Annotated in this window: 64 protein-coding genes (2 of these 64 only partly in view); 34 read left to right on the forward strand and 30 right to left on the reverse strand. The window is 74.8% G+C overall.

The window, feature by feature from the left end:
• On the reverse strand, positions 1-533 hold the 5' portion of the coding sequence (locus ACZ47G_RS24815; protein WP_465746079.1) for a DUF4253 domain-containing protein. Its footprint begins 241 nt before the window's first position; only the first 533 of its 774 coding nucleotides appear in the window; it begins with the start codon at positions 531-533; the stop codon falls past the left edge of the window.
• A gap of 972 nt (positions 534-1,505) precedes the next feature.
• Here ACZ47G_RS24815 and ACZ47G_RS24820 point away from each other — a divergent pair.
• Entirely contained in the window at positions 1,506-2,171 is a 666-nt protein-coding gene (locus ACZ47G_RS24820; protein WP_465746081.1) for an SDR family NAD(P)-dependent oxidoreductase, read from the forward strand.
• 18 nt (positions 2,172-2,189) lie between these two features.
• Here the strand turns inward: ACZ47G_RS24820 and ACZ47G_RS24825 are convergent, their stop codons facing one another.
• The gene (locus tag ACZ47G_RS24825; protein WP_465746083.1) at positions 2,190-2,801 is read right to left on the reverse strand and encodes a TetR/AcrR family transcriptional regulator; all 612 of its coding nucleotides are present in this window, start codon (positions 2,799-2,801) and stop codon (positions 2,190-2,192) included.
• A 134-nt stretch (positions 2,802-2,935) separates the two neighbouring features.
• On the opposite strand from ACZ47G_RS24825, the gene ACZ47G_RS24830 reads away from it, so the two are divergent.
• Positions 2,936-4,084 (forward strand): FAD-dependent oxidoreductase, encoded by a 1,149-nt coding sequence (locus ACZ47G_RS24830; RefSeq protein WP_465746085.1) that lies wholly within the window; start codon positions 2,936-2,938, stop codon positions 4,082-4,084.
• 1,041 nt (positions 4,085-5,125) lie between these two features.
• On the opposite strand, the gene ACZ47G_RS24835 is transcribed toward ACZ47G_RS24830, so the two are convergent.
• The 4 genes from ACZ47G_RS24835 to ACZ47G_RS24850 all read right to left on the reverse strand — a co-directional run bounded on the left by ACZ47G_RS24835 (position 5,126) and on the right by ACZ47G_RS24850 (position 7,951).
• On the reverse strand, positions 5,126-5,368 hold the full coding sequence (locus ACZ47G_RS24835) for a hypothetical protein (RefSeq protein ID WP_465746087.1): 243 nt from the start codon (positions 5,366-5,368) through the stop codon (positions 5,126-5,128).
• Positions 5,369-5,567: 199 nt separating this feature from the next.
• A complete protein-coding gene (locus ACZ47G_RS24840) occupies positions 5,568-6,575 on the reverse strand; it encodes an aldo/keto reductase (protein WP_465746089.1) in 1,008 nt (335 codons plus the stop codon).
• A 212-nt stretch (positions 6,576-6,787) separates the two neighbouring features.
• On the reverse strand, positions 6,788-7,141 hold the full coding sequence (locus ACZ47G_RS24845) for a hypothetical protein (RefSeq protein ID WP_465746091.1): 354 nt from the start codon (positions 7,139-7,141) through the stop codon (positions 6,788-6,790).
• An 81-nt stretch (positions 7,142-7,222) separates the two neighbouring features.
• Positions 7,223-7,951 carry a hypothetical protein gene (locus ACZ47G_RS24850; RefSeq protein WP_465746093.1) on the reverse strand — a complete coding sequence of 243 codons (729 nt, stop codon included), beginning with the start codon at positions 7,949-7,951 and terminating at the stop codon, positions 7,223-7,225.
• Between the two features lie 480 nt (positions 7,952-8,431).
• Here ACZ47G_RS24850 and ACZ47G_RS24855 point away from each other — a divergent pair, with 480 nt between their 5' ends.
• From ACZ47G_RS24855 to ACZ47G_RS24865, 3 genes are all read left to right on the forward strand, one after another.
• Entirely contained in the window at positions 8,432-8,977 is a 546-nt protein-coding gene (locus tag ACZ47G_RS24855; protein ID WP_465746095.1) for an XRE family transcriptional regulator, read from the forward strand.
• Positions 8,978-9,206: 229 nt separating this feature from the next.
• On the forward strand, positions 9,207-9,791 hold the full coding sequence (locus ACZ47G_RS24860; protein WP_465746097.1) for a ParH-like protein: 585 nt from the start codon (positions 9,207-9,209) through the stop codon (positions 9,789-9,791).
• Positions 9,788-11,119 carry an MAB_1171c family putative transporter gene (locus ACZ47G_RS24865; protein ID WP_465746099.1) on the forward strand — a complete coding sequence of 444 codons (1,332 nt, stop codon included), beginning with the start codon at positions 9,788-9,790 and terminating at the stop codon, positions 11,117-11,119. The genes ACZ47G_RS24860 and ACZ47G_RS24865 overlap by 4 nt, the downstream gene beginning before the upstream one ends.
• On the opposite strand, the gene ACZ47G_RS24870 is transcribed toward ACZ47G_RS24865, so the two are convergent.
• Positions 11,097-11,384: a hypothetical protein gene (locus ACZ47G_RS24870; RefSeq protein ID WP_465746101.1), complete on the reverse strand. Its 288-nt coding sequence runs from the start codon at positions 11,382-11,384 to the stop codon at positions 11,097-11,099. The genes ACZ47G_RS24865 and ACZ47G_RS24870 overlap by 23 nt on opposite strands.
• A 128-nt stretch (positions 11,385-11,512) precedes the next feature.
• Here ACZ47G_RS24870 and ACZ47G_RS24875 point away from each other — a divergent pair, with 128 nt between their 5' ends.
• A complete protein-coding gene (locus tag ACZ47G_RS24875) occupies positions 11,513-11,878 on the forward strand; it encodes a TetR-like C-terminal domain-containing protein (RefSeq protein ID WP_465746102.1) in 366 nt (121 codons plus the stop codon).
• A gap of 185 nt (positions 11,879-12,063) precedes the next feature.
• Here ACZ47G_RS24875 and ACZ47G_RS24880 read toward each other — a convergent pair whose 3' ends face one another.
• Genes ACZ47G_RS24880 through ACZ47G_RS24890 form a run of 3 tightly spaced genes read right to left on the reverse strand, consistent with a single transcriptional unit; the run spans position 12,064 to position 14,208 of the window.
• A complete protein-coding gene (locus tag ACZ47G_RS24880; protein WP_465746104.1) occupies positions 12,064-12,378 on the reverse strand; it encodes a hypothetical protein in 315 nt (104 codons plus the stop codon).
• Positions 12,379-12,421: 43 nt separating this feature from the next.
• On the reverse strand, positions 12,422-13,261 hold the full coding sequence (locus ACZ47G_RS24885; RefSeq protein WP_465746106.1) for an ABC transporter permease: 840 nt from the start codon (positions 13,259-13,261) through the stop codon (positions 12,422-12,424).
• A gap of 5 nt (positions 13,262-13,266) precedes the next feature.
• Positions 13,267-14,208, reverse strand: a complete 942-nt coding sequence (locus ACZ47G_RS24890) for an ABC transporter ATP-binding protein (protein WP_465746108.1) — start codon at positions 14,206-14,208, stop codon at positions 13,267-13,269.
• A 117-nt stretch (positions 14,209-14,325) separates the two neighbouring features.
• On the opposite strand from ACZ47G_RS24890, the gene ACZ47G_RS24895 reads away from it, so the two are divergent.
• From ACZ47G_RS24895 to ACZ47G_RS24910, 4 genes are all read left to right on the forward strand, one after another.
• On the forward strand, positions 14,326-14,772 hold the full coding sequence (locus ACZ47G_RS24895) for a hypothetical protein (protein ID WP_465746110.1): 447 nt from the start codon (positions 14,326-14,328) through the stop codon (positions 14,770-14,772).
• Complete coding sequence (locus ACZ47G_RS24900; RefSeq protein WP_465746112.1) at positions 14,769-15,116, forward strand: transcriptional regulator; 348 nt, start codon at positions 14,769-14,771, stop codon at positions 15,114-15,116. The genes ACZ47G_RS24895 and ACZ47G_RS24900 overlap by 4 nt, the downstream gene beginning before the upstream one ends.
• Positions 15,117-15,389: 273 nt before the next feature.
• Positions 15,390-15,809 carry a YciI family protein gene (locus ACZ47G_RS24905; protein ID WP_380460135.1) on the forward strand — a complete coding sequence of 140 codons (420 nt, stop codon included), beginning with the start codon at positions 15,390-15,392 and terminating at the stop codon, positions 15,807-15,809.
• Positions 15,809-17,122 carry an RNA polymerase sigma factor gene (locus ACZ47G_RS24910; RefSeq protein ID WP_465746114.1) on the forward strand — a complete coding sequence of 438 codons (1,314 nt, stop codon included), beginning with the start codon at positions 15,809-15,811 and terminating at the stop codon, positions 17,120-17,122. Before ACZ47G_RS24905 ends, ACZ47G_RS24910 begins: the two co-directional genes overlap by 1 nt.
• Positions 17,123-17,491: 369 nt before the next feature.
• Here ACZ47G_RS24910 and ACZ47G_RS24915 read toward each other — a convergent pair whose 3' ends face one another.
• Genes ACZ47G_RS24915 through ACZ47G_RS24925 form a run of 3 tightly spaced genes read right to left on the reverse strand, consistent with a single transcriptional unit; the run spans position 17,492 to position 19,625 of the window.
• A complete protein-coding gene (locus ACZ47G_RS24915) occupies positions 17,492-18,085 on the reverse strand; it encodes a hypothetical protein (RefSeq protein ID WP_465746116.1) in 594 nt (197 codons plus the stop codon).
• Positions 18,082-18,654, reverse strand: coding sequence for a mycothiol transferase (locus ACZ47G_RS24920; RefSeq protein WP_465746118.1), 573 nt, complete (start codon positions 18,652-18,654; stop codon positions 18,082-18,084). The genes ACZ47G_RS24915 and ACZ47G_RS24920 overlap by 4 nt, the downstream gene beginning before the upstream one ends.
• 41 nt (positions 18,655-18,695) lie before the next feature.
• A complete protein-coding gene (locus ACZ47G_RS24925) occupies positions 18,696-19,625 on the reverse strand; it encodes a LysR family transcriptional regulator (protein ID WP_465746120.1) in 930 nt (309 codons plus the stop codon).
• A gap of 65 nt (positions 19,626-19,690) precedes the next feature.
• Here ACZ47G_RS24925 and ACZ47G_RS24930 point away from each other — a divergent pair, with 65 nt between their 5' ends.
• The 6 genes from ACZ47G_RS24930 to ACZ47G_RS24955 all read left to right on the forward strand — a co-directional run bounded on the left by ACZ47G_RS24930 (position 19,691) and on the right by ACZ47G_RS24955 (position 25,398).
• Entirely contained in the window at positions 19,691-20,461 is a 771-nt protein-coding gene (locus ACZ47G_RS24930) for an NAD(P)-dependent oxidoreductase (protein ID WP_465746122.1), read from the forward strand.
• 172 nt (positions 20,462-20,633) lie between these two features.
• Positions 20,634-21,866, forward strand: coding sequence for an MFS transporter (locus tag ACZ47G_RS24935; protein WP_465746124.1), 1,233 nt, complete (start codon positions 20,634-20,636; stop codon positions 21,864-21,866).
• Positions 21,867-22,071: 205 nt separating this feature from the next.
• Entirely contained in the window at positions 22,072-22,935 is an 864-nt protein-coding gene (locus ACZ47G_RS24940) for a BPL-N domain-containing protein (RefSeq protein ID WP_465746126.1), read from the forward strand.
• Between the two features lie 210 nt (positions 22,936-23,145).
• A complete protein-coding gene (locus ACZ47G_RS24945; RefSeq protein WP_465746128.1) occupies positions 23,146-24,360 on the forward strand; it encodes an FAD-dependent monooxygenase in 1,215 nt (404 codons plus the stop codon).
• A gap of 73 nt (positions 24,361-24,433) precedes the next feature.
• Positions 24,434-25,204 carry a MerR family transcriptional regulator gene (locus ACZ47G_RS24950; RefSeq protein WP_465746130.1) on the forward strand — a complete coding sequence of 257 codons (771 nt, stop codon included), beginning with the start codon at positions 24,434-24,436 and terminating at the stop codon, positions 25,202-25,204.
• Positions 25,201-25,398 carry a hypothetical protein gene (locus tag ACZ47G_RS24955; protein ID WP_465746132.1) on the forward strand — a complete coding sequence of 66 codons (198 nt, stop codon included), beginning with the start codon at positions 25,201-25,203 and terminating at the stop codon, positions 25,396-25,398. The genes ACZ47G_RS24950 and ACZ47G_RS24955 overlap by 4 nt, the downstream gene beginning before the upstream one ends.
• Before the next feature lie 3 nt (positions 25,399-25,401).
• Here the strand turns inward: ACZ47G_RS24955 and ACZ47G_RS24960 are convergent, their stop codons facing one another.
• The gene (locus tag ACZ47G_RS24960; protein WP_465746134.1) at positions 25,402-25,818 is read right to left on the reverse strand and encodes a VOC family protein; all 417 of its coding nucleotides are present in this window, start codon (positions 25,816-25,818) and stop codon (positions 25,402-25,404) included.
• A 35-nt stretch (positions 25,819-25,853) separates the two neighbouring features.
• Positions 25,854-26,261, reverse strand: a complete 408-nt coding sequence (locus tag ACZ47G_RS24965) for a helix-turn-helix transcriptional regulator (protein WP_380454089.1) — start codon at positions 26,259-26,261, stop codon at positions 25,854-25,856.
• A gap of 339 nt (positions 26,262-26,600) precedes the next feature.
• Between ACZ47G_RS24965 and ACZ47G_RS24970 the strand changes: the two genes are divergently transcribed.
• Together ACZ47G_RS24970 and ACZ47G_RS24975 are read left to right on the forward strand one after the other, a co-directional pair.
• On the forward strand, positions 26,601-27,245 hold the full coding sequence (locus ACZ47G_RS24970; protein ID WP_465746136.1) for a carbonic anhydrase: 645 nt from the start codon (positions 26,601-26,603) through the stop codon (positions 27,243-27,245).
• Positions 27,246-27,378: 133 nt separating this feature from the next.
• Positions 27,379-28,014 (forward strand): flavin reductase family protein, encoded by a 636-nt coding sequence (locus ACZ47G_RS24975; protein ID WP_465746138.1) that lies wholly within the window; start codon positions 27,379-27,381, stop codon positions 28,012-28,014.
• Between the two features lie 39 nt (positions 28,015-28,053).
• Here the strand turns inward: ACZ47G_RS24975 and ACZ47G_RS24980 are convergent, their stop codons facing one another.
• The 3 genes from ACZ47G_RS24980 to ACZ47G_RS24990 form a co-directional block, all read right to left on the reverse strand.
• The gene (locus ACZ47G_RS24980) at positions 28,054-28,674 is read right to left on the reverse strand and encodes a hypothetical protein (RefSeq protein ID WP_465746140.1); all 621 of its coding nucleotides are present in this window, start codon (positions 28,672-28,674) and stop codon (positions 28,054-28,056) included.
• Positions 28,675-29,078: 404 nt separating this feature from the next.
• The gene (locus ACZ47G_RS24985; RefSeq protein ID WP_465746364.1) at positions 29,079-29,333 is read right to left on the reverse strand and encodes a DUF4287 domain-containing protein; all 255 of its coding nucleotides are present in this window, start codon (positions 29,331-29,333) and stop codon (positions 29,079-29,081) included.
• Positions 29,334-29,443: 110 nt separating this feature from the next.
• Positions 29,444-33,439: a Pls/PosA family non-ribosomal peptide synthetase gene (locus tag ACZ47G_RS24990; protein ID WP_465746142.1), complete on the reverse strand. Its 3,996-nt coding sequence runs from the start codon at positions 33,437-33,439 to the stop codon at positions 29,444-29,446.
• Positions 33,440-33,865: 426 nt separating this feature from the next.
• On the opposite strand from ACZ47G_RS24990, the gene ACZ47G_RS24995 reads away from it, so the two are divergent.
• Positions 33,866-34,525 carry a histone deacetylase gene (locus ACZ47G_RS24995; RefSeq protein WP_465746143.1) on the forward strand — a complete coding sequence of 220 codons (660 nt, stop codon included), beginning with the start codon at positions 33,866-33,868 and terminating at the stop codon, positions 34,523-34,525.
• Between the two features lie 125 nt (positions 34,526-34,650).
• On the opposite strand, the gene ACZ47G_RS25000 is transcribed toward ACZ47G_RS24995, so the two are convergent.
• Positions 34,651-35,037 carry a DoxX family protein gene (locus ACZ47G_RS25000; protein ID WP_465746145.1) on the reverse strand — a complete coding sequence of 129 codons (387 nt, stop codon included), beginning with the start codon at positions 35,035-35,037 and terminating at the stop codon, positions 34,651-34,653.
• A gap of 125 nt (positions 35,038-35,162) precedes the next feature.
• On the opposite strand from ACZ47G_RS25000, the gene sigJ reads away from it, so the two are divergent.
• Positions 35,163-36,119, forward strand: coding sequence for an RNA polymerase sigma factor SigJ (gene sigJ, locus ACZ47G_RS25005; RefSeq protein WP_465746147.1), 957 nt, complete (start codon positions 35,163-35,165; stop codon positions 36,117-36,119).
• A gap of 89 nt (positions 36,120-36,208) precedes the next feature.
• Positions 36,209-36,844, forward strand: coding sequence for a hypothetical protein (locus ACZ47G_RS25010; RefSeq protein ID WP_465746149.1), 636 nt, complete (start codon positions 36,209-36,211; stop codon positions 36,842-36,844).
• A gap of 44 nt (positions 36,845-36,888) precedes the next feature.
• Here the strand turns inward: ACZ47G_RS25010 and ACZ47G_RS25015 are convergent, their stop codons facing one another.
• Entirely contained in the window at positions 36,889-37,248 is a 360-nt protein-coding gene (locus ACZ47G_RS25015; RefSeq protein ID WP_465746151.1) for a hypothetical protein, read from the reverse strand.
• A gap of 136 nt (positions 37,249-37,384) precedes the next feature.
• Between ACZ47G_RS25015 and ACZ47G_RS25020 the strand changes: the two genes are divergently transcribed.
• Both ACZ47G_RS25020 and ACZ47G_RS25025 read left to right on the forward strand, forming a co-directional pair.
• Positions 37,385-37,861 carry a MarR family winged helix-turn-helix transcriptional regulator gene (locus ACZ47G_RS25020; RefSeq protein ID WP_465746153.1) on the forward strand — a complete coding sequence of 159 codons (477 nt, stop codon included), beginning with the start codon at positions 37,385-37,387 and terminating at the stop codon, positions 37,859-37,861.
• Positions 37,858-38,301, forward strand: a complete 444-nt coding sequence (locus ACZ47G_RS25025) for a MarR family transcriptional regulator (protein WP_465746155.1) — start codon at positions 37,858-37,860, stop codon at positions 38,299-38,301. The genes ACZ47G_RS25020 and ACZ47G_RS25025 overlap by 4 nt, the downstream gene beginning before the upstream one ends.
• Before the next feature lie 231 nt (positions 38,302-38,532).
• Here ACZ47G_RS25025 and ACZ47G_RS25030 read toward each other — a convergent pair whose 3' ends face one another.
• From ACZ47G_RS25030 to ACZ47G_RS25045, 4 genes are all read right to left on the reverse strand, one after another.
• A complete protein-coding gene (locus ACZ47G_RS25030) occupies positions 38,533-39,054 on the reverse strand; it encodes a hypothetical protein (RefSeq protein WP_465746157.1) in 522 nt (173 codons plus the stop codon).
• Between the two features lie 240 nt (positions 39,055-39,294).
• Positions 39,295-40,515, reverse strand: a complete 1,221-nt coding sequence (locus ACZ47G_RS25035; protein ID WP_465746159.1) for an erythromycin esterase family protein — start codon at positions 40,513-40,515, stop codon at positions 39,295-39,297.
• A gap of 100 nt (positions 40,516-40,615) precedes the next feature.
• Positions 40,616-41,341: a dienelactone hydrolase family protein gene (locus tag ACZ47G_RS25040; RefSeq protein WP_465746161.1), complete on the reverse strand. Its 726-nt coding sequence runs from the start codon at positions 41,339-41,341 to the stop codon at positions 40,616-40,618.
• A 77-nt stretch (positions 41,342-41,418) separates the two neighbouring features.
• Positions 41,419-41,700, reverse strand: coding sequence for a hypothetical protein (locus ACZ47G_RS25045; protein WP_465746163.1), 282 nt, complete (start codon positions 41,698-41,700; stop codon positions 41,419-41,421).
• A gap of 208 nt (positions 41,701-41,908) precedes the next feature.
• On the opposite strand from ACZ47G_RS25045, the gene ACZ47G_RS25050 reads away from it, so the two are divergent.
• The gene (locus ACZ47G_RS25050) at positions 41,909-42,898 is read left to right on the forward strand and encodes a hypothetical protein (protein ID WP_465746165.1); all 990 of its coding nucleotides are present in this window, start codon (positions 41,909-41,911) and stop codon (positions 42,896-42,898) included.
• Positions 42,899-42,974: 76 nt separating this feature from the next.
• Here ACZ47G_RS25050 and ACZ47G_RS25055 read toward each other — a convergent pair whose 3' ends face one another.
• On the reverse strand, positions 42,975-43,352 hold the full coding sequence (locus ACZ47G_RS25055) for a nuclear transport factor 2 family protein (protein ID WP_465746166.1): 378 nt from the start codon (positions 43,350-43,352) through the stop codon (positions 42,975-42,977).
• A gap of 74 nt (positions 43,353-43,426) precedes the next feature.
• Between ACZ47G_RS25055 and ACZ47G_RS25060 the strand changes: the two genes are divergently transcribed.
• Together ACZ47G_RS25060 and ACZ47G_RS25065 are read left to right on the forward strand one after the other, a co-directional pair.
• Complete coding sequence (locus tag ACZ47G_RS25060) at positions 43,427-44,152, forward strand: class I SAM-dependent methyltransferase (RefSeq protein ID WP_465746167.1); 726 nt, start codon at positions 43,427-43,429, stop codon at positions 44,150-44,152.
• Between the two features lie 70 nt (positions 44,153-44,222).
• Entirely contained in the window at positions 44,223-44,642 is a 420-nt protein-coding gene (locus tag ACZ47G_RS25065) for a nuclear transport factor 2 family protein (RefSeq protein WP_465746168.1), read from the forward strand.
• A 389-nt stretch (positions 44,643-45,031) separates the two neighbouring features.
• On the opposite strand, the gene tnpA is transcribed toward ACZ47G_RS25065, so the two are convergent.
• Positions 45,032-45,463: an IS200/IS605 family transposase gene (gene tnpA / locus ACZ47G_RS25070; protein WP_465746170.1), complete on the reverse strand. Its 432-nt coding sequence runs from the start codon at positions 45,461-45,463 to the stop codon at positions 45,032-45,034.
• Positions 45,464-45,486: 23 nt separating this feature from the next.
• Here tnpA and ACZ47G_RS25075 point away from each other — a divergent pair, with 23 nt between their 5' ends.
• From ACZ47G_RS25075 to ACZ47G_RS25095, 5 genes are all read left to right on the forward strand, one after another.
• Positions 45,487-46,821: an RNA-guided endonuclease InsQ/TnpB family protein gene (locus ACZ47G_RS25075; protein WP_465746172.1), complete on the forward strand. Its 1,335-nt coding sequence runs from the start codon at positions 45,487-45,489 to the stop codon at positions 46,819-46,821.
• An 82-nt stretch (positions 46,822-46,903) separates the two neighbouring features.
• A complete protein-coding gene (locus ACZ47G_RS25080; protein WP_465746174.1) occupies positions 46,904-47,035 on the forward strand; it encodes a hypothetical protein in 132 nt (43 codons plus the stop codon).
• A 197-nt stretch (positions 47,036-47,232) separates the two neighbouring features.
• On the forward strand, positions 47,233-47,751 hold the full coding sequence (locus tag ACZ47G_RS25085; RefSeq protein WP_465746176.1) for a hypothetical protein: 519 nt from the start codon (positions 47,233-47,235) through the stop codon (positions 47,749-47,751).
• Positions 47,752-47,790: 39 nt separating this feature from the next.
• The gene (locus tag ACZ47G_RS25090; protein ID WP_465746178.1) at positions 47,791-48,216 is read left to right on the forward strand and encodes a VOC family protein; all 426 of its coding nucleotides are present in this window, start codon (positions 47,791-47,793) and stop codon (positions 48,214-48,216) included.
• Between the two features lie 194 nt (positions 48,217-48,410).
• Positions 48,411-49,415, forward strand: a complete 1,005-nt coding sequence (locus ACZ47G_RS25095; RefSeq protein WP_465746180.1) for an SDR family NAD(P)-dependent oxidoreductase — start codon at positions 48,411-48,413, stop codon at positions 49,413-49,415.
• On the opposite strand, the gene gcvH is transcribed toward ACZ47G_RS25095, so the two are convergent.
• From gcvH to ACZ47G_RS25115, 4 genes are all read right to left on the reverse strand, one after another.
• Positions 49,394-49,780 (reverse strand): glycine cleavage system protein GcvH, encoded by a 387-nt coding sequence (gene gcvH, locus ACZ47G_RS25100; RefSeq protein WP_465746182.1) that lies wholly within the window; start codon positions 49,778-49,780, stop codon positions 49,394-49,396. The genes ACZ47G_RS25095 and gcvH overlap by 22 nt on opposite strands.
• Before the next feature lie 113 nt (positions 49,781-49,893).
• Positions 49,894-50,361: an NUDIX domain-containing protein gene (locus tag ACZ47G_RS25105; RefSeq protein ID WP_465746184.1), complete on the reverse strand. Its 468-nt coding sequence runs from the start codon at positions 50,359-50,361 to the stop codon at positions 49,894-49,896.
• A gap of 74 nt (positions 50,362-50,435) precedes the next feature.
• Positions 50,436-50,660: a hypothetical protein gene (locus ACZ47G_RS25110; protein WP_465746186.1), complete on the reverse strand. Its 225-nt coding sequence runs from the start codon at positions 50,658-50,660 to the stop codon at positions 50,436-50,438.
• Between the two features lie 11 nt (positions 50,661-50,671).
• Complete coding sequence (locus ACZ47G_RS25115; RefSeq protein WP_465746188.1) at positions 50,672-50,872, reverse strand: hypothetical protein; 201 nt, start codon at positions 50,870-50,872, stop codon at positions 50,672-50,674.
• A gap of 117 nt (positions 50,873-50,989) precedes the next feature.
• On the opposite strand from ACZ47G_RS25115, the gene ACZ47G_RS25120 reads away from it, so the two are divergent.
• The 3 genes from ACZ47G_RS25120 to ACZ47G_RS25130 form a co-directional block, all read left to right on the forward strand.
• Positions 50,990-51,829 carry a helix-turn-helix domain-containing protein gene (locus ACZ47G_RS25120; protein WP_465746190.1) on the forward strand — a complete coding sequence of 280 codons (840 nt, stop codon included), beginning with the start codon at positions 50,990-50,992 and terminating at the stop codon, positions 51,827-51,829.
• Positions 51,814-52,023, forward strand: a complete 210-nt coding sequence (locus ACZ47G_RS25125; RefSeq protein ID WP_465746192.1) for a DUF397 domain-containing protein — start codon at positions 51,814-51,816, stop codon at positions 52,021-52,023. The genes ACZ47G_RS25120 and ACZ47G_RS25125 overlap by 16 nt, the downstream gene beginning before the upstream one ends.
• Before the next feature lie 121 nt (positions 52,024-52,144).
• Positions 52,145-52,433: the 5' portion of an eCIS core domain-containing protein gene (locus tag ACZ47G_RS25130; protein ID WP_465746194.1), read on the forward strand. Its footprint extends 1,208 nt past the window's final position; 289 of the gene's 1,497 nt are visible here — the first part of the coding sequence; the start codon lies at positions 52,145-52,147; its stop codon lies off the right edge, out of view.

Raw genomic sequence — 52,433 nt, forward strand, 5'->3', positions numbered from 1 at the left:
GCGGTGTCGCCCTCGTGGTTGGCCGGGCCGGTCCACCCACAGACGGCCAGCGCCTCGGCGCCACTGCGGGCCCGCACCAGCCCGAGCCGCACGTCCTTGACGGACTGCAGCACATCGGCCAGCCCCCGGGCCTCCACGCCGGCCGCACCCTCGGGGACGGTGACGGCGGGGGCGCACCCGGGCCAGGCGGGGCCGTAGGGCGCGAGGACCTCGGACAGTTCCCCCTCCTCCTCACCACCGTTCTCCCACCAGGTGCGCAGCAGGGCGTCGGGGTCGTACCACTCGTGGCCGGAGACCTGCTGCGGGAACAACTCCCGGGACAGCCAGGGGCGGTAGTCGGCGTCGTCGTTCAACGGGCTGAGCAGCAGCGGCCACAGCCCGCTCCGCGGGTGGGCCCGGTGCAGCTGCGCCCACAGGCCGACGGGGGCGGGGGCGTCACTGATCCACAGCAGCGGCTGCGCCCCCTCCCCGGCGGTGACGGCACGGCCGGGCGGCAGCGGGACGGGCGGGGCAACATCGAAAGGCCAGGTCATGCGGCCCACCGTAGGGGCGGGCGCTGACAACGGCTCCGCCCGGCAGGCCCCTTCGGCCCCGGCCGCCCGCCGACCGGCGCCCGCACAGGAAGTCGAGCCCGCCGACTTCCCACTCCACCGGCCTCGACCGACCGACGACCGGCGCAGACTTCCCGCCCCGGCAGCCTCGCCACCCTCCCCCACCACGCCGCCCGCACGCCTGCACAAGAAGTCGGGCCCGCCGACTTCCCGCTCCACCGGCCTCGACCCGGACTCCCCACCAGCACCCAGGCCCACCCAACGACCTGTTCCTGCACAGGAAGTCGAGCCCGCCGACTTCCCACTCCCCCACCACCGCTCACCCAGCCCCACCAGCCCCACCAGCCCCCGCAAGCGGACCGGCGCCCGCACAAGAAGTCGAGCCCGCCGACTTCCTGCTCCACCGGTGCCGGATGCGCCCGTGGGGCGGAGGACGCGCGCATGGCTGCCGGGTGTTCGCAGGGGTGGGCCGGAGGGGCTGTCGGGAAAGGACGTTGACGGCGGCTGTCGTCAACCTTCCGGTACCGCGCGCGGGTTCACTCGGCGCACAGGCCTCGGCCGCCCGACGGCCCGACGCCCGCACAAGAAGTCGGGCCCGCCGACTTCCCACTCCATCGGCCTCGACCCGAACTCCCCACCACCACTCAGGCCCACCCAACGACCTGTTCCTGCACAGAAAGTCGGACCCATCGACTTCCCACTCCCCACCACCGCCCATGCCGCCCGATGGCCCGGCGCCCGCACGGAAAGTCGGGGCTGCCGACTTCCTGCTCCGCCGGCGCCGGATGCGCCCGGTGGGGCGGGGGAATGCACGTGTGGCTGCCCGGGTGTTCGCAGGGGCGGGCCGGGAGGGGGCTGCCGGGAACGGGCGTTGGCGGAGGTTGTCGTCAATCTTCCGGTACCGCGTGCGGGTTCACCCGGCGTGACGGGGACAGCGGAACGAGGAGGGGCATCATGGCGGGAGCAGTGGTCATCGGGGCGGGGCCGGGGATCGGGCAGGCGGTGGGGCGGCGGTTCGCGCGGGAGGGGCTGCCGGTCGGGGTCGTCGCCCGTTCCGAGGCGACGGCGAAGGCCGCCGCCGAGGCCGTACTGCGGGCGCGGGCCGGGGCCGGCGGTGGGGCGGTCGCGGCGCGTACGGCGGACAGTACCGACGAGGCGGCCCTGCGCGCCGCGCTCGACGGGCTGGCGCAGGAGTTGGGGCCGCCGGACGTGCTGGTCTACAACGCGGCGCTGATCCGGCCGGACTCCGTCGGGGAGTTGTCCGTCCGGGAGCAGCTGGATTCCTGGGCGGTCAACGTGGTGGGCGCGCTGACGGCCGCCGCGCACGTCGCGCCGGGGATGGCGGAGCGCGGGCGGGGCACGATCCTGGTGACCGGCGGCATGCCCGAGCCCGAGCCGGCGTACGTGAGCCTCTCCCTCGGCAGGGCCGGTGTGCGCACGCTGGTGACGCTGCTGGACCGGACGTACGGCGCCGCGGGCGTCCATGCGGCGAGCGTGACGGTGGCCGGGCCGGTCGCGCCGGGCACGGCCGTCGATCCGGACGTCATCGCCGGGCACTACTGGCGGCTGCACACCCAGTCGCGGGAGGCCTGGGAGCACGAGGTGGTGCACGGCGGCTGAACCGCCCGGCGGCTGGGGTCAGTTGCCCGGGTGGGCGGCGGCCCAGCCGTGTTCGAGCAGGGCGAAGGCCTCGTCGGCGGCCCGGCGCGGGTCGGGGGCGCGCAGGATGAGGCTGCGGGCCTCCAGGGCGAAGCGGGCCAGGGCGGCGCAGCCGATGTCGTCCCCGGGTGCGCCGACGGCTTCGGCGATGGCCTGCGCCAGGGCCGCTTCGTGGCGGGTCCACATGCGGTGGGCGTAGTCGCGCAGGGCGGGGGTGTCCTGGACGAGGCGGGTGAAGTCGGCGAACTGCGGGTGCGCGGTGTGGACGGCGTACTGGGCCTGGCCCTGGAGGAGGTGGTCACGCAGGGCCTGCGGGATCGAGCGGCCCGGGGGGCGTTCGCGCACGGCGGCGACGAGGGCCGCCTCGAGGTCGTCCTCCTGGTCGAAGAGCAGGGCTTCCTTGCCGGGGAAGTGCTTGAACAGGGTGGTCACCGAGACGTCGGCGCGGTCGGCGACGTCCTTGACGCCGACCTGGTCGTAGCCGTGTTCGAGGAAGAGTTCGAGGGCGGCGTCGGCCAGGGCCTGGCGGGTCTGGGCCTTCTTGCGCTCGCGGCGCCCGGTCGGTTCGGTCCGCGCGGTCGGTTCGGTCACGCGTCCCACTCTATCCCGGCATGAAGTCACTGCGAAAGTGTAGTCATTGCACTTATTGAGTGACTGTGCTTTCTTGGTGGTGTCGCCGGGCTTTTCGGCGACCCATCGCCCACCCACCTCCGGAGGGAACTCCCGTGAACCCCGCAGCCCGTGAACCCCGCATCGCGATCGTCGGGGCCGGCCTCGGCGGCCTCACCTGCGCCCGCGTCCTCCAGCGGCACGGCCGCCGCGTCACCGTCCTCGAACGCGAGGCCTCCGCCGACGCCCGCCCCCAGGGCGGCACCCTCGACCTGCACGCCGGCACCGGCCAGGCCGCCCTGCGCGCGGCGGGCCTGCTCGAACGCTTCCACGCCCTCGCCCGCCCCGAGGGCGACGAGTGGCGCGTGCTCGACCCCGCCACCGGCGCCCGCCTGAACCAGCAGTCGCCCTCCCCCGACGACGGCGACGGCGACGGCGACGGCAGCGACGACGGCGGCCGGCCGGAGATCGACCGGGGCCAACTGCGCGGCCTGCTCCTGGACTCGCTCGACCAGGACACCGTGCGGTGGGACCGCGCCGTCAGCCGGGTCGCCCCGCAGCCGGACGGCACCGCCCGGCTGCACTTCGCCGACGGCACCGCCGAGGACTTCGACCTGGTGGTCGGCGCCGACGGCGCCTGGTCCCGGGTGCGACCGGCCCTGTCGGGCGCGGTGCCCGGCTACACCGGCGTCACCTTCGTCGAGACCGGGTTCGACCACTGCGACACCCGCCACCCCGACCTCGCCCGGCTGGTCGGCAACGGGTCACTGCTGGCCAAGGGCACCGGCCGCTCCCTCGTCGCCCAGCGCAACAGCAACGGCCACATCCGCGCCTACATCGCCTTCCGCGCGCCCCAGGACTGGCACCGGGCCGCCGGCGTCGACCTCGCCGACCGGACGGCCGTACGCGCCCACCTGCTCCGACTGTTCGACGGCTGGGACGAGAGCCTGCGCTCGCTCCTGCGCGACAGCGACCACGGCTTCGTCAACCGCCCCCTGTTCGTGCTGCCCGCCCCGCACACCTGGCAGCACGTCCCCGGCCTCACCCTGCTCGGCGACGCCGCCCACCTGATGCCCCCGGTCGGCCTCGGCGCCAACCTCGCCATGCTCGACGGCGCCGACCTCGCCCACGCCCTCACGGCCGGCCCCGACCTCGACGCCGCCGTCCGCGCCTACGAGGACGTCATGCTGCCGCGCTCGGCCGAGGCCGCGACGGGCAGCGCGCGGGGACTCGACCACCTCGTCCCGGCGGCGACGGGCCGCTGAGCCGGCCGGTCCGGGCGGCGGGGCCCTCAGGCCCAGGGCAGGGAGGAGCGGGTACGCCTCCACCCCAGCAGGATCGACCACCCCGACCAGAGCGGCGGCGCCCTCGGCCGCACGCCCACCACCTCGACACCTCAGCGACCCGCCGAACCGACCTGCCCGGGTGACGGGGCCTCAGGCCCAGAGGCAAGGACGAGCGGATGCGCCACTACGCCCCGGCGGGTCCGGCGGCCGGGGAGGCCGGGAGGCGGGGTCCTCGGGCGCGCCCACGGCCTCGGCCCGGCGGCGACCGGCACACCGACCTGATCCCCCCGCGGCTGCGGTTGGCGGGCCCTCGGGCCCGGAGGCAGAACAAGCAGGTGCGCCAGCACGCCCCCGGCAAACCCGGCCGCCCGGACCGAGGCAGCGGCGGCGCCCGCAGCCCCGCGCACCCACAACGCCGCCGCCGCAACGGGCCGCTGGGCCGACACGGGCCTCAGGCCCAGACTCAAGCTCAGGCTCAGGGCAGGGACGAGCGGGTGCACCGGCAGGCCCCGGCGGCCCGGCCTTTGGGGGCGAGGCTCTGCAGGGTGGGCCGCGGTGAGGCTGGAGGCGAGCTGGCCGAGGGCGGCGGCGCCGGAGAGGACGACGTCGGCCCACGGCTGGGCGGCGGCCTCGGCCAGGGCGAGCGCGTCGGAGGTGGTGGCGGTGCGGGTGGATGGCGACCCAGCCGGACGGGCCCCAGGCCCGGGGCAGGGAGGAGCGGGTGCGCCGGCAGGCCCCGGCGGGTCCGGCGGCCGGGGAGGCCGGGAGGCGGGGTCCTCGGGCGCGCCCACGGCCTCGGCCCGGCGGCGACCGGCACACCGACCTGATCCCCCCGCGGCTGCGGTTGGCGGGCCCTCGGGCCCGGAGGCAGAACAAGCAGGTGCGCCAGCACGCCCCCGGCAAACCCGGCCGCCCGGACCGAGGCAGCGGCGGCGCCCGCAGCCCCGCGCACCCACAACGCCGCCGCCGCAACGGGCCGCTGGGCCGACACGGGCCTCAGGCCCAGACTCAAGCTCAGGCTCAGGGCAGGGCAGGGACGAGCGGGTGCACCGGCAGGCCCCGGCGGCCCGGCCTTTGGGGGCGAGGCTCTGCAGGGTGGGCCGCGGTGAGGCTGGAGGCGAGCTGGCCGAGGGCGGCGGCGCCGGAGAGGACGACGTCGGCCCACGGCTGGGCGGCGGCCGCGGCCAGGGCGAGCGCGTCGGAGGTGGTGGCGGTGCGGGTGGATGGCGACCCAGCCGGACGGGGCCTCAGGCCCAGAGGCAAGGACGAGCGGATGCGCCACTACGCCCCGGCGGGGCGAGCGGCCGGGGAGGCCGGGGAGGCCGGGAGGCGGGGTCCTCGGGGGCGCCCACGGCCTCGGCCCGGCGGCGACCGGCACGCCGACCTGATCCCCCGCGACGGCCCACCGCCACCCCGGGCCGGGGATGGCGGTGCCGCGGCTCCGGCCCGGCCGGACGGGGCCTCAGGCCCAGGGCAGGGACGAGCGGGTGCGCCAGTAGGCGTCGGCGGGTTCGGCCATCGGGGCCAGGGCGGCGAGGTCCTGCGGGGTGGGTCGCAGGCGGTCGGCGGTGAGGTTGGAGGTGAGCTGGTCGAGGGTGGCGGCGCCGGAGAGGACGATGTCGGCCCAGGGCTGGGCGGCGGCCGCGGCCAGGGCGAGGGCGTCGGGGGTGGTGGCGGTGCGGGTGGCGAGGGTGCGCAGGGGGGCGGTGTCGTCGCCGGTGGCGTTGCGGCCGGCGAGGCGGCCGTTGGCCATGCCCTCCTTGACGACCACGAGCCAGCCGGCCCGGTGGGCCTCGGCGAGGGCGGGGGCGGCGGAGGTCTCCAGCAGGTTCCAGGTGGCCTGGACGGCGGTGAACAGCGGGCGGCCGTCGACCGTGACGGCCAGGGCCCGGCGGATGGTGTCGGCCTGGGTGGGGCCGCTGGTGGACAGCCCGACCCGGACGCCCTCGGCGGCGAGCGCGGCCAGGCGCTCGTGCAGGGCCGGGTCGGTGAGGGCGGGGCTGTCGGCGGTGACCGAGTGGACCAGGTAGACGTCCAGGCGGGCGCCGAGCAGGGCGCGGGTCTCGCGGATCTGACGGTCGTACACCGCCGTCGAGTGCTCCTTGACCTCGTGCGCGCCGACGCCGCTGGCGCGCCAGTCCGCCGTGTAGGTGTAGCCCCACTTGCTGCCGACCGTCACCTCGGCGGCGGCCTCGGGGTGTTCGGCGAGCCACTGGGCGAGGAACTCCTCGGCGCGGCCGTAGGAGCGGGCGGTGTCGAGGTAGCGCACGCCGGCCGCGTAGGCGGCGTCGAGCAGGGCGTGGGTGCGTTCGCGCAGGGCCTCGACGGTGCGGTCGGCGGGCAGGTCGGCGGCGCGTCCGAGGGTGATGTAGCCGGGCCGGCCGACCGCCGCGGTGCCCAGGCCCAGGCGCGCGGGCTGCGGGCGGGCGGGGGCCTGGGCGGCGGCTGCGGTGGCGGGGTCGGTCGGCATGCTGGTTCTCCTCGGGCGGCGCGACGGTGCTCACCTGCGACTTTAGGGGAGCCGTGGCGACGGGGTGCCGGCGGCCGGTGGCGCGGCCGGTGATGCGGCCGGCTGGTCCCGGCGGCCGGTGATGCGGCCGGCTGATCCCGGCGGCCGGTGATGCGGCCGACTGGTCCCGGCGGCCGGTGATGCGGCCGGCCGGCTCCCGGCGGACACCGCCGCTACCCGGTGACGCGCACCCCCGGCTCCACCGACTGGTCCAGCCGCAGGACGAAGTTGACGTAGTCCCGGGGCTTGCCCGGCCAGTGGCGGTCGTTGCTGGTGAGCAGCCGGCTGCGGATGCCGTCGCGTTCGGTGAGCGGCCCGGTGGTGGTGCGCAGGTTGGGCTGCCAGCCGTGGCCGCGGGGGTGGTGTTCGAGGGTGAGGGTCCAGCTGTCGGCGTCGACCTCCAGGACGGCGCCGGGCCGGCCGGGGAGCACCAGGGTGCCGGACGGGCCCCGGACGACCGCCCGTTGGTCGTAGTCGGCGTTGCGGCCGACCACGGTGATCCGCCAAGCGCCGTGGAACCTGAGCACGTTCGCCCTCCCGCCCTCGCGGCGCGCCCGCCCGACGGCGCGCCCCTCGTCGGGTTCAACGGATGCGGGGCGTACCGGGGATCAAACGGAGGGTGACCGGACGGCGGCGGTCTCGGCGGTGTGGGCGAGGGCCGGGTAGCCGTGGGCGGTGAGGACGAGGTCGGCGTAGCGCCGGTTCTCCAGGGGGATGCCGTGGCGTCGCAGCAGGTCGAACAGTTCGGCCAGCTGGCGGGGTTCGGTGCCGCTCGGCAGTCCGTCGGCGGTGGTGCCGAGGACGCCGATGACCGGTCCGCGGACGCGGTCGGCGCGGTCGGCGCGGCCCGCGCGGTCGGTGCGGACGGCGGGAGCGGCGGGGGCCGACCGGACCGTCCGGGCCGTGCGGGCGGCCCGGGCGGTCCGGGCGGGGACCAGGCGCAGCAGGAGGACGAGCCGGGCGGCGCCGGTGTCGGGGTCCTCGTCGGTCTCCATGGTGAGGCCGACGATGTCCTGCCAGCGGTGGCGGCGCGGGAGGAAGGCCCGTACCAGGGTGAGGCCTTGGGCGTCGGCGCGCAGCCAGAAGCCGTAGGGGACGGGCAGGGCGATGCCGAGGACGGCGGTGCCGGAGAGCAGGAGGGCGGGGACGGCGCCGAGGCGGGCGGCGACGCCGGTCCGGGCGAGCACGACGCCCATGGCGAGGGCCAGGACGCAGCCGACGGGGGCACCGGCGGCCCGCCACAGGAAGGCCAGCCGTACGGTCTGCGGGGCGGCGGGCGGCGCCGGCGGGCGCGGTGGGTCCGGCGCTGCGGTGTGGCCGCGCGGCGTGGTGTCCACGGGTGCCCCCTTCTCGCGTCGTGCCGTCGGGGGGTGCGGCCGGTCGGGCTGCCCCCGCCGGGTGGCGGTACGGCGGTGTGGCAGTACGGCAGTACGGCGGTATGGCAGTACGGCGATGCGGCACGGTGGGGTGGGCGTGGTGCGGGGCGCCCTGGCCCGGTGTGTCGACGCCGTGCGGTCTCACGGGAGTCGGCCCTTCCGTCCGGGGCGCCGAGGCCGGTTCGGGCGGTCCGGGCGGTCCGGTGGGGAACGACAAGTACCGTCGGCCCGACGTGCGGTGATGGAGCGTCAGGTCGTGTCGGCGGCGCCTGCGGGCCTGCCCGTCCAGGATGTCAGCCGACGCTACGCGGGTCAACTGGCGTTGATTGCGGGTATCTTCGGATCCACGCCAGCTGATGCCGTTCGGCTATCGTGACCTGGCCGGCCCTGCCGTCCGTCGAGGTCGCGGAGCGGAGGGCCCGGGCGTGAGGAAGGTGGGGCATGACGGAGTCGACGGGGGACGGCGTTCAGGTGGAACCGGAGGGTGCGTCACCGCAGTCGGACGCGCGCCCGCAGGAGCCCGAGGACGGATCCGTGAACGAGGGCGGCGACGGGGACGGCCCGGCGGGCGCCGGGGCGAGCGGCCTGGCGGCCCGGATCGAGGCGCTGTTCCACACCGTCCGCCGCCCCGACCGCGAGCAGTACACCAACGAGGAAGTGGCCCGGGCCTGCCGCGAGGCGACCGGGGAGTCCTTCTCCACCACCTACCTGTGGCAGCTGCGCACCGGGCGCCGGGACAACCCGACCAAACGCCACCTGGAGGCGCTGGCCCAGTTCTTCCAGGTCCCGCCCGCGTACTTCTTCGACGAGCGGCAGGGCGCCGAGATCGCCAAGGAGCTGGCCCTGCTCGGCGCGCTGCGCGACGCGGGCGTGCGCAGCCTGGCGCTGCGGGTGGTGGGCCTGTCGCCGGAGGGCCTGGACACCGTCAGCGAGCTGGTCGACGTGATCGCCCGCCGGGACGCGGCGCGCAAACGCCCCACGTCCTGAACCCGGGGTCCGGAGGCCGGGGCCGGGCCGGGCCGGGGCCGGGCCAGGCCGGGGCCGGGCCCGGGAGGCAGCGGGCCCGGCGGAGCGCGGGGCGACAGGACCGCCGGACGCACGTGCGGATGCGTCGGCGGGTGGAACCGTAGGGGTGGAGCGGTGAGGGGAGCTCGGCTTGTGGGGTGACTTATGGGGTGGCCGGGGCTACCGGTCCACGCTGCGGCGCTGTCGCCGGATGGCCGAACAGCTGGATCTGCCAAGCCCGTTCGACCCGGTGGTGCTGCTGGAGCGGCTGGCCGTGCGGCGCGGACGCCCGATCGAACTGCTGCCGGTGACGGCCCGTCCGAACGCCCCCTGCGGCCTGCTGGTCTCCACCCTGGAGGCGGACTACATCCTGTACGCGGCGGACACCGGGGTGCTGCACCAGCGGCACATCCTGGTGCACGAGATCGCCCACCTGCTGCTCGACCACGCCGGCTCCGCGCCACTGGCCCCGGCCGCCGCGCTGCTGCCCAACCTCTCCCCCGCGCTGGTGCAGCGGGTGCTGGGGCGCACCAGCTACGACGAGCCGCAGGAGCGGGAGGCGGAGCTGCTGGCCTCGCTGATCCTCAGCCGGGCGGAACGGGCGGACGCCGCCGACCGGCCGGGGCCGGCACCGGCCCACGGGTCGCTGGACGCGCTGGGCGCCCTGCTGGCCGCCGGGCGGCACGGCGACACGGGCCGGGCCGCGGCGCGGCAGGACTCCGCGAATGACTGCGCGAAGGACTCCGTGACGGACGGCCCGGGCCCCGACGGCGGGCCGCAGGCGGGCCGGACGTGAGCGACCTCGCCCTCTACCCCGTCGGACTGTTCTTCGTGCTCAGCGCCGCCCACTTCGCCCGCAGCCGGATCGACTCCCGCGCCACCGCCCGTTACACCTGCTACGGCACGGCCCTGCTGGGTTCCGCCCTGCTGGTGCTCGCCCCGCCGACGGTGGGGGCGGTGCAGGCCACCGGTCTCCCGGTCCTGGCGGTGCTGGTGATCGTGCTCGGCGACGGGCTGCGCGACGGCGCCGCGGCGGCGATGCGGCTGCTCGCGCCGGCACTGCGGGCGGCCGACGAGGGAGCCGGCGGGCAGGCCGGGCCCGTACGGCGCGAGGTCCGGGGCGGACTGGCCCTGCTGGCCGGGGTGCTGGGCCTGCGGCTGGCGCTGATCACCGCCGCCGCGCCGGGCCTGGTGGGCGAGGACCTGACGGTGGGGCCCGAACTGTCCGCGCGCCTGGCGCTGGCCGGGTACACCGCCGTGGGCATGCTCCACACCACCGTGTGCCTGACCGCGCTGCTGCGCGAGCTGGTACGGCGCTCCCGCGCGGCCGGCCCCGGCCGGCTGGGCACCGGGCTGCGGCTGCTGACCGGCGGGCTGGCGGCCGGGCTGCTGTGGAACGCCTGGAGCATGGACGACGTCCTGCGCGCGGCCATCACCGGCCGCCAGGACGGCTCCGAGGACACGCTGTGCGCCCTCCTGGGCGGACTGTGCGCGGCGCTGATCGCGGCGGGCCTGGGGAGCACCCTGTGGCCGGCCGCGACCGAGGCCGTCCGGGGCTGGCAGCGCGCCCAACGCCGCTACCGGGCACTGACCCCGCTCTGGCGCGACCTGCACACCGTGCTGCCGGAGATCGCCCTCGACCCGGCCCGCCGCCTGCCACTGCCCCCGCGCGACCCGCGGTTCGCGCTCTACCGGCGCATCATCGAGATCCACGACGCCCGGCTGATCCTGCGCCGGCACCTCGACCCGCGCGCCGCCCAGTGGCTCGACCACGCCACCCGCCGCTTCCCGTCGCCCACCGCCCACGCCGCCACCACCGCCGAGGCGGCGGCACTGGCCGCCGCCCTGGAGCTCGCCGCGGCCGGCGCCGTACCCGGGCCCGCCGCCGCGACCGCCGAACCGCCAACACCGGCAGCGACACCGGCAGTGAGCGTCGCGGACACCCTGGACACCCTGGACGGCGAGGCCGACCACCTCGCCCGCCTGGCCCGCGTCTACGCCACCTGCCCGGCCGTCGCCGAGGTCCGCACCCGCGCCCGCGCCGAACGGGCCCGCGCGGCACAGCCGGCCGGGGCCGCCGGGGCGGCCCGGACCGCCCCGGTCAGGCGTGGAGCAGTTCGGTGACCAGCCGAACGGCCTCCGGCACCTCGACGTGGTCGTCCGGGGTGGCGCCGAAGTGGCCGCCGGTGGCGCTCAGCACGGCGGTGGCGCCCAGGCCCCGGCCGAACAGCCCCACGTGCTCGGCCGGATCGGGCTGGTCGACCGGGTCGTCCATCGCCTGCAGGACGCGGAAGCCGCGCGCGGTGCGGCGGATCCGCTCCCAGTCGAAGCCGCCCTCGAAGAACCCGGCGAGCAGGTCGTAGCCGACCTCGTGCGCCGAGGCGGCCACCAGCAGCAGCCGTCACCGTCGAACGGGTCGCCGCCCGCGCCGACGTCGCCGAGAGCAGCATCTACCGCTGGTGGAGGTCCAGGGCGCCGCTCGTCCTGGACGCCTACCGCACCGCCGTCGAACAGCGGATGCCCGAACCCGACACCGGCACCCTGGCCGGCGACCTGAGCGCCTTCACCACCGCCCTGTACGGAGTCGTCTCCCACCCGCTGCGGATGCGCACCCTGCGCGGCCTGATGGCCGAGGCCCAGCTCGCCCCGGCCTTCGCCGAACCCTGCCGCCAGTGGGTCCACAGCCGCCGCGCCGTCGCGCTCACCCTGCTCGCACGCGGCGTCCAACGTGGCGAACTGCCGCCCACCGCCGACCTGGAGGCCGTCACCGACCGGCTCTTCGGCCTCTTCTGGTACCGCCTGCTGGTCGGCCACCGGCCGCTGGACCCCGCCCAGGCGGCCGACCACGTCGGACAGTTGCTGGACGGCCTGCGGCACGGTTGAGCGGGTGGCCCGCCGCCGCCCACGACGGAGGCGAGCCAGCGATCGGCCGCATGAGCGACCCGCGGGTCAAGGCACCTGCCCGCCGGCGGCGGCCCGAACCGCACGGTCGCCCTGCTCACCTTCCAGTCCCCCGCCGGCCCGGCCCAGCCGTAACGCCCCGGTGGCAGCGCCCCGGCGGCAGCGCCTCAGCCGGTGTGGGTGGTCAGCGCCTTGACCAGCGCGACGGCCTCCTTGAGGCCGAGGCCCGGGCGTGCGGTGCGCAGCTCGCGGACGGCCTTGACCTCGGCCGTCCGGGGGTCGATGCCGGCGAGCGCCAGGACGTTGCGCGCCCAGTCCGTCCCGGCCGGGCCGACGCCGGGGACGAAGTCCTCCACGATCCGCACGGCCCGGCGCAGGCCCGGGAGTTCCGTCTCGTCGGCGGTGTCCAGTGCGGCCTGCAGGGCCGCCTTGAGGGCTTCGAGGTTGGCCGGCTTCGCGCGGTTGGGCAGGGGGTTGAACACGGTGGTTCCTCTTTCTTCCGTTCAGGGGGCAGGGGTCGGGGGGTCAGTAGGCGGACTTCGCCAGGCGCTTGCGCTCGCGCTCGGAGAGGGTGGAGCCCGACTCGCGGCGGGCCATCCGGCGCAGCAGGCCGGGCGCCAGCAGGAAGCCCGCCACCGCCCAGCACAGCAGCACGCCGCAGGTTTCCAGGTGCTGCCAACCGCCGGACGCCTCCAGGGCCTTGGCGCTGTCGGGCAGCAGGGCGGAACGCACCCCCTGGGCGGTCCAGCGCAGCGGGAAGAGCGAGCCGATCGTCTGGAGGGCGGGCGGCAGGTCGCGCAGCGGGGCGAAGGCGCCGGAGATGAACATCAGGCCGAGCACGGGCATCATGTACAGCGCGAGTGCTTCCCGGGCCGGTGGCAGGAGCGCGCCGATCGCGGCCCCCATCGGCACCACGGCGGCGGTCCCCAGCACCAGCGCCCAGCCCAGCGTCAGCCACTGCCCCGGGGAGTGCGGCAGCTGCGCGTGCAGCAGCAGCGCGCCGCCGAACAGCAGCAGGAGGATCGAGGCGCCCATGGTGGCCAGGACGAAGAGCACCTTGGCGGTCAGGTAGGCGGGCATCGCGCCGGGCACGCCGCGCAGGCGCAGCAGGGTGCCGTCCTCGCGGTCTCCGGAGAGGAGCTGGGGGACGGTCAGCAGGCCGAACATGAAGACGGTGGAGGCGATGCCGCCGGCCAGGCTGAGCTGGGTCAGGCCGCCGCCGGCGCCGTGGGTGCCGGAGCGCCAGTAGGAGACGCCGAGGAAGATCAGCGGTGTGGTGAGGTAGGAGTAGAAGTCCTTGCGGCTGCGCAGGATCTGGCGCAGTTCGATGGCACCGCGCCGCAGGCCCAGGGCGTAGGGGTTCACGGCTTTCACGGTGCCTCCGCGGGGTCGACGGCGGACGCGGCGTTGGTGCCGACCATGCCGAGGTAGGTGTCCTCCAGGCTGGGGCGGCGCACTTCCAGGCCGGGGATCGGTCCGCCGAGCCGCTGGTGCAGGTCCCACACCGTCTGCGAGGGGTCGGCGGTGCGCAGGCTGCGCGGGGTGCCGTCGGGGCCGGTCCAGCGCACTTCGGACTCGGCGCGGGCGGCCGCGGCGAGTTCGGCGAGGGTGCCGCAGGCGGTGAGGCGGCCGGCTTGCAGGATGCCGATGCGGTCCGCCAACTGCTGGGCCTCGGTGAGGTCGTGGGTGGTCAGCAGGATGGTGGTGGCGCGTTCGTCGCGCAGTTCGCGCAGCAGTGCGTGGAAGTCGCGGCGGGCCTCGGGGTCGAATCCGGCGGTGGGTTCGTCGAGGAAGAGCAGTTCGGGGCGGCCGACCAGGCCCAGGGCCACGTCGAGGCGGCGGCGCTGGCCGCCGGAGAGGGTGGCCGCGGTGCGGTCCGCCTGGCCGGTCAGGCCGACCCGTTCGAGCAGTTCGGCCGGTTCGTAGGGGTTGGCGTAGTAGCGGGCCAGGTGGTCGAGCAGTTCGCCGACCCGCCAGCGGCCGTGGTCGCGGCTGGACTGCAGGACGATCCCGATCCGGGCCCGCCAGGCGGGGTCGTCGCGGGCCGGGTCCCGGCCGAGGACGGTGACCTCACCGGCGGAGCGCCGCCGGTAGCCCTCCAGGATCTCGATGGTCGTGCTCTTGCCCGCGCCGTTGGGCCCGAGCAGGGCGAACAGTTCGGAGCGCGCCACCGTCAGGTCCAGGCCGTCCAGGACGTCCCGGCCGCCGTAGCGCATCCGCAGCCCGGAGGCCTGGATCGCCGCTTCTCCCCCGGGCCGTTCGTCTCCGCACCGGTCGGCCGAGGTCTCCTGCGGCGTCGTCGTCACGGTCATGTCCTTGCCTCCCCCTTGCACATGCCCGCCACGCTAGTACTTGCCCAGTGGGAAAGTAAATGCCAGGATCTCCGGTGCCGTCAGGCGCCTTCAGCGACAGGGGAGTTGGAGCATCAGTTGACCGTTCACCACATCGCCCCCGAGGAGGCGCTCGCCTCCCTGCACGCCGCGCACCGGGCCCGGACGGCGGCCCGGCGGGCCGATCCGCTGCCGCGCTGGTACCCGGCCACGGCCGCCGGCCTGTTCGGGGCGGGGTTCGCCCTGATCGGCCTGTCGGTCCTGCTGCCGGAGCGGCTGTGGCTGCCGGCCGCGCTCCTGCAACTGGCCGCGGCGCTGCTCCTGGTCGGCCACGTGGTGGTCGGCCACCGGGTCGAGCACCGGCCCGGCATCGTCCCCGCCCTGTCGCACCCCGCCATGGCGGCTCAGTTGCTGCCGCTGCTCGCGGCCGGGGCGCTGGCCCTGCCGTTCGGCCTGCCCGGATTCCTGCTCACCCTCGGCCTCACCGGCGGCCTCGGCCACCTGCTGCTCCTGCGTCGCGAGTCGGCGCGGGCGGGCGCCGAGTGAGCGCCGACCGGCTGCCCGCCCCGGCCTTCGACGAGCTGATCCACCAGCCCACCCGGCTGGCCGTGGTCGCGTTCCTCTCCGGTTGCGCCGAGGCGGAGTTCCGCGCCGTACGGGAGAACTGCGGGGTCTCGGAGTCCGCGCTGAGCAAGGTGGTCAGCACGCTGGAGGCCGCCTCCTACGTGCGGGTCCGCCGCGGCTACGTCGGCAAGCGCCCCCGCACCTGGCTGCGCCTGAGCCCGCAGGGCCGCCGCGCCCTGGCCGCCCACCTGGCCGAGTTGCAGCGGATCGCCGCCGACGCCACCGCCCTCGCCACCGCCCTGGAGCAGCAGGCGGCCCAGGGCTGAGCCGCGCCCCGCGTCCTCTGCGCGGGAAGTCGGCCCAGTCGACTTCCTACGCAGGGTGCCGGGTGATGCCGTCGCTGCTTCGGCCGGCCGAAGCAGCGACGGAGCAGCGGGGTGGGTGGGCCACGGGGCCACGAGGCGGCGGGGCGGCGAGGCGGCGGGGGGCTGTCGGCGGAAAGGAATATCGTCCGTTCTCGTCCACGTGTCGATCCGGCGTCGCGCCGTTCGACCTTGGGTTGGAAAGGGTCGGCAGGCGACCCCGTCGAGGAGGTTGAGATGGCCAAGTACATGCTGATCATGCGGGGCACGGACGAGACCATGGCGAAGATGATGGAGACCCCGTTCGAGGAGATGCTCGAGACCGTGGGCCGCTTCAACGAGGAGCTGATCCGGGCCGGCGTCCTGGTGGCCGCCGAGGGGCTCGACGACCCGTCGCAGGGCGTGGTGGTCGACTTCGCCGGGGAGACGCCGGTGGTCACCGACGGCCCGTACGGGGAGACCAAGGAGCTGTTCGGCGGCTTCTACCTGATCGACGTCGCCTCCAAGGAGGAGGCCGTCGAGTGGGCCAAGCGGCTGCCGGCGATGCCCGGTTCGAAGTGCGAGGTGCGCCGGGTGCCGAGCATCGAGGAGTTCCCGCAGGACAACGAGTGGATCGTCAAGGAGCGGGCGTGGCGCGAGCGGACCGGCCAGCTCTGATGCCCGCAGCCATCGACGGCCCGCCGGGCGCCGAGGCCGCCCGGCGGGCCGTCGAGGCCGTCTGGCGGATCGAGTCCGCGCGGATCGTCGGCGCGCTGGCCCGCTACACCGGGGACTTCGCGCTCGCCGAGGACGTCGCCCAGGAGGCGCTGGCGGAGGCCCTGGTCGGCTGGGCGCGCGACGGCGCCCCGGCCAGCCCGGTGGGCTGGCTGCTGGCCACCGCCCGGCGCCGGGCCATCGACGCGTTCCGCCGCGCCTCGGCGCTGGACGAGCGGTACGCCGCGCTCGCGGGCCCGCTCGCCGAGGGCGAGTTCAGCGCGGGCGCGGCGGGCACCCCGGCGCCGCCGCCGGAGCCGCCGTTCGACCCCGACCGGGTCGACGACGACGTCCTGGCCCTGATGTTCACCGCCTGCCACCCGGTGCTCTCCCCCGAGGCCCGGGTGGCGCTCACCCTGCGGGTGGTGGGCGGCCTGTCCAGCGAGGAGATCGCCCGGGCGTTCCTGGTGCCGGTGCCCACCGTGCAGGCCCGGATCACCCGCGCCAAGAAGACCATCGCCGCCGCGCACGTGCCGTTCGAGCTGCCGCCCCCGCAGGAGCGGCGGGCGCGCCTGGGCGCCGTCCTGAGCGTGCTGTACGTGATCTTCACGGAGGGCTCGACGGCGACGGCCGGCGAGGACCTGCTGCGCCCCGACCTCGCCTACGAGGCCGTCCGGCTGGCCCGGATGCTGGCCGCCCTGCTGCCCGCCGAGCCGGAGGTGCACGGGCAGCTCGCCCTGTTCGAGCTGACCGCCTCGCGCTTCCCGGCCCGCACCGGCCCTGACGGGGAGGCGGTGCTGCTGGAGGACCAGGACCGCCGCCGCTGGGACCACTCCGCGATCCGCCGCGGCCTGGCCGCGCTGGGCCGGGCCGCGGCCCTGGGGCGGGGCCTGGGCCCGTACGGCCTGCAGGCCGCGATCGCCGCCTGCCACGCGTCGGCGCCCTCGGTGACGGACACCGACTGGGAGCGGATCGTGCTGCTGTACGAGGCGCTGGGCCGGGTGGCGCCGTCCCCGGTGGTGGAGCTCAACCGGGCGGTGGCCGTCGCGATGGCCGACGGGCCGCTGCCGGCGCTGTCCCTGGTCGACGACCTGGCCGTCTCCGGCCGCCTCGCCGGCTCGCACCTGCTGCCGGGGGTGCGCGGCGAACTGCTGATCCGGCTCGGCCGCACCGCCGAGGCCCGGGCCGAGCTGGAGCTCGCCGCCCGGCTGTGCCGCAACGTCCGGGAGCGGGCGGTGCTGCTGCGCAAGGCGGCCGCGCTCGGCTCCGGAGCGTGACCGTACGGCCCCGCGTCCCGACGATCGGACGCGGGGCCGTACCGGTCGGGCGGCTCAGCCGCTCAACCGCTCAGCACTGGGGGCGGCGGCCGTGGTTGGCCCCGCGCCTGGCCCGGGCCTTCTTCTTGCGGCGGCGCTTCGACGACATGGCGGACTCCTCTCGCAACCGGCCCCCGGGGGGCGCTCCCCCGGTCCTCCACCGTTCCACACCCGGCCCACCCCGGCCCGTCGAGCGCCGAGCACCGAGCGCCGCCGTCGACGGAGACGGAGACGAAGACGGAGACCGCGACGGAGACGCCGGCCCGGTCGGGTGCGGCGGCGGCCAGGCGAAGGCGGCGCCGACGGAGCTGCCGACCAGGACGGGCGCGGTCAGCTCCCGGGCGTCGACCGCTGCCTGTCGACCGGCGCCCCGCCCGGCGCCCTGTCGACCGGCGCCCCGCCGCCCGCCGACGCCACCTGCTGGGCGCCCGGCCGGCGCCCGTCCAGGTGCCGCCGGCAGACCTCCCGGAAGCGCGGGTGGCGCTCGCCGATCGCGGTGAGCACCGCCCGCATCTCGGCGGCCGTGGGCAGCGGGTACGCCTCGTGGTGCAGGGCCAGGTGCAGCCGGACGGGGTCGTCGCAGTGCCGTAGCCAGTCGTCCAGGGTGTGCTTCATGGAGGTGCCGTTGTCGGTGCCGGACCACGCGGCGACGTTCAGGAAGACGGTGCCCTGCTCGACGGTGGCCCACCCGGCGTGCACGGCGCGGGCGACGGGTTCGGCGATGTCGTCGGCGCCGTGGGCGGCGATCAGGGCGTCCACGGCGTCGAACAGCTCGTCCGGCAGCTCGCCCGGATCACCCGCGCCGCCTGCACCGCCCGCCTCACCCACTGCGCCCGCCAAGCCCGCCGAGCCCGCCTCGTCCGCGGTGCCCGGGGGCGGCGGCAGCGCGCACAGTCGGCGCAGGGCCGCGGCGGCTGTGGTCACTGGCCCACGCGGCCGTCCACGCACTCGCGCAGCAGGTCGGCGTGGCCGCAGTGGCGGGCGTACTCCTCGATGCGGTGCACCTGCAGCTCGCGGACCGAGAGGCGCTGCTCGCCGAGCCGCTCCCCGAGGTCCGGGTGGGCGGCCAACTCGGCGTCCAGTGCGGCCTGTTCGCGCTCCAGGTCGCGCCAGGCGGCCGCCACCAGGGCCGGGTCGGCGGCGGCTCCGTCGAAGTCCGCGTCCCGTGGGCCGTAGAGCTTGGGCAGCGGCTCGCCCTCGGTGATCCAGTTGCGCCAGTCCCGCTCCACCCGGGCCAGGTGCCGCACCAGGCCGAGCAGCGACATCGTCGACGGCGGCACCGAGCGGCGGGCCAGCTGCTCGGCGTCCAGGCCCTCGCACTTCATCCGCAGGGTGAGGCGGTAGTCGGTCAGGTACTCCGCCAGGGTGGCCGCTTCGCCGTCCGGGGCGGGCCCTTCGCTGTTGCGCGGGTCCTCGTCCGGGTCGGCCCACATGTCGGGGTAGACGCTCGCCTGGGTCCATCGCTCGGGTCGCTCGGATCGCTCGGTTGCCATCCGGGCATCCTCGCCCGCAACGGCCCTCCCCCGCCACCGAGTTACCGCCCGGAGCGGACACCCGGAGCGGACACCCGAACCGCCCCCGCCCGCAGGAAGCCGGTGAAGCCCTCGACCGCGGGCGGCACCCGCTGTCCGCGGCGGGTGGCCGTGCACACGTGCCGGACCGGGGTGTCCTGGGGGTGGAGGGGGATCAGGGCGATGTCGGGGCGGGCGGCGCGGGCGGCCAGGGAGGGGACCAGGGTGGGGCCCAACCCGGCGGCGACCAGGCCGAGTTTGGCGGTCCAGGCGCCGACGGCGTACTCGATCCGGGGCTGGAAGCCGCTGCGCAGGCAGGCGGCGAGGAGGGTGGATCCGGGGTCGCGGCGGGCGGCGATCCAGGGTTCGTCGGCGAGTTCGGCCAGCCGCAGGCGACGCCGGCCGGCGAGCCGGTGGCCGCGGGGCAGGGCGACCAGGACGGGGTCGGCGAGCAGCGGCCGCAGGTCGAACTGTTCGCTGTCGTAGGCGTCCTGGGGGTTCTCGGTGTAGGAGGCGACCACGGCGAGGTCGATGGTGCCGTCGGCGAGCCGGTCGAGCAGCTGGGCGGCGAGGCCTTCGGTGAGGGTGATCTCGACCTGCGGGTGGGCGGCGCGGAAGGCGGCCAGGGCGCTGGGGACGAGTTCGGCGTTGGCGCTGTCGAAGGCGCCCACCCGCAGGCGTCCGGCGTCCAGTTCGGTGAGGGCGACGAGGTCGCGCCGGGTGGTGTCGAGGCGTTCCAGCAGGGCTTCGGCGTGCGGGAGCAGGGCGCGTCCGTGGTCGGTCAGCCGCACCCCGCGGGCCAGCCGGTCGAACAGCGGGACGCCCAACTCGCCTTCCAGGGTGGCGATCTGGCGGGAGATCGCGGACTGGGTGAAGCCCAGCCGCTCCCCCGCGGCGGTGAAGGAGCCGAGGTGCGCGACGGTGCGGAAGACGTCCAGCCAAGCCATGTCCATTCCGCATGAGTAGCATGCGAGACATTCGCTTGTCGCCTGGCTCGGTGCTGCCTAGCGTGACGGCCATGGAAAAGATCGCCTTTCTGGGCCTGGGCCGGATGGGGCTGCCGATGGCCCGCCGCCTCGCCGCCGCCGGCCACCCGCTGACCGTCTGGAACCGCACCCCCGGCCGCGCCGACGGCCTCACCGAGGCCGCGAGCCCGGCCGAGGCCGTGGCGGGGGCCGGCGTCGTCGTCACCATGCTGTCCGACCCGCAGGCCGCGGCCGAGGTCGCCGGACGGTTCACCGCCCACCTGGCCCCGGGCACCCTGTGGATCGACATGTCCTCGATCGGCCCGCGCGCCGCCGCCGATCTGCGCGCCCGACTGCCCGACGGCTGCGCGATGGTGGACGCCCCGGTGCTCGGCAGCGTGGGCCCGGCGGCCAGCGGCGACCTGGTCGTCTACGCGGGCGGCGAGGACGCCGACCTGGACCGCGCCGAGCCCGTCCTGGCCCACCTCGGCCGGGTGCGGCGCTGCGGCGGCCCGGGGACGGGGGCGGCGCTGAAGGTCGTGGTGATCGGCGCGATCGTGGCCTCGGTCACCGTGCTGAGTGAAGTGGTCGCGGTGGCCGAGGAGTTGGGTGTGCCGCGGCAGGAGGCCATGGACGTGCTGGCGGCCGGGCCGCTCGCGGGGGTGGTGGCCCGGGCGCGCAGCACGGAGTCGGACTTCCCGGTGCGGCTGGCGGCCAAGGACCTCGCCCTGGCGGGCGGCGGCCCGGTGCTGGCGGCGGCCCGTCAGGTGCTGCTGGCGGACCCGTCGATCGCGGAGCGGGACCTGTCGGCGGTGGTGGGCTGAGGAGTCGGTGGTGGGCCGGTCCACCCCCTAGGAGGAACGTCCAGAGCCCGGGCCCCGGCGCGGCGGGCGCTTTGGTAGGCGGCGCCGATGGCCGGGCCCGGGTGCGGCCCTGTGTAGTGGGGAGCTCCCCGCTGGTCCCCCGACGACCGGTCCCCGACGAAGGGCGCCCCCCTTGTCCGCTCGCAGCGCCGTGCACGGCGTCGTCCGGCTGGCCGGGCCGCGCCTGCCGGTCGTCTCCTTCCTCGCCCGGCTGCCCGCCGCGCTGTGCCCGACCGGGACGCTGCTGATGGTCACCGCCCTGGGCGGGGTCGGCCGGGCCGGCGTGGTGGCGGGCGTGCTGTGGGGCGGCCAGGCGGTGGGCGGGCCGCTGCTGGGCCGGCTGGCCGACCGGCGCGGCCACCGTCCGGTGATCCTGGCCGCGTCGGTGGCCAACGCGCTGATGACCGCCGCCCTGGTCGTGTCCGTGGTCGGGGCGCTGCCGACGGCGGTGCAGGCCGGGTGCGCGGTGCTCACCGGCTTCACGGTGCCGCAGATCGGCCCGCTGTCCCGGACCCGCTGGATCGCGCTGGCGAGCGGGCGCCGCGACGGCGCCGAACTGGTCGGCTCCGCGCTGTCGTTCGACACCGTGGTGGACGAGACCAGCTTCGTGGTGGGCCCCGCGCTGGTCGGGATCCTGGCCTGGGCGGTGCACCCGGCGGCGGGGCTGGTCTGCGCGGCGGCGCTGACGGCGGTCTTCGGTGTGCTGTTCGCGCTGCACCCGACGGCCCCGGCGGCGGTGCCGCGCACGGTGGCGGCCGGGCGGCTGCGCCCCGGGCCGCTGCTGGTGCTGCTGGCCGTGACGGTGCTGCAGGGCGTGGTGTTCGGCGCCACCAACACCGGCGTGCAGTACCTGGCCCGGGGTGACGCGGGCCTCGGCGGCCTGGTGTGGTCGGCGATGGGGGTGAGCAGCGCGGCGGCCGGGTTCCTGCTGGCGTCGTTCTCCGGGCGGTTCGACCTGACGGCGCGGCTGCGCACGGCCGTGGCGGTGCAGGCGCTGCTGTTGCTGACGCTGCTGCCGGTGGGCGGGGTGGCGGGTACGGCGTGGTCGGTGGGGGCGATCGGGCTGGCGGTGGCTCCGACCCTGATCGCGGTGTTCGGGCTGGCGGAGCGGGTCGCGCCGCCGGGGCGGATGGGCGAGGCGATGACGCTGCTGGGCAGCGGGCTGATCGCGGGGCAGGGCCTGGCGGTGACGGGCGCGGGGCCGCTGGTGGGCGCCCACGGGCACCCGGCGGCGTTCGCGCTGGCGTGCGCGGCGGGCGGCCTGGCCCTGCTGCTGGTGCTGGCGCTGGTGCGCCTGCCGCGGTTCCCGCCGGCCCGGGCCGCGGCGGCCCCGCGGGTCAAGGCGGCGCCGGCCCCGTCGGCCTGACGGCCCGCGCCCTCAAGCCCGAGCCCCGAAGCCCGAGCCTGAAGCCCAGCGCCCGAGCCCCGACACCCCGAAGCCCGTCAGCCGGCCGTCCGCACGTTCACCCGTTCAGGGAGGCTGGTGTGCGGGCCGGGGCCGGTGGGACATAGCGTCGGGGCGGCGTACGGGGGTCGGCGCGAAGCCCTGGAGGGCGGCGGGAGTGCGGGTCATGAGGGCTGGACGGGGCGCTGCGGCGCTGGCGCTGGCGGCGGTGGTGCTGACGGCCTCGGCGTGCGGGGCGTCCGCCCCCGGCACGAGCGCGGACGCCAGGGCCAGGGCCGGGGCCGCCGGGCGGGCGGGCGGCGCGGGCGCGGCGGCGCCGGACCCGCAGGGCCGTCCGCTGGCCCTGGTCTACCGGGGCCCGGCGGCCTGCGAGGGCTGCCCGGAGGCGGCGCACGACCTGCTGGAGCGGGACGGCTTCGCGGTGCGCTACATCGGGCCCGAGGAGGAGACCCGGTTCGGCCCGGACGCGCTGTCCGGCGTCGCGCTGTACGTGCAGCCGGGCGGCACCAACGGGCAGGAGGTGTCCACCGCGTGGCGCCTGATGCAGCGCGACCAGGGCTTCTCCCCCGAGCTGGTGCGCGCGTACGTGCGCGGTGGCGGGCACTACCTGGGGCTGTGCATGGGCGGCTACCTGGCGGGCCGCGACCCGGGCTACGGCCTGCTGCCGGGCGACTCGGGCCAGTACATCAGCTCCCAGGGCGCCACCGTCACCGACGAGCAGGACCACCTGGTCGACGTCTCCTGGCGCGGGCGGCCGCAGCGGATGTACTTCCAGGACGGCCCGTACTTCGACGTGAACGGCCCGGACGCGGACGTGCTGGCCCGCTACACCAACGACCGGGCGGCGGCCGTGGTCGCCCCCTACGGCGCGGGGCGGGTGGCGGTCAGCGGCCCGCACCCGGAGGCGCCGTCGGACTGGTACCGCGACTACGACCTGCCGGACGAGTCGCAGACCGGCCTGGGCCTGGGCGGGGACCTGCTGCACACCCTGATGGGCACCGCCCCGAGCCCTGAGCCCCCGGCGCCCTGACACCCCGCCCCGCCCGGTCCCACCTCAGGCCCGGCCCCCAGACCCGCACTAGTGCACCCCGGGCGCCGCCCGCCTGGGCAAAGCCCCCCACCACGGCCCCGCACGGCCCGGAGACACCCCCGAACCGCCCTAGTGCACTAGTGCGTCAATCCCAAATAACCGCAGAACAAGGCTTGTTGAGCCCCGTGCGTACGCCGTACGGTGGCAGGCATGGAGAACACCGACATCCTCATCTCCGGCGCCGGCATCGCCGGCCCCGCCCTCGCCTACTGGCTGCGCCGCCACGGCTTCCGCCCCACCGTCGTCGAGCGCGCCCCCGCCCCGCGCCCCGGCGGACAGGCCGTCGACCTGCGCGGCGCCGGACGCACCGTCATCGAGCGGATGGGCCTGATGGAGCGGGCCCGCGCGCTGTGCGTGGAGCAGCGCGGCATCGCCCTGGTCGACACCCGCGGCCGGCACGCCGCCCGGATGCCCGTCGAGCTGTTCGAGGGCGAGGGCATCGTCTCCGAGCTGGAGATCCTGCGCGGCGACCTCGCCGACCTGCTCCGGGAGGCCACCGACGGCGTCGAGTACCGCTACGACGACAGCGTCACCGCCCTCGACCAGGACGCCACCGGCGTCACCGTCCGCTTCGAGAACTCCCCCGCCCGCCGCTTCGGCCTGGTCATCGGCGCCGACGGCCCGCACTCCGTGGTGCGCCGGCTGGCCTTCGGCCCCGAGCGGGACCACTACCGCCCGCTCGGCGGCTACCACTCCTGGTTCACCGTCCACGACCCGGCGCTGGCCCGCGGCCTGGACAGCTGGTTCCTGATGTACAACGCCCCCGGCGGACTGGTGGCCGCCGCCCGGCCCGGCCGGCTGCCCGGCGAGGTCAAGGCCTCGCTCGGCTTCCGTTCCGCCCCGCTGGACCTCGACCGCCGCGACGAGGCCGCCCTGCGCCGCCTGCTCGCCGCGCGCTTCGCCGGCGCCGGCTGGCAGGTCGAGCGGCTGCTCGCCGGCCTGGCCGCCGCCGACGACTTCGCCTTCGACTCCTACGGCCAGATCCACCTGGAGCGCTACAGCTCCGGCCGGGTCGCCCTGCTCGGCGACGCCGGCTACAGCCCCAGCCCGCTCACCGGCCTGGGCACCAGCCTCGCCCTGGTCGGCGCCTACCTGCTGGCCGGTGAACTCGCCGCCGCCGCGGGCGACTTCCGCACCGCCTACGCCCGCTACGAGGAGCTGATGCGCCCCTACGTGACCCGCGCCCAGGAGCTGCCGCCCGGCGGCGTCCAGGGCTACGCCCCCGACAGCGCCCTGATGATCCGCCTGCGCGCCGCCTCGATGCGCTGGATGGGCCGCTGGCCGCTGCGCCCCCTCCTGGCCGCCCAGTTCGCCAAGGCCGGCGACATCGTCCTGCCCGACTACCCGCTGCCCGCCCACGCCTGAAGCCGGTCCGGCACCCCGGCGTCCGGCACCCCCGGCTTGCACCTGACGCGACGTGAGGAGGAATGCTCGTGCCATGCCCACCGACGAACAGACCTGGAAGGTCGGCCCGCTCGCCGAGGCGAGCGGACTGACCGTACGCACCCTCCACCACTGGGACCGGATCGGCCTGCTCAGCCCCTCCCGGCGCACCGCCTCCGGCCACCGCGCGTACACCGAGCCGGACGTCGTGCGGCTCTACCAGATCCTCGCCCTGCGCCGCCTGGGCCTGGGCCTGGAGACCATCGCCACCTGCCTGGACGCCGGCGTCGACCCCCGGCGCCTGGTGCGCGAGCACCTCGCCGCCACCGAGGCCTCCCTCACCGCCCTGCGCGCCCTGCACGAGCGCCTGAGTCACCTGCACGGCGAACTCGACGCCGAACGCGAGCCCGGCACCGCCGACCTGCTGCGCCTGGTCCGGGCCGTCGGCGCCACCGGACCCGCCGCCGACGAGGCCCTGCGCCGCCACCTCGACGACGACCAGCTGCACGCCCTCGCCGACCACGCCGCCGCGCTGGGCCCCGCCGCCCACTACCTGCTGGAGGTCGAATGGCCCCAGCTCTACCGCCGCGCCGAAGCCCTGCGCGGCGAGGGCGCCGACCCCGCCGACCCCCGGGTGCGCCGCATCGTCCAGCGCCTGGACGAGCTCTCCCGGCTCTTCAGCGGCGGCGACACCACCCTGTCCGCCGCCGTGCGCACCGCCTGGCGGGAGGACCCGGCCGCCCTCTCCGGCGACCCGGCCGCCCCCGCCGACGCCTGGGCCGACCTGCGCGCCTTCCTCGACCGGGCCCGGCAGGACGCGTCATGATGCCCCGTCACATCAGGCTGCGGGTCAGTCTGTTGAGCACCCTGCCGGTCCTGGCGGTGGCCGTCCTGGCGCTGTTCCCGCCGTCCCTGGCCGGTGTGCTGCCCTGGTCGGTGCCGTCGGCCGTGCTGCTGGCCCAGGGAGCGCAGGCCTGGCTGGTCTTCCACCGCCTGGGCCGTACCCGGAGCGGGAGTTGACGGCTACCTGGTGCGCGGCTGGTTGAAGCGCAGCATGTTGCCCGCCGGGTCGCGGAAGGCGCAGTCGCGCACGCCGTAGGGCTGGTCCATCGGTTCCTGGAGGACTTCGGCGCCGGCGGCGCGGATGCGTTCGAAGGTGGCGTCGCAGTCGTCGGTGCGGAAGATGACGCCGCGCAGCAGGCCCTTGGCCAGGAGTTCGGCGGCGGCCTGGCGGTCGTCCGCGGAGGCGTGCGGGTCGGCCAGCGGGGGTTCCAGGACGATCTCGACCCCGGGCTGGTCGGGCGAGCCGACGGTGACCCACCGCATCCCCTCGAAGCCGACGTCGTTGCGGACCTCGAAGCCGAGCACGTCGCGGTAGAAGGCGAGCGCCTTGTCGTGGTCGTCGACGGCGATGAAACACTGGGCGAGTTCGATGCTCATGCCCGTCAAACTAGCGCTCCGGTCGGGCCGGGGCCTCATGTGCGGCGGACCGGGCGGGTGCGGATCTTGGCGACGCAGGCGGGGATCGGCTCGCCGTCGGCGTGGTCGCGGGAGCGGTAGGCGCTGGGGCTCTCGCCGACGAGCTCGGTGAAGCGGGTGCTGAAGGAGCCCAGCGAGGTGCAGCCCACGGCCATGCACACGTCGGTGACGCTGAGGTCCCCGCGGCGCAGCAGGGCCTTGGCCCGTTCGATGCGGCGGGTCATGAGGTAGCTGTACGGGGTCTCGCCGTAGGCGGTGCGGAAGCTGCGGGAGAAGTGGCCGGGGGACATCAGCGCGGTGGCGGCCAGCGCGGGGACGTCCAGCGGCTGGTCGTACTCGCGGTCCATCCGGTCGCGGGCCCGGCGCAGCAGGACGAGGTCGGCGAGGGGCACTCGGGTGGGCATACGGCCACGGTACCGAGCGGCACTGACGAGCCTCCCCCGCCCGGCAGCGCCCCGGCGCCCGCCCGCGGCCGGCGGCCCGGCCCCCGGCCCCCGGCTGCGGCCCCGATCAGGGGCGATCTAGGGCCTGCCTTCAAACTCCCGTCGTCCGCCCGGAGGGCGGGCGGGGCGGCGTTGGGGTGCGTGCATCGCAAGGCGGAGGAGCGAGCCCAATGCAGCGCATTGGCGACCGACGACAACGCGGCGAGGTGCGCTTGTGCCCTGGGGGTACCTCCCGGCCGAAGGCTGGGGGAGCGACACCCCGCAGGCGGGGGTTTGAAGGCAGGCCCTAGGGTGGGCGGCATGATCTCCTCTCCGATATCCGGCCCGGTATCCGACCCGATCTCCGGCCCCGACGAGGCCCTGCGGGTGCTGCTGGAGGGCAATGCCCGTTTCGTCGCGGGCAGTCCCGAGCACCCCAACCAGGACGCCGGGCGGCGTGCGGCGCTGGCGCCGGTGCAGAAGCCGTTCGCGGTGCTGTTCGGCTGTTCGGATTCCCGGCTGGCCGCCGAGATCATCTTCGACCGGGGTCTGGGTGACCTGTTCGTGGTGCGCACCGCCGGGCACGTGACCGGTGCGGAGGCGCTGGGCAGTGTCGAGTACGGGGTGGCGGTGCTGGACTGCCCGCTGGTGGTGGTGCTGGGGCACGACTCCTGCGGCGCGGTGGCGGCGGCCCTGGACTCGCTGGAGCAGGGCAAGCTGCCGGGCGGGTTCGTGCGGGACGTGGTGGAGCGGGTGACGCCGAGCGTGCTGTCGGCGAAGGCGGCGGGCATCGAGGACCCGGACGCGATCGTGGACGAGCACATCCGCCAGACCGTGGACCTGCTGCTGGAGCGCTCCCAGCTGCTGGCCGGCCGGGTGGCCGAGGGGCGGGTCGCGGTGGTGGGCCTGTCGTACCGGCTCACCGACGGCCAGGCCCGTACGGTCGCGGTCCGCGGCCTGGGCTGACCCCGGCCGGTACGGGAACGCCATGTCCGATCCCCGCCAGCGCGGGTGTGCGGGCGGGGGCAGAGTCGGTGGCCGGTCACGGATCGTCCGGTCCGGGCCACCGACTCACCTGGATTCGAGGACGGCTCTTCCCGTGCACAAGGTCACTGATCTCAAGGTCCTGTATTTCGGCACCCCGGTGGTGCTGATCGGCTCGCGCAACGAGGACGGCGGCGCCAATCTGACGCCGATGTCCTCGGCCTGGTGGCTGGGCCAGACGTGTGTGCTGGGCCTGGGCAACACCTCGCAGACCGCGATCAACCTGCGGCGCGAGGGCGAGTGCGTGCTCAACCTGCCCAGTGCGGCGCAGGTCGACGCGGTGGACGCGCTGGCGCTGCTGACCGCCAATCCGCGGATCACCGAGTCCCGGCGGGCGCAGGGCTACCGGCACGAGCGGAACAAGTTCGCCGCCGCCGGGATGACGGAGCTGCCCGGGGAGCTGGTTCGGGCGCCGCGGGCGGCCGAGTGCCCGGTGCAGCTGGAGTGCCGGCTGGAGGAGGCCCGGCCGCTGGCGGGCAACGAGGGGTGCACCGCCTTCGAGGTCACCGTGGTGCGCGCCCACGTGGACGAGCGGCTGCTCGTGCCGGGCACCGACCACTACGTGGACCCGGTCGGCTGGGACCCGCTGATCATGAAGTTCTGCGAGTTCTTCGGCGAGGGCCGGCGGCTGACCCCCTCGCGGCTGGCCGAGGGCTGGCAGATGCCCGGCCGGTTGCCGGCCGCGGTCTGAGCACCGGCGCCAGGCCCTGTCCGGCCTGGAGGGTGTGCGTCAGGGCGCGACGGTCTCCCCGCAGGAGTCGCACACCCGGGTGGCGGGCAGTTCGAGGAAGCAGTTCGGGCAGATCGCCGGCGGGCGCGGGGCCGTCGCGGTGGCGGCGGCGGGGCCGGTGGTGGCGGCGGCCTTCTTGCGGGTGACCGCGGTCTTCAGCCGCGGGGCCAGGGCCGGGATGCCGCCGTCGGCGGGCAGGTCGGCGCCGAAGTGCCGGTAGCAGGCCAGCCGGGCGGCGGCGGCGTGCTGCTCGCGGTCCATCTCGTCGAGGATCGGCGGCTGCCCGGCCACCGCCAGGACGTCCTGGTAGCCGGCGCCGACCATGCCGTCGGTGGCGTGCACGACCAGGGCGGTCAGCGGCGGGTCGCCGCGGCGGTGGGCCTCGCGCACCACCAGGGCGAGCACCTTGCCGATCCAGTGCCGCTGGTTGATGCTGGTGCGCACCCCGGAGGCCTGCTGGACGGCCTCGGCCAGGTCGGCGTAGGTGATCACCGCGTGGTAGCGGCGGGCCACGTCCACCAGGGCGGGGTAGGCCGCCCTGGTCCACACGATGTGCGCCTGGCTGATGGCGACGGGCGTGCCGTCCGAGTCCCGCCAGTAGCCGCGCTGCTGCTGCGTCATCCGTCCGCCCCTTGTCCGTTCCGCCTGTCGGCCCCCGCCGGGAGCGAGGCTACCCCGCGCGGGTGTCCGCTTTCCTGCCGGGGGCTTTCCCATCGGCTCCCGGCCGGCTCCCCGCCGGCTCCCTGCCGGGCCTTTGCCGACGGGGCCTTTGCCGACGGGGCCTTTCCGGCGAGGACTTTCCGGCGGGGACTTTCCGGCGGGGACTTTCCGGCCGGGCTTGACTTCAAGTGCTGTTGAAGTCGTGGAATGGGGGCCGACCGCAGCCGTACGGGCAGTCCGCGGTCGATGCCCCGCCCGTACGGGAACGGACCGGGGCCGGGGCCGCCGTCATCCGATCGTGCCGTCGGCGGCCCCGGCCCCCGTCATCGCCGGATCGCCGGTCCCCCGGTGACCGGGGCCCGGGGTCAGGCCGTCTCGGCGAGGGTGTGGGCGACCAGGGCGTTGGCGTGGCCGTGGCCCAGGCCGTGCTCGGTCTTGAGCCAGGCGACGAGTTCCATGTGCCTGGTGAGCGGGGAGGTGCGGATGAGGTCCTTCCACTCCTCGATCGGGCGGCCGTGCTTCTTCTCGATGGACGGGAAGTAGCTCGCGGGGCCCTTGACGGCGTTCTTCCCGGTCGCGGCGGTGGCCGCGGTGGCGGCTGCGGTGGCGGTGGCCTTCACATTTGCCGTGGTCATGTCCGGTGTCCTCCCAAGTGCGGGCAAAGCAGAAGCGGTGCGTTCACAGGTAGGACTGTGACCGCACCGCTTCCTCATCGCCCGATAAGTGTGATCTACATCATGGCGGCTCGCCGCCGTCCCCGGGCCGCGCGGCGCCCGGCCGGCGGGGTGGCGTCGGCGTTCCAGGCGGCGACGGGGTTGCCGAGCCAGCGGGTGGCGCCGGGGACGTTCTCGCCCCGCATCACCAGGGAGGCCGGGCCGACCGTGGCGGCGTCGCCGAGGGAGGAGTTGAGCAGCACGATCGAGTGCGGCCCGGTGGTGGAGCCGGCGCCCAGGTGGACGGGGCCCAGCCGCATCACCCGGTCGTGGAACAGGTGGGTCTGCAGCACGGTGCCGCGGTTGACGCTGGCGCCCGCCCCGACGGTGACCAGGTCGCTCTCCGGCAGCCAGTGGGTCTCGCACCACACGCCGCGCCCGATCTTCGCGCCGAGGCTGCGCAGCCACAGGTTCAGGTACGGGGTGCCGGTCATGGCGCCGCCGCCGAAGGGCATGGCGAGTTCCTCGACGAAGGTGTCGTAGAGCTCGTTGCGCCAGACGAAGGAGGACCACAGCGGGTGCTCGGAGACCCGGAAGCGCCCGACCAGCAGCCACTTGGCGAGGGTGGTGACCGCGCAGGCCACCACCGCGGCGGCCACCAGCACCGGGCCGGCCGCCCCGACGGCGGTGCCCAGCCCGTAGTCGTTGCGGACGGCCTGCAGGGCGGCGAAGACCAGGTCGGCCATGACGGCGGCGATGACGACCGGCAGCAGCCGGCAGACCTCGACGCCGGCGCGCGCCCACATCAGGCGCTTGGGCGGGTCGTAGGTGCGGGCCTCGCCGCCGGTGTCGGCCACCCGCGGCAGGGCGAAGGCGGGCCGGCCCAGCCAGGAGGAGCCCTCGGGGGCCTGGGCGGGGGTGTCGGAGAGCACGCCGACCAGGGAGTTGTCGGGCAGCGAGCGGCCGGGGCCGACGATGCCGGAGTTGCCGACGAAGGAGCGGCGCCCGACGTGGGCGCGGCCCAGGTGCAGGCGGCCGGCGCGCAGCTCGTAGGGGGCGACGAGGGTGTCGTCGGCGAGGAAGGCGCCGTCGTCGACCCGCATCAGGCCGGGCAGGGCGAGCACCGTGGAGGCCTCCACCCGGCTGCCGATCCTGGCGCCGAGCAGGCGCAGCCACACCGGGGTGAAGAGGCTGGCGTAGAGGGGGAACAGGGTGCGCCGGGCGCTGTCGCTGAGGTGGGAGACGCCCCAGGCGCAGAACGCGACCTTGCCGGTGGCCGGGTGGAAGCCCGGGCGCAGCGGGAGCGAGAGGAGCCGGATCAGCAGGGCTATCAGCGCGGCGTGGCAGACGACGGTGAGGATGGCCAGCGGGACGGTCATCGGCAGCAGCTGGAGCAGCACCGCGGCCAGGGTGCGTTGGTTGTCGACCATCGGGTAGGCGAGGAACATCGCCGGCAGGGCGGCGATGACGGGCACCAGGCCGAAGACCGCGAAGCCGACGCCGTAGGCGAGGTTCCAGATCCGGGAGGCCCTGACGGGGCCGGTCGGCCAGGGGGTGCGGGCCTCGGTGGAGGGGCGGGCCGGGGAGCCGTGCCAGTGCTCGCCGGGCGGGACGGTGCCGGTGACGCAGGAGCCGGGGGCGATCTCGGCGCCGGCGCCGACGCGGGCGCCGGGCATCAGGGTGGCGCGGTGGCCGATGCTGGCGCCCTCGCCGATGTCGATGTGGCCGAGCTGGAGGGTGTCGCCGTCGAGCCACCAGCCGACGATGTCGGCCTCGGGTTCGAGGCTGGCGCCGTTGCCGATCCGGGCCAGGCCGGTGACGGGGGGCGCGGTGTGCAGTTGGACGTTCCGGCCGACGCGGCAGCCCAGCATCCGGGCGTAGCGCGGGGCCCAGGGGGTGCCGGAGAGGTTGCCGGTGCCGAACATGGCGGTGTAGCGCTCGGCGGCCCACAGCCGCAGGTGGACCTGGCCGCCGCGGGGGTGGCTGCCGGGCCGCATGCCGGCGGTGAGCAGGCGGGCGCCGGCGGCGGCGAGCAGGGTGCGGCCGGGGGCGCTGTAGAAGAGGACGGCGCCGGCCGCCACGGGCCACCAGGAGCTGTGCGGGGCCCAGGGGACGTTGCTGCCCATGAGGTTGTCGACGGCGATCAGGACGATCACCCAGCGCAGTCCGGACAGGCCGAACATGGCGAGCAGCATCAGGCTCTGCCAGAGGCCGGCGCCGCGCGGGGTGGGTCGCACCGGCCGTACGGGCGTGGCGGTCGCGGCGGCTTCCGGCCCTGCCGCGGCCGCCGCGGCCTGGGGGGCCGGGGCGAGGGAGTCGAGGTAGCCGGCGAGGTCGCCGAGCACCGGGTGGGCGTAGAGGTCGGCGACGGAGACGCCGCTGTGGCGGGTGCGCAGTTCGGAGACCAGGCGGGCGGCGGTGAGGCTGGAGCCGCCGAGGGCGAAGAAGTCGTCGCCGCGGCCGGGGGCCATGCCGAGCAGGCGCTCCCACTGGCCGGCGAGCCAGCCGGCGGTGCCGTCCAGGGTCTCGGCGGGGCGCTCGGAGCCGCCGGTGGTGGCCAGCGGCCAGGGCAGGGCGTTGCGGTCGACCTTGCCGGAGGTCTTGGTGGGCAGGGAGTCGACCAGGGCGAGGACGGGCACCAGCGGTGCGGGCAGGCGCTCCAGCAGTCGCTGGCGGGCGTCGGCGAGGTCGGGGGCGGCGCCGGGCCGGGCGACGAGGTAGCCGACCAGCAGGTCGGCGCCGGCCGGGGTCTTGCGCACGGCGGCCGCGGCGGCGCGGATGCCGGGCAGGGCCTGGAGGGCGGCGTCGATCTCGCCGAGTTCGATGCGGCGGCCGCCGAGTTTGATCTGGTCGTCGGCGCGGCCGAGGAAGACCAGGCCCTCGGGGTCGTTGCGGACCAGGTCGCCGCTGCGGTAGACGCGGGGGGAGGCGATCGCGGGGTGGGGGCTGTACTTCTCGGCGTCCTTGGCGGGGTCGAGGTAGCGGGCGGTGCCGATGCCGCTGATCAGCAGTTCGCCGTTCTCGTACCAGGGCACGGGGTGGCCGGCCTGGTCGACGACGGCGATCTCCCAGCCGTCCAGGGGTGCGCCGATGCGTACCGGCTGGCCGGGCAGCATCCGGGCGGCGGTGGCCACCACGGTGGTCTCGGTGGGGCCGTAGGTGTTCCAGAACTCGCGGCCGGGCACGGCCAGGCGCTCGACGAGTTCGGCCGGGCAGGCCTCGCCGCCGACGATGATCAGGCGGACCTGGTCCAGGCACTCCTGGGGCCACAGGGCGAGCAGGGTGGGGACGGTGGAGATCGCGGTGATCCGGCGTTGGACGAGCCAGGGGCCGAGGTCGGTGCCGGCCTTGACCAGGGAGCGGGGGGCGGGCACCAGGCAGGCGCCGTGGCGCCAGGCCAGCCACATCTCCTCGCAGGAGGCGTCGAAGGCCACCGACAGGCCCGCCAGGACGCGGTCGCCGGGGCCCAGCGGGTGGGAGCGCAGGAAGATGCGGGCCTCGGCGTCGACGAAGGCGGCGGCGCTGCGGTGGGTGACGGCCACGCCCTTGGGGCGGCCGGTGGTGCCGGAGGTGAAGATGATCCAGGCGTCGTCGGCCGGGGTGGGCCAGGCCGGGCGGCCCGAGGGGCGGGCGGCGGGGCCGGCGGCCAGCCGGTGGCCGGCGCCGAGGATCGCGCAGACCTGGGCGTCCTGCCAGATCATCTCGGCGCGCTCGTCGGGGTCGTCGGCGTCCACGGGCACGTAGGCGGCGCCGCAGCGCAGTACGGCGAGGATGGCGACGTACAGGTCGGCGGTGCCGGAGGGGATGCGTACGCCCACCCGGTCGCCGGTGCCGATGCCGTGGCCGGCCAGCCCGCCGGCGAGGGCGTCGACCTGCTGCAGCAGGGTCCGGTAGTCGAGCACCGTCTCGCCGGTGTCCAGCGCGGGCGCGTGGGGGTGCGCGTCGGCCGTGGCGGCGATGACGTCGAGGAGGCTTCGCGGGTGGGCGGGCTGGGCCACCGGCCAGCCCGCGGCCTGCCCCGGGTTGGGTCGGTGCAGCGTGCCCGGGCCAGCCGTGTCGTGGCGTGCGTCCATGGGGATGGGTTCCTTGGCTCCGTTTGTCCTGAGAGGCGCGTGTCACTTCGCTACGTGCGGTGACGCCGTTGTCACGTGGTGGGAACGCGCCCACTCACCATGACTCCACTGGGCGTCTGCTGGATGCAGCGAAGGCGCGGTCAAAGAGAATTCTCATCATTGATGACAATCGGCCTAATCATGATGCGAATCGAATGTCGATTCGGGTATTTCCATGTGTTTTCGCTGGTGAAGGCTAATCGGCGAAAACCGGAGGGGCGTGACGGCAGAGGGAAGAGTGTTGAACACCATGGCGTCCGGAACGGTACCGGTAGTGAGGGGTTGGCTACCGAATCGGGGGGTTTTGGTCGGATGTTCGTCCTGTCCACGTCAGTCTCGGTTTTGTGTGAGACTCTCCAGCCGCCGTCCAACAAACGGACGTTTCCTGTGAAGACGGTGTGGGCCGCGGCGCCCTCTTCCGGACCGCACGGCGGGAACCCGCTCCTCTGGTACGCGGCGTACGGGTCCAACCTGCACGCTGCCCGCTTCGCCTGCTACCTGTACGGCGGCCGTCCGGAGGGCGCGGCCCTCGGCTGCCCGGGCTGCCGCGACCGCCGCCCGCCCCGCGGAACGGCCGCCCTCACCCTGCCCGGAACCCTGTACTTCGCCGGCCACTCCCCCACCTGGGGCGGCGCGACGGCCTCCTACGACCCGGCCGGCCGCGGGGCGGTGCCCTGCCGCGGCTACCTGCTCACCCCCGGCCAGTTCAGCGACCTCGCCGCCCAGGAGATGCGCCGCCCCCCGGGCACCGACCTCGACCTCACCCGGGTCCTGGCCACCGGCCGCGACCGGACCGGCCCCGGCCGCTACGAGACCCTGCTGCGCGTCGGAGCACTCGGGGGGCGCCCGGTGCTCACCTTCACCTCCCCCGCCGGCCTGGCCGGCACCGAGCCCACCGCCCCCACCGCCGCCTACCTGCGCACCCTGGGCGCCGGCCTGGCCGAGGCCCACGGCTGGGGGCCCTGGCGCGCCGCCGGCTACCTCGCCACCCGCCCGGGCGCGACCGGGCACTGGGAGGTGGGGGCGGTGGCGGCGCTGCTGGGGTGAGCGGGGGCCGGGAGCCGACCCCGACGGCCGGTTGACGGCAGGTTGACGGCAGGTCGGCGCGCGGTCGGTGGTCGGTCGGCGCGCGGCCGGTGGTCGGTCTGCCGTCGGTTGCCGTTCGCCGGAGGTCAGTTGAGGAAGGACTCCGGGCCCAGGCGGCCCCAGAGCACGAACGCGGCCAGCAGCACGTAGACCACGTCCACCGCCACCAGCCGGTACTCGCGCCGCCGCAGGCGCACCACCGCCGCCCCGGCCATCAGCAGCACCAGCCCGAGCGCGGCCAGCGGCACCAGCACCGGCGCGACGCCGAGCAGCGCGGGCAGCACCAGCCCCACCGCGGCCAGGACTTCGAGGGCGCCGATCGCCCTCACCCCGCCCGCGCTGAAGTCCTCGACCCAGCGGCCGCTGCGCCCGGCGGCGGCGATCCGCTCCTTCGGCACCAGCAGCTTGAAGGCACCGCCGAGCAGATAGGCGGCGGTCAGCAGTGCGGTGACGGTCCACAGTGCGGGGTTCATGGTGTTCTCCTCGGTACGTTGTCCGCTGCTGCCCTCCGGGACAGGGCAGCCGGGCCGCCCGTGACGGGGGCCCGGTGTGAGGCGCGCCACCCCGGGCGGGGCGGCGCCGGAAGGGACGGGGTGCCATGGCGGGATCGACGGGTACGGCGGACGTGGCGGAGGCGGCCCGGTACCGGCCGCTGCTGTTCTCCATCGCCTACGGCATGACGGGCTCGGTGGGCGACGCCGAGGACCTCGTCCAGGACACCTTCCTCAATCTGACCCGGGCCGGGCAGGCCGGCACCACCGTCACCAACCTCAAGGCGTACCTGACCACTTCGGTCACCCGCCTGGGCATCAACCACCTGGACTCGGCCCGGGTGCGGCGCGAGAGCTACGTCGGCGAGTGGCTGCCCGAGCCCGTCGTCGCCTTCGCCGAGCGCCCCGGCGACGCCCCCGCCGAGCACGCCGAGCTGGCCGACTCGCTGTCGATGGCCTTCCTGGTGATGCTGGAGGCCCTCTCCCCCGTGGAGCGGGCGGTGCTGCTGCTGCGCGAGGCCTTCGGCTACGGCTACCCGGAGGTCGCGGAGCTGACCGGCAAGTCGGAGGCGAACTGCCGTCAGATCCTGGTCCGGGCCCGCAAGCACCTGGCCCTGGGCGCGGACGCCCCGCTGCCGGCGGCCCGGCGGGCCGAGGGCGACGAACTGGCCCGCCGCTTCTTCGCGGTGGCCGCCGGCGGGGACCTCGCCGAGCTGCTCGGCATGCTCGCCCCCGACGTGGTCTTCCACGGCGACGGCGGCGGCAAGGCGCAGTCGGTCGGCAAGTCGGTCGCCGGCCTGGAGCGCGTCGCCCACCTGCTCGCCTTCGGCTTCACCCGCAACCGCGAACTCGGCGTCACCCTGCGCCCGGCCCTGGTCAACGGCCGCCCGGGCGCGGTCTCCTACGACCCCCAGGGGCGGGTCGCCAGTGTCCTGGTGCTGGAGATCGCCGACGGCGCGATCCGGGCGCTGCACTCGGTGTCCAACCCGGACAAGCTCGGACACCTGGGCGAGGTGTCCGACATCGGGCTGCGCCGGGTGCGGGAGCGGGATCGGGACCGGTAGGTAGGCGGCCCCGGAAATCCGCAGGGCGGGCGGGAGCGTGCATCCCCTAGACTCCCCGTCTTGATCACCTGCACGTCAACGGGGACACCATGAGCATCCGTCACCTGGGCGCCGCCGCGCGCCTCATAGGCCGCCGCAACGCCCTGCGCTACCTGGCCGTCGGCGCGGGTTCGGCGCTGGTCGCCGCCTGCTCCGGCAGCGGGAGCGGCAGCACGGGCGGTGGCGACGGTAGCGGCGGCGACGGTGGCGGCGCCCAGGGCCCCACCTCGGTCGCGGACGCGGTCAAGCCCACCGTGGCCGACCGCGCCTTCGACGCCTTCATGCGCGGCAGTTGGACCGTCTCCTCCAGCACCTCCCGGGGCAAGCCCCTCACCGGCAAGTCCGAGGTGCAGACCGACGGCGCCGGCAACGGCGGCTGGACGATCACCTGGGACGGCCAGAGCGGCAAGGCCGCCCGCTGGCACGGCACCTTCCTGCTGCGCGGCGGCCACCTGTCGCTGACCCTCATGGAGGGCCCCGACAAGCTCGTCCAGGAGCGCCCTCCCCAGGCCCTGAACGTCCCGGCCACCGTGGGCACCGAGGTCCGGCTCACCCTGCCCTGGCAGCCGCCCGGCTCCGGCGACAGCGGCAGGGAGAACCTCGCGGTGACGTACGAGGGCACCACGCTGACCATCGTCCACACCTCGGGCGCCAGCCGCACCACCCACACCTGCACCCGGGCCTGAGCGGGGAACTCCCCCGCGCTCAGGCGTCCTTGGCCGACGCGCCGTCAGACCGGCATCGGCCCGGGCGCGTCCTCCCGGTCGCGGGCGCCGCCGGGCCGGATCTCCCGGACGTCGTCGGCCACCTCGACCGAGCGCTCCCGGATCTCCTGGTAGCGGTTCGCCGGCCAGCCGGTCGTCCCGGTCCACCGCGCCCCGGACAGGTCGGCGTCCAGTTGCCAGGCGGGGCGCAGGTCGGCGCCGACCCCGAGCCGGATGGCCACCGCGACGCCGTACGGCGGCAGGGCGGGGCGGCCGCGGCGCTTCCACGGGAAGCCGCGGGAGGCGTGGGTCGCGGCGTACAGGCCCCAGGCCTCGGTGAGGGCGGAGCCGAGCAGCCCCCGCGGGCCCGCCGGCCAGGTCGACATCCGGCCCCGCCTGCGATCGTCCGACGGCACGTGAAGGGAGCCGGGTTGACGATCCGTCACTCCTCCCCGGAAGCCCTCGCGGAAGCCCCTGCCAAAACAGTAGCCATGGATACAGTAGCCATGTACGGTATCGGCCATGAGCGAAGCAGCCGAGAACGCCACCGCCGGATTCCTGGTCTGGCGCCTGTCCACCAAGTGGCGGGTGGCCGTCGACCGGGCGGTCGCGCCGCTGGGACTGACCCACGCCCAGTACGCGCTGATGGGGTCGCTGTACGGCATGGCGCGCACCGGGCAGCAGCCCAGCCAGCGCCAGCTCGCCGACCACACCGGCCTGGAGGCCCTCTACGTCTCCAAGCTCGCCCGCAGCCTGGAGAACGCCGGACTCCTCACCCGCACCCGGGACCCGCAGGATCCGCGCGCGATGCGACTGTCGCTCACCGAACAGGGCCACGAGGTCGCCGGACAGGCGATCACTGTGATCCAGGGCCTGCTGGAACGGCTGCTGGAGCCGCTCGGCGGCCGGAGCAGCCGACGCACCCGGGAGTTCACCCGGGACCTGGCGGCCCTGCTGGACGTACCGCTCGACCCACCCGATCAGGAGCAGAGGCCATGACCACCACCGCACCCGTGCTCAACCCCCGCGCCATCGCCCTGGCCCACTACGCCGGACGCGCCCTGCTGGAGGGCGTACTGGCCCGCCACGGCGCCACGTTCGAGCAGAGCGTCACGCTGCGCGCCGTCACCGCCGCGGGCGGGTCGGTGGGCGTCGGCGAGCTGGTCGCCGAGGTCACCGGTTCACTGAAGGCCGGGGAGGCGGCGGTGCGCGCCGTCATCGGCGAACTGACCGCCGCACGGCTGCTGGAGCGGCGCGGCGATCTGCTCGAACTCACCGAGGCCGGAATGGAGTTGTTCGAGACCACCACCGCCGAGACGGCCGGGATCTCGGCCGCCCTGTACGCCGACATCCCAGCCGAGGACCTCACCGTGGCCGGCCGCACCCTGGCCCTGATCACCGAACGCGCCAACGCCGAACTGGCCCGGCAGGCGCGGTAGCCCGGTCGGCCGCGGCCTGGAGCGGTCACGCACCGAACCGGCCTGCGCCACCACGGGGTGGAGTGCGGCGTACGCGTGCAGGAGGCCGGAAGGCTGTTCGGGCAGGTGATCGATCGCGCCAGAACGGCCTTACGTCCAGCGCGGGTTCACGTTGCGCGAAAGCGCGACCGGCGTCCTCGGCGCGTGAACGGCGTCACCGGGATCAGGGCCGCCGCCGGGTCGCGACGGCCCTCAGGCGGCGGCCGCTTCGACGACCTCGATCTCGAACGGCTGCCGGTTGTTGCGTCCGTTCCGGTCGTCCGGGCTGTGCACGCCGACCTCCCCGCCGAGCAGCGGGCCCGCGGGCGCGTCGGGGGAGATCCGGACGGGAATGATCGCGGTCGCGCTGCGCCCCTCACGCAGCCCGGGCCCGAAGGTGCAGCGCAGGTGGCGCTTGTCCCCGGAGGCCGTGCACGTTTCGGGGAAGAACGGCTCCTCCGCCGTGGTCCCCGCCGGCAGGACGATCAGGACGTCGAACGGCGATGCCGTGGTGTCCGGGCCGCGGTTGGCGACGAAGGCGTGCAGGCTGGTCCGGCCGCCCGGCGGGGCGGCGTCGGGGTCCAGCCGGATCACCTCCAGGTCGGAGTCGGAGACCGCGGGGGCGAGCGCGGGCGGCGGTACCGGTCGGCCGATCGGGCGGGGGTCGGGGCGCTGCCCGGCCCAGGACGGGCCGGCGGTCAGCGTCGCCAGCGCGCAGCCCGCCGCCACGGTCACCGTCAGCCATCTCCCGCCGCGTGCTCCCGTGCGTCTGCGCTCCATGGTCGTCCGCCGTTCTCTCGCACCCGGCCGCCCGCGCCGTCGCGGGCCGCGTCCGCACCAGGGTGGCCGAGCGACCGGCGGCCGTCGCCGCGCCCCGCCCTCGGTCCGCCCGAACGGACGAACGGACGAACGGAGGAACGGAGGAACACGCGCCCGGGAGAGCCGGCCGGAGAGCCGCCCGGAGAGCCCGCCGGGTCACGGGAGCCGGTGGACCGGGGTGGCCTCGCGCAGGTGGATGAGGACGTCGAAGGCGTCGGGGAGGGAGGCGACGGCCAGGTGTTCGGCGGCGTCGCGCTCCGGGGTGTAGACGCCGCTGATGACGCGGGCCTTGGCGGGGCCGTCCCATGCGCGGCGGACGTCCTGGTGGCGCAGGTCGAGCCAGTGGGCGGGTGCGCCGGTCCCGCCGAGTCTGGCGTCGAGCAGGTCGGGGGCCGGGTCGGGGACGACGGCGTGGCCGAGGTCGCCGTGGTGGAAGCCGATCGCCGCGGAGACGTACCGTGCGCCGTAGCGCTTGCGCAGCAGACTGCCGACGGTGGGCTGCGGGCCGCGTTCGGGGGCCACGCCGAGGAGGGTGTCGGTGGCGGAGGTGTGGGCGGTGCCGTCCCAGTAGACGGTGCGCAGGCCGGTGCGGTGCTGGGTGTCGGCGATGACGTCGGCCCACCGTTCGGCCTCGCCCGCGTAGTTGGCGCGCCCGGCGACGCTGTGCTCGTGGTACTCGGCGATCAGCCGCATCCGTGCCAGCGCGTCGCCGCCGTCGCCTCCGGTGCCGTCACTGCCGGTGCCGGTGCCGGTGCCGGTGCCGTCGCTGCCGTCGCCGTCGCGGTCGCCGTCGAGGGATTCGAGCAGGGCGAGGGCGTCGCGGGCGTGGTCGGCGAAGGGGCGGCCCGGGTGGATCCCCCGGGCCCGCTGGACGTGTTCGTCCACGTCGTGGGCGGTGCGGATGGGGTCGAGGTGGGCCGCCAGCCGGGCGAGCCGCTCGGGCGCCGTGGCGCGGACGTGGGCCAGGACGGCGTCGTAGTCGGCGGGTTGCGCCTGGGCGGGCTTGATGCCGTAGACGCGGACCGGGTCGTCGGCGTGGTCCCGGTTGTACGCCCGGATCCATTCCAGGGCGGCGGCGGTCTCGGCGGTGCGCCACGGGCGCCAGGCCCCGGCCAGGGCGTCCGCGGCGCTGCCGGCGCCGCCGTTCACGTACGCGTCGAGGGCGGCGCCGGCGCCGGCGGCGTCCTGGACGGCGAGGGCGCGGAAGCCGTGGTCCCGGACGAGCCGGCGGAACAGCTGGTCCCGCACCCCGGAGGTCTCCCGGGAGAAGCGGGTGGACTCCCCGATGCCCACCACCGTTGCCCCGAGGGCCAGTTGGGCGGCGATCGAGTCGAGGGCGGGGTCGGACAGCGGGAGAAGCGCGGTGTCGTTCGGCATGCCGCACAGTCTGGTAGTTCAAGTCGACTTGAGGTCAAGCACGCAGAAGTCGGCCGCACCGCTACCGGGGTGCGCGGGCGGGGTCGTCGGCCGTGAGCGGTCAGGCCCCGACGGGCAGGCATTCGTCGAGCAGGGCGAGGATGTCGCGCCAGGCGCGGCGGGCGTGCAGCGGGTGGTGGGCGACGCCGGGGACGACGGGCTGGTCGACGGGCGGGTGGTGGAAGGCGTGCTGGGCGCCGCCGTAGACGGTGAGGCGCCAGTCGACGCCGGCGGCCTGCAACTCGGCGGTGAAGGCCTCGCGTTGGGCGGCGGGCTGGATCGGGTCCTCGGAGCCGACGCCCGCCCACACCGGGCAGCGGATGTTCGCGGCCTCTCCGGGGCGGCCGGTGGTGAGGGCGTTGACGGTGGCGACGGCCTTCAGGTCGGCGCCGGAGCGCGCGAGTTCGAGCAGGACGGCGCCGCCGGTGCCGTAGCCGACGGCGGCGATCCGCCCGGGGTCGGTGCGCGGTTCGGCGCGCAGCGCGTCGAGGGCGGCGTGGCCGATGTCGCGCAGCCGGTCGGGGTCGGCGAGCAGGGGCAGGCAGCGCGCCAGCATCTCCTGGGGGTCGGTGAACCAGCGGCCGCCGTGGATGTCGAAGGCCAGCGCCACGTAGCCGAGTTCGGCGAGGGCGTCGGCGCGGCGGCGCTGGAAGTCGTTGAGGCCGGTGCCCTCGGGCCCGATCAGGACGGCGGGGCGGGGGCCGGTGCCGGCCGGGAGGGCGAGGTGGCCGACCATGGTGAGGCCGTCGGCGGGGTAGCGGACCGTGCGGGTGGCGACCGTTGTCATGGGCCGACGGTAGACGCCGGCGAGGCCCGGTGGGGCGGACCTTCGCCGACAGCCGAGCGGCCCCGAAGCGGGCCTGCTCAGAACACGAAGTAGCTCGCCCCGAAGGCCCTGGCGGACTCCCCGGGGTCCACCTCCGCCGTCACCGGGCCCTGGCAGTTCGCGGCGGCGTGCACCAGGACCGTCGAGTTGGTGAAGTTCTCGACGGTGACCGGCGAGGAGACCGGGTAGCAGCCGCGCTGCGGGTTCTGGTGGGGCACGCCGTTCACCACCAGCAGCCCGGTGGCGGCCTGGGCGGGGACGGCGAGGGCGAGCATCCCGGCGGCGGCGAGCAGGACGGCTCCGGAGATCCGACGGCGCATGGGGGTTCCTCCCTGGTCAGGGGGCACCGCCCCGAGCGGTGCCCGTGCGAACGATCCTGTCGGCGCCGGGGCGGATACCGCAATCGCCCGAACCGGCGATGGGACAGCGGCAGTTGGGCGCCGTGCGGTGCTGCGGCCGGAGGCTGCGCCGGGTCGCGGCGGCCGGGTGAGGGGTCGTGCTAGGAATGGAACCGTGATGATCAAAGGCGTGACCTATGACGTCGGCACCCCGACCGTCGACGGCTCGACGACGCGGCCGGACCTCACCGCGGCGACGGTGGAACGGGAGTTGGCCGCCATCGCCGGCGACCTGAACTGCACCGCGGTGCGGATCACCGGCGACGACGTGAACCGGTTGCGGATGGCCGCGCAGATCGCCGTCGGGCTGGGTCTGGCCGTGTGGATGTCCCCGATGCTGCCGAACGCCGACGAGCAGGCGACGCTGGCGGCCGTCGCCGCCGCCGCCGAGGCCGCCGGGGAACTCCACCGTGCGGGCGGCGACATCACGCTCGTCGTCGGCTGCGAGCTGAGCGTCTTCATGGCCGGCCTGGTGCCCGGTGCCGACATCGGCCAACGGCTCGCCGCGCTCGCGGATCCGATGAGCTGGCCGCCGGAGTTCTTCGCCGCGGGCCCGCCGCCGCAGCGGCTCAACACCCTGCTGGCCGCCGCGGTCGCGAGCACCCGGCAGCACTTCACCGGCCCCGTCACCTACGCCGCCGGCCTCTGGGAGGACATCGACTGGACACCGTTCGACCTCGTGGCCGTCGACGCCTACCGGGACGCGACCAACGCCACCACCCTGCGCGCGACGCTGGAATCGCTGCACCAGCACGGAAAGCCCGTGGTCGCAGCCGAGTTCGGCTGCGCCGCCTTCGCCGGGGCCGCCGAGCACGGCAGCCTCGCCTGGACGCTGGTCGACCGCTCGGCCGAGCCGCGCCGACTGCGGAGCAGGCTCGTTCGGGACGAAGCGGCCCAGGCCCGCGAACTCACCTCGCTGATCGACCTGTTCACCGCCGCGCGACTGGCCGGGGCGTTCGTCTTCACCTACGTCACCCCCCACTACCCGGCGGCCGAGGACCCGTTGCACGACCTCGACCTGGTCGGCTACGGCCTGGTCCGCTCCTGGCCGGACGGGCGCACCACGCCCAAGGCCGCCTTCGCCGCCGTCGCCCGCGGCTATGCCGGTCGGACGGACTGAGAGAACGGCGGAGTTCGCGGGCCCCTTGCGGCGGTCGGGCGCACGTCCAGGAGAAGGACAGCGACGGACGGACGACTCAGGAGGCGGACGGCTCGATCTCCCCCGCGAAGACGATGACCTGGTCGATGAGGCTCCGCCGCAGATGGACGACGTCCGTACCCGCCAGGCGGGGGCCTCCGTCCGGCGTGGTGAAGACCCACCGGTACCGGGCCCACTCGTCAGGCATGTCCACCTCCGAGCAGCGCACCATCGTGCCGGTCCCCGCCGGGTGGCGCCGGATGTCCAGCACGAACCGCTCGACCGCCGCGATCCCATCGCTGCGACCCAACGGCCCCCAGAAGACCACGTCCGAGGTCAGGGCCTGGGAGAGCAGGGCAGTCACATAGCTGTCGTCCGAGGCGTTGAACGCGGAGATGAACGTGTCGATCGCGGAGCGTGCGGTCTCTTCCTGCATACCCCAGTAATACCAGCCGCTGCCCGTGCGCTCCGGCCCCTCCCGGTCACAGCACAGGGCCTAGGGTGGCCGGCATGGTGGACGAGTGCTTCGGGCATCCACGCCTCGCCGGGGTCTACGACGCGCTGGACCCGGACCGCTGCGACCTGGACGCCTATCTGGGGATGGTGCGGGAGTTCGGGGCGCGCCGGGTGCTGGACATCGGCTGCGGTACCGGGGTGTTCGCGCTGCTGCTGGCCGGGCGTGGCGTCGAGGTGGTGGGTGTCGATCCGGCGGCGGCGTCGATCGAGGTGGCGCGCGCCAAGCCGGGCGCCGGGCGGGTGCGCTGGGTCTGCGGTGACGTGGGTGAACTCCCGGAGCTGCAAGTCGACTTGGCGACGATGACGGCCAACGTCGCACAGTCGATCGCCGACCCGCCCGCCTGGCGGCGGACCCTGCGCGGCGCCCGGGAGGCGCTGCGCCCCGGCGGGCGGCTGGTGTTCGAGACCCGCGATCCGGCCGCCCGGGCCTGGGAGGAGTGGACCCGGGAGCGCTCGCACCGCACGACGCTGGTGCCGGGCGTCGGCCCGGTGCAGAGCTGGGTGCGACTGACCGGGGTGCGCGGGCCGTTGGTGACGTTCCGCTGGACGTACGTGTTCGGCGCGGACGGGCAGGTGCTGACCTCGGATTCGACGCTGCGCTTCCGGGAGCGGGCCGAGGTCGAGCGGGACCTCGCCGAGGAGGGGTTCGCGCTGGAGGAGGTGCGCGGGGCGCCGGACCGGCCGGGCCGGGAGCTGGTGTTCGTGGCCCGGCTCCCCTGACCCTGCGCCCGCAGGGCGGTGCGGCCCCGGCTGCGCCGGGCGGGGCGGCGCGCGGGATAGCGTCCCGCCCATGACCTCCTCTCCCGCAGACCCCGCGCACCCCGCGTACCCCGCAGACCCCGCCGATCCCGATGTGGCCCTCGTGCTGGCCGCCTACGCCGCGTACGCCCGGGGCGACATCGACGCCGCCGTCGCCGACCTGCACCCCGAGGTGGAGTGGATGGAGCCCGAGGAGTTCCCCAACGGGGGCGCGCACCTGGGCCGGGACGCCGTGCACAAGTACCTGAGCGCCTCGTACGCGATGTGGGGCGAGTTCCGCTCCGAGCCGTCCGCGTACCGGCGCGGCGGGGACGTCGTGATCGTCCACCACGTGCACGGCGTGCTGACCGACGGCAGTCCGCTGGACTTCACCGCCGCCGACGTGTTCACCGTGCGCGACGGCCGGGTGGTGCGGATGCGGGCCTACGCCGACCCGGCCGAGGTGCTGTGAGCCACCCCCCTGCGGGGTGATCTCGGGCGGGCGTCGGCGCGGCGCCCGGCCGGGCGGGGCGGGCCTTCCGGTAGGCATGGGCGGGGCCGGATTCGTGGGCGAAGGATGCCCGCGCCCGGCCGTCAGCTCCACGCCAACTCCAGGCCAACTCCAGGCCCACCGGAAGGATTCACCCACTATGAAGCTGGTACGACGAGTCGCCGCCGCCGGTTGCACCCTCGCCCTCGCCCTCGGCGGTGCCGTCGCCCTCGCCCCGGCCGCGAGCGCGACCCCGCAGGGCTGCTTCTACCTTTGATCTTGGCCAGTGCTCCGGCGTTTACGCCGGAGGTGAAGGCCATCCTTGGCCCGGAGCCGCGAAGCGGCGGAGTTCTCTGCGGCTCCGGGGACGGCTACGCGGTGGGGCGTTGCTGGTTCTCGATGTACTGGCGGACCACGGTGAGCGGTGCGCCGCCGCAGGACCCGGCGAAGTAGGAGCCGGACCAGAAGTGTCCGCCCCACAGGTAGCGTCGGACGTGGGAGTCGTACTCCTGGCGCAGGCGGCGGGAGCTGACGCCCTTGAGGCTGTTGACCAGCTTGGAGAGCTGGACCTTGGGCGGATAGTGGATCAGCAGGTGGACGTGGTCCTGCTCGCCGTTGAACTGCTTCAACTCGGCCTCGAAGTCCGTGCACACGTCTCGCATGATCTCTTCGCAGCGGGTCAGCATGGCGTCGGTGATTGCCTTGCGCCGGTACTTCGTGACGAAAACCAAGTGGACGTGGAGGTTGTAGACGACGTGACGGCCGGTGCGGACATCGGGATTCGGGTTCCATCGAGGTGACATAAACCTACGCTACGATTACGGCCATGAGTCCGGAAATCGCATACGAGAAGCGCCAGTTCGGGCACCGTGCCCGACTGGCGCTGACTCCTGCGCAGGTCCGGCTCATCGACGCGCAGGGCCACGCGGCACGCACCACGTGGAACCTGCTGCACGACCTGTGGACGATGACACCGAAGTGCCAGCGCTCCCTGACCCGTATGGACGCGGAGATCCGCCGCGCCCGCAAGGAGATCGACTGGCTCGGCGTGCTGCCCGCGCAGGCGGCGCAGGCCGTCCTCAAGACGTACCTCCAGGCGTGGAAGAACTGCTGGGAGGGCCGCGCCGAGGAACCCGGCTTCAAGTCCCGCATCAGGTCGGTGATGGCGGTGGACATTCCGCAGGGCCGCGACCTGCACATCGTCCGGATCAACCGCCGCTGGGGGGAAGTCCAGATCCCAAAGGTCGGACGGGTGCGCTTCCGCTGGACTCGTGACCTGCCTATCGGCAAGCACGCCGACAAGGACAACCGGATCACCGGGGCACGGCTGGTCAAGGACCCCCTCGGCTGGCACATCGCCTTTCGCATCCAGACCCAAGAGGCCGTTCCCACCCCGCATCAGGGGCCGGAAGTGGGGATCGACCTCGGGGTGAACATCCCCCTCGCGCTGTCCGACGGCAACCACCAGGACCACGGCCGCGCGCCGCGCCTGCCCGACGGCACTGCCGACCGGGACAAGTGGCTCACCGGCCGGGAGAAGGCCAAGCTGCTCCGCCTGGAGCAGCAGGCCGCCCGCTTGAAGCAGCACTGCAAGCGCGGAGAGAAGTTCTCCAATCGCCTGCGGGCTGTGTACCGCCAGATCGGCAAGCTCCGAGCAACAGCCACGCGACGAGCCACCGACTGGCAGCACCAGATCACCACCACCCTCGCCCGCACGTACGGGACGATCGTGGTGGAGGATCTGCACATCACGAACATGACCAAGGCCCCCGAGCCGAAGCCGGACCCTGGGAAGCCGGGCACGTTCCTGCCCAACGGGGCCAGCGCGAAGGCGGGACTGAACCGCTCCATCGCCCAGGAGGCATGGGGCCGAACCATGACCATGCTCGCGTACAAGACCGCCCGCAACGGCGGCCAGATGGCCAAGGTCCCGGCCCCGTACACCTCTCAGCGCTGCTATGCCTGCGGGTTCACCACCCCCGGCAGCCGCGAGGACCAGGCCACGTTCGTGTGCAAGAACAACATGTGCGGATGGACCGGCAATGCCGACGCGAACGCGGCAAAGAACATTCTGCACCTGTACCGGATGGGCCACGCGCCCATCCCGGCTGCCGGGAGGGCAGTCGTCAGGCGGGTCAAACCGTCCAACCCACCGGCGTAAGCCAGGCGGGAATCTCCCTCGTTTACGAGGGAGTGAGCTTCAATACGTCCTGGAGAAGGTCCCGGGCGCCAACACCGAGATCTTGGAGGAGGCCTGCACGATCGGCGCGGCCGGTAACAAGCCGGCCTTCGAGGAGTGCTACCGCCTCCTGCGCGGCGACCACATCCCCGCCGTCGTGGCCGCCGAGGGCTGCCGCAAGGCCCCCATGGAGTAGTCCGGCCGCGAGAGGGGCGCAGCGCGGGAAGTCGAACGGGCCGACTTCCCGCGCTTTCGCGGGTCCGGGCGTGCTGTTCCGTTTCCCGGCTCCGGGTGGATCGTTGATCGTTGTACCAGTTGTTGTCAACGGATCACGCCCCTCCCCCGCGGCCGGACCGGCGCAGCGCCGGGCGGGCCGCAACGGAGAGCCACCCCATGCCCGTTCGCCCCTGGCGCGCGGCGGCCGCAGCCGCCTCCGCGCTCCTGTTCCTGGCCACCGCCCGCGCGACGGCGCAGCCCGTGGAGCCCGCGGCACCGGCCGCACCTGCGGCACCTGCGGCGTACAGCCTGCGCAACGCCCGTACCGGGACCTGTCTGCACCACATCTTCGGCACCACCCAGGTGCGGCTGGAGCCCTGCGAGGCGGTACCCGAGCAGCGGTGGGAGCTGCGGGCGGCCGGCGCGTGGGTCAACGTGGCGGCGTTCGACCCGGAGAAGGGCACCTGGGGCTGCGTGGCCATCGGTGACAACTGGAGCATCCGCTACGGCCAGTGCCGGGCGACCGAGTCGGCGTGGAGCATCGCGGACGGCGGCCGTTCCCGGGTCCGCTCGGAGTCGGACCTCAACGACAACGACCTCTACCTGACGGAGACCCAGGAGGGCCGCCTCGGCGCCCAGCCCGGCGGCACCACCCCCTCCGCGGACTGGATCCTGGCCGCCGAACAAGCCGAATAATCCGGGAAACGGGTGAGCGTCCCTTGCTACGGTGCCCGGATGTCAGCGATCAAGCAGTTCCAGGTCACCTTCGACTGTGCGCAGCCCGCGCGCGTCGCCCGCTTCTGGTGCGAGGTGCTGGGGTACGTGATGACGCCGCCGAAGGGGTTCGCCGGCTGGGAGGAGTACGAGGCCTCCCAGGCCCCGGAGGACCGGGGCTCCTGGTCCGCCTGCACCGACCCGTCGGGGGTGGGCCCGCGGCTGTACTTCCAGCGCGTTCCCGAGGGCAAGACCGCCAAGAACCGGGTGCACCTGGACGTGCGGGTGGGCACCGGGCTGGTGGGTGAGGAGCGTCTCGCCGTGCTGGAGGCCGAGGCCACCCGGCTGGAGGCGCTCGGCGCGGTGCGCGTGCAGGTGCTGTACGACGGCCAGGACTCGTGCATCTCGATGCAGGACGTCGAGGGCAACGAGTTCTGCGTCGACTGAGTCGGGTCGGCCGGGCGGGCCCGTGCCGGTGCCAGTGCCGATACCGGTACCCGTGCCGGTGCCCGTGCCCGTGCCCGTGCCGGTGGGATGACAGCGGTGGCAGCGCCCTGCCGGTGGGCTGTGAGCGGCCCGCGGAAACCTGGGGCCGGGGCGTGAACGACGCGCCCCGGCCACCGCACCACCAGGGAGCCCCCGTGCCGAACCCCGCAGCAACCCCGACCCCGCCGTGGGACGTCCACCGCCTGCCCCGGGCCGAGGGCAAGGTCTTCCTGGTCACCGGCGGCAACGCGGGCATCGGCTACTTCGTCGCCGAGCAGCTCGCCGGCACCGGCGCGACGGTCGTCCTCGGCTGCCGCGACCGCCGCAAGGCCGAGGCCGCGATGGCCTCGATCGGCGCCCGCGTGCCCGGCGCCAGGCTGCGGCACCTGCCGCTGGACCTGGCCGATCCGGCCTCCGTCGCGTCGGCCGCCGACGGACTCGGCGCGGAGGGCCTGGAGCGGCTGGACGCGGTCGTCCACAACGCGGGCATCGCGCTCGACGACCCGCCGCGCCGCGAGAGCGCGAACGGCCACGAGCTGATGTTCGCCACCAACCACCTGGGCCACTTCGCCCTGACCGCCCAGCTGGCCCCGCTGCTCCAGGCCACCCCCGGCAGTCGGATCGTGACCACCGGCAGCTTCGCCGCCAAGTCCGAACGCCTGGACCTCGCCGACCTCCAGAGCGCCCACGACTACAAGCCCAAGCGCGCCTACTCCCGCTCCAAACTCGCCCAGATGCTCTTCGCCGTCGAACTCGACCGCCGCCTGCGCGCCGCCGGAAGCACGACGCTGAGTGTCCTGGTCCACCCCGGCGGCGCGCTCGACGCCCTCACCCCCGCGCGCCCGCCCCTGCACACCCGCACCGCGCGCGAACGGCTGGGCCACCTGCCGCTCGGCCTGGTCGTCCAGGGCAAGGACGCCGCCGCGTGGCCCGCCGTACGGGCCGTGCTCGACCCGGGCGTACGCGGGTCGAGCACGGTGATGTGGAGCCCCCGGGTGTTCGGGCTGCGCGGCGAGCCCCGACCCGAACCCCTGTGGGACCACGTGGCGGACCCCGCCACCGCGACCTGGCTCTGGGAGGCCAGTTGCGAACTGACCGGCCTGGAACCGGTGTTCACCGCGGCGACGGGGTCCGGTCGCTACGACCTCTCCGCGATGTAGGCCTCGTACTGCTTCGCCGTCATCAGCGCGTCCAGCTCGGCGGGCTTGGTCAGGTCCAGCTCGATGATCCAGGTCTCGTGCGGGGCGTTGTTGATCTCCTCGGGCTCGTCGTCCAGGTTCGCGTTGGCCGCCGCGACCTTGCCGGTCACGGGCGTGTAGAGCTCGCTGACCGACTTCACCGACTCCACCGTGCCGAACGACTGGCCGCCATCGAAGTTGTCGCCCACCTTGGGGAGTTCAACGAAGACGATGTCCCCTAGCTGCTTCTGGGCGTAGTCGGTGATGCCCAACCGGACCTTGTCCTTACCGGTGGACTGCACCCACTCGTGTTCCCTGGTGTACTTGAAGTCCTTCGGGTAGGCCATGACGCTCTCCACAGGTCGATGTCGGCTGACGCTCCGTCAGCCAGGGAGGAGCCTGCTACAGATCGTCGCCACCCGGCGCGACCATCACCCGAACGAGCGAACGATCCGGCCGGTCAGTCGGGGCGCTGGCCGTGCAGGAGCAGGGGCAGGGCGCGGCCGGTGAGGGCCTCGGCGACGCGGGCCGCCTGGGAGGGCGCCATGTGCCGGGGGAGTTCGCGCACGGGAACGAAGCGGGCGCCGAGCAGTCGGCTGCGCTTCTGCGGGGGGACGGTGAGGGCGGTGGTGTCGCGCACGGTGCCGCCGTCGAAGACCAGGCTGAAACGCTCCAGGAAGCGGTCGGACGGGGTGTAGTCGAGGGCCACGGCATGGGTCAGGCGCAGGATGATGCCGGTCTGGGCGTGCAGGTGGCGGGCGGCGGCCCGGTGCGGGGGCTCGTTCACCTTGCCCGCCCCGCCCGGCAGGATCATCCCGTCCAGGTAGTCCGGGTCGACGAGCAGGACGTCACCGGCCTGGTTACGGACGAGAACGAGGCAGCCGAGCCGGCAGATGGGGGGCTTGGCGAGCAGACGCGGGTCGTGCATGGGGAGTTCACTTCCTGAGGGTGCAGAACAGCAGGAGGGCGAAACAGGCCCACCACAGGAGGCGGGCGAGGAGTTCAGTCGTCATAGGTGAGGCGCTCGTAGCGCAGCCCCTTGCGGAGCAGGTCCACGATCCGCAGCAGGTCGAGCGGGCGCGCGGTGAGGTGCAGCAGGTACTCGCAGGTGGAGCGGCCGGTGTCCCAGTCCACCTCGATGGTCGGCAAGTTGACCCGGCCCAGAGCCAGGACGGTGGTCAGGTCGTCCAGCACGCAGGCGGCCTGCCGGCGCTGCTCGGCGGTCACGCGGGAGAGGGTCACCGCTCCCCCGGACGCTTGTGGACCTCGAAGAGGCGCCAGGCGGAGAACGCTTCGGTGAAGGAGGAGAAGCCGCTGCGCTCACCGTTGGGCTTGCACAGCCACGCCCCGGTGCACTCGTTGCGGACCCGGTAGCACCGGGCCTCGGTGTCCCAACGGACGCCGTAGCCGTGGAGGCGGGGGACTTGGGCATGGGTCATGGCAATAACCTTCCGCAGTCGAGGTTTCACGTTCTGTGCACATGGTGGCGCAGCGTCGCCTACGATCGGAAGCGTCATGCGAGTTGCCTACGGGCACCTTGGAAGTTGGGGACTGCCATGAACAAGAAGAAGATTGACCCGGAATCCAGCCCCTGGGCACCCTTCGGGATCCAACTCCGCAACTTCCGCGAGGCCAGGGACCTCGTCCTGGACGACCTGGCGCCGCTCCTGGAGTGCTCGCCGTCGCACCTCTCCTACATCGAACTTGCGCACCGGCCGCCGAGTCGCAGGCTCGCCGAACTCGCCGACATCGCGCTCGACACCGGCGGCACCATGCTGCTGATGTGGTATCAGCTGAAGAACGCGGCGATCCTGGAAGGCTTCCCGGAGTACGCGCGCTACGAGGGCCTCGCTGAGCAGATCAGGATCTTCGAGAACGACTTCGTCAACGGGCTACTGCAGACCCGGGGGTACGTAACCGCGCTCCAGATGGGCTTTGTCAGGCAAGGCGTTTCGACCCAGAAACTGGCCGAGGAACGCATCGAATTCAGGCTCGCCCGACAGCAGATCCTGGAACGGCCCTCACCCCCGCTTCTGCACGTCGTGTTGGACGAGAGCTGCCTCAGGCGGGTCATCGGCGGACGTGACGTCATGATCGAACAGCTGCTCCACCTTGAGCAGTTGACCACTCGCCGCGACGTGATCATCCAAGTGGCACCGTTCTCCCTTGGCGAATACCGGCCGTTCACGCACATGACGGCCCTCCTTACCATGCCGAACCGCAAAGTTCTTGCTTACGGCGAGATTGAGCAGCGCGGCTACATTGATCGCGACACCAAGTCGGTTGCCGCAGTGATCAAGAGCTACGATCGGCTTGCGATCGATGCCCTTGGCCAGGCCGATTCGCTCGCCTTTATCCGTGCAGCAAGGAGGGATCTGGAGTGGATGTCGACCTGACCGACGCTTCCTGGCGCAAGAGTTCGTACAGCGGCGCAAACGGCGGGCAGTGCGTCGAAGTCGCTGACGGCTTCGCCGGCGTCATGCCAGTCCGCGACTCCAAGGACCCCTCCGGCCCCGCCCTCGTCTTCCCCGCCACCGCCTGGCAGTCCTTCGTCACCGCCGTCCGCACCGGCGAATTCGACGCCCGCTGAAGGCTGCGGGAAGCCGTCCGAACTGCCCGGACGGGCATGGACCGTTGCCCCCACGGCCCTTCCGTTCCCCCGCCCCGCCGATGACCATGGAAGCTCGGCAGACCTCCGGGGGGACCCACCCATGCGCACACACGACGGCGAGCGGCAGCAGCACAGCGGCCGGGACACCGCCGCCGACCGCGCCGGACGGGCGCCCGCCCACCGGCTGCTCGCCCTCCAGGCCAGCGTGGGCAACGCCGCCGTCGTGCAGATGCTGCAACGCGCGCCCGAACACCCCGCCGCCGCCCAGCGCTCCACCGTCCACGACGTGCTGCGCAGCGCGGGCCGTCCGCTGGACGAGGCGACCCGCACCGAGATGGAGTCCCGCCTCGGCGCCGACTTCTCCGACGTCCGGCTCCACGTCGGCCCGG

Source organism: Kitasatospora sp. NPDC030952, from assembly GCF_055571335.1.

What these genes read in the sequence shown, in the direction of transcription:
- ACZ47G_RS25035 (WP_465746159.1), bottom strand. Translation starts at nt 40,515, where the DNA reads ATGCCGAACGACACCGCGCTTCTCCCGCTGTCCGACCCCGCCCTCGAC.
- ACZ47G_RS24965 (WP_380454089.1), bottom strand. Translation starts at nt 26,261, where the DNA reads ATGCCCACCCGAGTGCCCCTCGCCGACCTCGTCCTGCTGCGCCGGGCC.
- ACZ47G_RS25090 (WP_465746178.1), top strand. Translation starts at nt 47,791, where the DNA reads ATGTCAGCGATCAAGCAGTTCCAGGTCACCTTCGACTGTGCGCAGCCC.
- ACZ47G_RS25045 (WP_465746163.1), bottom strand. Translation starts at nt 41,700, where the DNA reads ATGCGCCGTCGGATCTCCGGAGCCGTCCTGCTCGCCGCCGCCGGGATG.
- sigJ (WP_465746147.1), top strand. Translation starts at nt 35,163, where the DNA reads ATGGCGGGATCGACGGGTACGGCGGACGTGGCGGAGGCGGCCCGGTAC.
- ACZ47G_RS24925 (WP_465746120.1), bottom strand. Translation starts at nt 19,625, where the DNA reads ATGGACATGGCTTGGCTGGACGTCTTCCGCACCGTCGCGCACCTCGGC.
- ACZ47G_RS25025 (WP_465746155.1), top strand. Translation starts at nt 37,858, where the DNA reads ATGACCACCACCGCACCCGTGCTCAACCCCCGCGCCATCGCCCTGGCC.
- ACZ47G_RS24875 (WP_465746102.1), top strand. Translation starts at nt 11,513, where the DNA reads ATGCCCGAACCCGACACCGGCACCCTGGCCGGCGACCTGAGCGCCTTC.
- ACZ47G_RS24905 (WP_380460135.1), top strand. Translation starts at nt 15,390, where the DNA reads ATGGCCAAGTACATGCTGATCATGCGGGGCACGGACGAGACCATGGCG.
- tnpA (WP_465746170.1), bottom strand. Translation starts at nt 45,463, where the DNA reads ATGTCACCTCGATGGAACCCGAATCCCGATGTCCGCACCGGCCGTCAC.
- ACZ47G_RS25105 (WP_465746184.1), bottom strand. Translation starts at nt 50,361, where the DNA reads ATGCACGACCCGCGTCTGCTCGCCAAGCCCCCCATCTGCCGGCTCGGC.
- gcvH (WP_465746182.1), bottom strand. Translation starts at nt 49,780, where the DNA reads ATGGCCTACCCGAAGGACTTCAAGTACACCAGGGAACACGAGTGGGTG.
- ACZ47G_RS24860 (WP_465746097.1), top strand. Translation starts at nt 9,207, where the DNA reads ATGGCCGAACAGCTGGATCTGCCAAGCCCGTTCGACCCGGTGGTGCTG.
- ACZ47G_RS24960 (WP_465746134.1), bottom strand. Translation starts at nt 25,818, where the DNA reads ATGAGCATCGAACTCGCCCAGTGTTTCATCGCCGTCGACGACCACGAC.
- ACZ47G_RS24970 (WP_465746136.1), top strand. Translation starts at nt 26,601, where the DNA reads ATGATCTCCTCTCCGATATCCGGCCCGGTATCCGACCCGATCTCCGGC.
- ACZ47G_RS24990 (WP_465746142.1), bottom strand. Translation starts at nt 33,439, where the DNA reads ATGGACGCACGCCACGACACGGCTGGCCCGGGCACGCTGCACCGACCC.
- ACZ47G_RS25085 (WP_465746176.1), top strand. Translation starts at nt 47,233, where the DNA reads ATGCCCGTTCGCCCCTGGCGCGCGGCGGCCGCAGCCGCCTCCGCGCTC.
- ACZ47G_RS25060 (WP_465746167.1), top strand. Translation starts at nt 43,427, where the DNA reads ATGGTGGACGAGTGCTTCGGGCATCCACGCCTCGCCGGGGTCTACGAC.
- ACZ47G_RS24930 (WP_465746122.1), top strand. Translation starts at nt 19,691, where the DNA reads ATGGAAAAGATCGCCTTTCTGGGCCTGGGCCGGATGGGGCTGCCGATG.
- ACZ47G_RS24910 (WP_465746114.1), top strand. Translation starts at nt 15,809, where the DNA reads ATGCCCGCAGCCATCGACGGCCCGCCGGGCGCCGAGGCCGCCCGGCGG.
- ACZ47G_RS25020 (WP_465746153.1), top strand. Translation starts at nt 37,385, where the DNA reads ATGAGCGAAGCAGCCGAGAACGCCACCGCCGGATTCCTGGTCTGGCGC.
- ACZ47G_RS24920 (WP_465746118.1), bottom strand. Translation starts at nt 18,654, where the DNA reads ATGGCAACCGAGCGATCCGAGCGACCCGAGCGATGGACCCAGGCGAGC.
- ACZ47G_RS25065 (WP_465746168.1), top strand. Translation starts at nt 44,223, where the DNA reads ATGACCTCCTCTCCCGCAGACCCCGCGCACCCCGCGTACCCCGCAGAC.
- ACZ47G_RS25000 (WP_465746145.1), bottom strand. Translation starts at nt 35,037, where the DNA reads ATGAACCCCGCACTGTGGACCGTCACCGCACTGCTGACCGCCGCCTAT.
- ACZ47G_RS24940 (WP_465746126.1), top strand. Translation starts at nt 22,072, where the DNA reads ATGAGGGCTGGACGGGGCGCTGCGGCGCTGGCGCTGGCGGCGGTGGTG.
- ACZ47G_RS24820 (WP_465746081.1), top strand. Translation starts at nt 1,506, where the DNA reads ATGGCGGGAGCAGTGGTCATCGGGGCGGGGCCGGGGATCGGGCAGGCG.
- ACZ47G_RS25115 (WP_465746188.1), bottom strand. Translation starts at nt 50,872, where the DNA reads ATGACCCATGCCCAAGTCCCCCGCCTCCACGGCTACGGCGTCCGTTGG.
- ACZ47G_RS24955 (WP_465746132.1), top strand. Translation starts at nt 25,201, where the DNA reads ATGATGCCCCGTCACATCAGGCTGCGGGTCAGTCTGTTGAGCACCCTG.
- ACZ47G_RS24890 (WP_465746108.1), bottom strand. Translation starts at nt 14,208, where the DNA reads ATGACCGTGACGACGACGCCGCAGGAGACCTCGGCCGACCGGTGCGGA.
- ACZ47G_RS25055 (WP_465746166.1), bottom strand. Translation starts at nt 43,352, where the DNA reads ATGCAGGAAGAGACCGCACGCTCCGCGATCGACACGTTCATCTCCGCG.
- ACZ47G_RS24945 (WP_465746128.1), top strand. Translation starts at nt 23,146, where the DNA reads ATGGAGAACACCGACATCCTCATCTCCGGCGCCGGCATCGCCGGCCCC.
- ACZ47G_RS25075 (WP_465746172.1), top strand. Translation starts at nt 45,487, where the DNA reads ATGAGTCCGGAAATCGCATACGAGAAGCGCCAGTTCGGGCACCGTGCC.
- ACZ47G_RS24855 (WP_465746095.1), top strand. Translation starts at nt 8,432, where the DNA reads ATGACGGAGTCGACGGGGGACGGCGTTCAGGTGGAACCGGAGGGTGCG.
- ACZ47G_RS24980 (WP_465746140.1), bottom strand. Translation starts at nt 28,674, where the DNA reads ATGACGCAGCAGCAGCGCGGCTACTGGCGGGACTCGGACGGCACGCCC.
- ACZ47G_RS25010 (WP_465746149.1), top strand. Translation starts at nt 36,209, where the DNA reads ATGAGCATCCGTCACCTGGGCGCCGCCGCGCGCCTCATAGGCCGCCGC.
- ACZ47G_RS25040 (WP_465746161.1), bottom strand. Translation starts at nt 41,341, where the DNA reads ATGACAACGGTCGCCACCCGCACGGTCCGCTACCCCGCCGACGGCCTC.
- ACZ47G_RS24950 (WP_465746130.1), top strand. Translation starts at nt 24,434, where the DNA reads ATGCCCACCGACGAACAGACCTGGAAGGTCGGCCCGCTCGCCGAGGCG.
- ACZ47G_RS25015 (WP_465746151.1), bottom strand. Translation starts at nt 37,248, where the DNA reads ATGTCGACCTGGCCGGCGGGCCCGCGGGGGCTGCTCGGCTCCGCCCTC.
- ACZ47G_RS25120 (WP_465746190.1), top strand. Translation starts at nt 50,990, where the DNA reads ATGAACAAGAAGAAGATTGACCCGGAATCCAGCCCCTGGGCACCCTTC.
- ACZ47G_RS24840 (WP_465746089.1), bottom strand. Translation starts at nt 6,575, where the DNA reads ATGCCGACCGACCCCGCCACCGCAGCCGCCGCCCAGGCCCCCGCCCGC.